The sequence below is a fragment of the Kitasatospora sp. NPDC051853 genome (genome assembly GCF_044452665.1).
In the GTDB taxonomy this organism is placed as follows: domain Bacteria; phylum Actinomycetota; class Actinomycetes; order Streptomycetales; family Streptomycetaceae; genus Kitasatospora.
Genome location: NZ_JBITBY010000008.1, coordinates 425,952 through 480,275, shown reverse-complemented (window position 1 = coordinate 480,275; position 54,324 = coordinate 425,952). Strand labels below are relative to the sequence as shown.

Here is a 54,324-nt window from a genome sequence, read left to right as displayed (position 1 = left end):
GAGGGCTCCACCGCGGTGCCCGAGCCCCGGCTCGCCAAGGAGCTCTGACCCACACCGAAGGGCCCCTCCCCACCACGGGAAGGGGCCCTTCGGCATACCTGAGCCCGGCGGCCTAGGGGCCCTTCGTCACTGCTGGACGTCCTCTCCCCGCTCCCCCGCGAAGTGGCAGGCCGAGTCGTGCAGCGCCAGCCCCTGGAGCCAGGACCGGGCGGTGAGCGCCGGGACCTCCTCCGCGCACTTGGGCTGGGCCTTCCAGCAGCGGGTGCGGAAGCGGCAGCCGCTGGGCGGGTTGGCGGGTGACGGGACGTCACCGGTCAGCACGATCCGGTCCCGCGACTCGCGGGCGGTCGGGTCCGGCACCGGCACGGCCGACAGCAGCGCCTGGGTGTACGGGTGGGTGGCGTGGTCGTAGATCTCCAGGTCGCTGCCGATCTCGACCATCTTGCCGAGGTACATCACGCCGACCCGGTCGGAGATGTGACGGACGATCGAGAGGTCGTGGGCGATGAACATGTAGGAGAGGTTGAACTCGCCCTGCAGCTGCTCCAGCAGGTTGATCACCTGCGCCTGCACCGACACGTCCAGCGCCGAGACCGGCTCGTCGCAGATGATCACCTCGGGCTTGAGCGCCAGCCCCCGGGCGATGCCGATGCGCTGGCGCTGGCCGCCGGAGAACTGGTGCGGGTACCGGTTGATGTACTCCGGGTTCAGCCCGACCACGTCCAGCAGGTCCTGCACCGCCTTGCGGCGGTCGCCCTTCGGCGCCACCTCGGGGTGGATCTCGAACGGCTCCCCGATGATGTCGCCCACCGTCATGCGGGGGTTGAGCGAGGTGTACGGGTCCTGGAACACCATCTGGATGTTGCGCCGCACCGCCTTCAGCGCCGCCCCGCTCAGCCGGGAGATCTCCTCGCCCTTGTAGCGGACCGAACCCGAGGTGGCCGGCTCCAGGTTCATCAGCACCTTGGCCAGGGTGGACTTGCCACAGCCCGACTCGCCGACGATGCCCAGGGTCTCACCCTGCATCAGGTCGAAGGAGACGCCGTCCACGGCCTTGACCGCGCCGACCTGCTTCTTGAACAGGACGCCCTTGGTCAGCGGGAAGTGCTTGACCAGGTCCCGCACCTCCAGGATCGGCTCGCCCCGGGGAACCTCCTGCTCGAAGGCCACCTCCTCCGGGAGGGCCGCGCCGAGCGCGCTCGCGCCGTTAGGAGGCGTCATCGAGGGTCTCCTTCCAGAAGAAGCAGGCGCTGCGCCGCCCGGGCAGCTCGGCCCCGTCCGGCCCGGTCACCTGGTACAGCGGGGGCACGTCCTGCCGGCAGACCTCCTGGGCCCGGGGGCAGCGCGGGTTGAAGGCGCAGCCCGGCGGGATGCGGAGCAGGTTGGGCGGCAGGCCCTTGATCGCGTAGAGCTCGTGGCCCTTCTGGTCGAGCCGGGGGATGGAGTCCAGCAGGCCGCGGGTGTAGGGGTGGGCGGGCCGGGCGTAGAGCTCGTGCACCGGGGCGGTCTCGACGATCCGGCCGGCGTACATGACCGCGATCTTGTCCGCGACGTCGGCGACCACGCCGAGGTCGTGGGTGATCAGGATCAGGCCCATGTGGTACTCGGCCTGGAGCTCCGCCAGCAGGTCCATCACCTGCGCCTGCACCGTCACGTCGAGGGCGGTGGTGGGCTCGTCGGCGATGATCAGGTCCGGCTCCAGGGCCAGCGCCATGGCGATCATGATGCGCTGGCGCATGCCGCCGGAGAACTGGTGCGGGTAGTCGCCGACCCGTTCCTTGGCGGCCGGGATGCGCACCCGGTCCATCAGCTCGATGGCCTTCTGCTTGGCGTCCTTGCGGGACATGCCCCGGTGGGCGCGGTACATCTCGCCGAGCTGGTGCCCGACGGTGAGCACCGGGTTGAGCGAGGAGAGCGCGTCCTGGAAGATCATCGCGATCTTCTGGCCGCGGATCTGCCGCCGGGCCTCCCTGTCCATGGTCAGCATGTCCTGGCCGCGGAAGCGGATCTCGCCCTGCGGGATCCGGGCCGGCGGCATGTCGAGGATGCCCATGATCGCCTGCGCGGTGACGGACTTCCCGGAGCCGGACTCGCCCAGCACCGCCAGGGTCTCCCCCGCGCTGACGCTGTAGTTCACCCCGTTGACGGCCTTGGCCACGCCGTCCCGGGTCTTGAACTCGACGTGCAGGTCCCGGACTTCGAGCAGTGGGCCCTGGTACGGGGCTTCCCGGGCGGGCTTGTTGGTGTCGACAGCGGTGGTCATCCTGGTCCGCCCTCTCTCAGCGCAGCTTCGGGTCGAGGGCGTCGCGGACCGCGTCGCCCATCATGATGAAGGCCAGCACCGTGAGGCTGAGCGCGGCGGCCGGGAAGAACAGCGCGAACGGCGCGGTCCGGATCACCCGCTGGGCCGAGGAGATGTCCACGCCCCAGGAGATGGTCGGGTCCTGGAGGCCGATGCCGAGGAAGCTCAGCGTGGCCTCGGCGGTGATGTAGCCGCCGAGCGCGATGGTGGCCACCACGATCACCGGGGCGATCGCGTTCGGCAGGATGTGACGGAGCATCAGCCTCGGGGTGCCGGCGCCCAGCGCCTTGCCGGCCACCACGTAGTCGGCCTGCTTGACCGTCAGCACCGAGCCGCGCATCACGCGGGCCAGCTGGGTCCAGCCGAGCACGGCCAGCGCGATCACCACGGACCAGACGGTGCGGGTGGTGAAGGCGTTCAGCAGCACCAGGGCGCCGAGCAGCAGCGGGATGCCGAAGAAGATGTCGATGATCCGGGAGATCACCGCGTCCACCCAGCCGCCGAAGTACCCGGCCACCATGCCGGTCAGGCCGCCGATCAGGGTGACGGCGAGGGTGACGAAGACGCCCACGATGATCGAGGCGCGGGCGCCGTAGATCACCCGGGCGTAGATCGACCGGCCCTGGCCGTCGTAGCCGAACCAGCCGGCCCCGAACACGTCGGCCCAGTCCGGCTTGCGCAGGTAGTTCTGCGCGAGGTCCGCCTGGCGCGGGTCGGTGTCGGTGAACAGGCTCGGCCAGGCCGCCATCAGCACCAGCAGCACGATCAGCAGGGCCGAGACGATGAAGATCGGCCGCCGCCGCAGGTCCCGCCAGGCGTCGCCCCAGAGGCTGCGGGCCTCCTCGCGCTTGACCGGGTCGGGTTCGATTAACGTGTCCTGCTCCACCGCCAGGCCCTGCTGGCCGACGTAGTCCAGGTGGTCGCTGTCGGTCGGCGGGATGTGCCGCAGCGGGTCGTGGTCGTCGGGGAGGTCTTTGCTAGGCATAGCGGATCCTCGGGTCCAGGACGGCGTAGAGCAGGTCCACCAGGAGGCTGGCCACCAGGTAGACGATCACCAGCACGGTGACGATGCCGACCACGGTCGGGCCTTCCTTGGTCCGGATCGCCTTGTAGAGGATGTTGCCGACGCCCGCGATGTTGAAGATGCCCTCGGTGACGATCGCGCCGCCCATCAGGGCCCCCAGGTCGGTGCCCAGGAAGGTGACCACCGGGATCAGCGAGTTGCGCAGCAGGTGGCGGCCGATGACGGTCCGTCGGGGCAGGCCCTTGGCCACCGCGGTGCGCATGTAGTCGGCGCGCAGGTTCTCGCCGATCGAGGTCCGGGTCAGCCGGGCCACGTAGGCGAGTGACAGTGAGGCCAGCACCAGTCCGGGCAGGATCAGTTGGAGGATGTCCGTGGAGTCCTGGACGGTGGCGGTGACCCAGCCGAGGTCGATCGCGAAGATGGTCTGGGCGATGTAGCCGAGCACGAAGACCGGGATCGAGATGACGATCAGGGTCAGGATCAGCACCGCGGTGTCGGCGAAGGAGCCGCGCTTGAGGCCGGCCAGCAGGCCGAGCGGCAGGCCGATCACGATCTCGAAGAAGAAGGCGACCAGGGCCAGCCGGATGGTGACCGGGAAGGCGTCGGCCATGATCTCGGAGACCGGGCGGCCGGTGAAGCTGGTGCCGAAGTCCAGCTGGAAGACGTTGCCGAGGTAGATCAGGTACTGCTTCCACCAGGGCTCGTCGAGGTGGTACTGGTGCCGCAGGTTGGCCACGGTCGCCGGGTCGGCCGCCTTGTCGCCGAACATCGCCGCGATCGGGTCGCCCGGCAGGGTGTACACCATGATGAAGATCAGGAACGTGGCACCGAAGAAGACCGGGATCATCTGGAGCACGCGCCGGAGGACGTAGTGGCCCATCGAACCTCCTTCCGAGGGGGTGACTTGGTGCCCGGGCCCCGCCCTCCCGGGCGGAGGGCGGGGCCGGCGGGGGTGGGTGTCAGCCCTTGACCTCGACCTGGGTCCAGGCCGGGTTGCCGAAGGAGTCGAACTTCACGTTCTGCACCTTGGTGGAGTAGCCGGAGTTGGTCCGGTAGTACCAGAGCGGGATCGCCGGGATGTCCTGGGCGAGCACCGCCTCGGCCTTCTGGTAGTCCGAGGCCGAGTCCTGGATCGAGGCGGCCTGGTCGGCCTGGTTGGCCAGCTGGTCGAACTGCGGGCTGCTGTAGCCGAAGTCGTTCGAGGCGGCGCCGGTCTTGTAGACGTCGGACAGGAAGTTGGCGTTCAGCGGGTAGTCCTGCACCCAGCCGGTGCGGAAGGCACCGTTGATGGTGCGTCCGGTGATGGCCGCGCGGGCGGTCTTGAAGTCGGTCTTCGGGTCGCCGACGCAGTCCACGCCGGTGGACTGGCGGATGGAGTTGCAGACCGCGTCCACCCACTCCTTGTGGCCGCCGTCGGCGTTGTAGGTGATGGTCAGCTTGTTGCCGGGGACGCCGCCGCCCTCGGTGATCAGCTGCTTGGCCTTGGTGGCGTCGAACTTGCAGGAGTCGCCGCAGGTACCGGCCTTGAAGCCCTCGACGCCCTCGGCCACCCAGGAGCTGGCCGGCTTGCGGGAGCTCTGCAGCACGGTCTTGGTGATGGTGTCGCGGTCGATCGCCATCGACAGGCCCTGACGGACCTTCGCCTTGTCCGCCCCGGCCCAGTCGGCCTGGTAGAGGGTGAAGCCGATGTTCTGGATGGCGCCCTGCGGGGCGTCGATCGCCCGGTCGCCGAGGTCGTTCTTGTAGTTGGCCAGCGCGGAGGGCGGCACCTGGTCCATCACGTCGAGGTTGTTGGACTGCAGGTCCGCGTAGGCGGCCTCGGCGGTGGTGTACATCTTGAACACCACGCCGCCGTTCTTCGGCTTGTCCACGCCCTGGTAGTTCGCGAAGGCCTTGGTGGTGATCTGCGCGTTGTGGTCCCAGCTGACGAACTGGTAGGGGCCGTTGCCCACCGGCTTCTGGCCGTGCCCGGCGGGGTCGTTGAAGAAGGAGTCGGGCAGCGGCGAGAAGGCGATGTAGCCCAGCTTGTACGGGAAGTAGGAGACCTTGCCGCTGAGCTTGATGGTGAAGTGGGTGTCGTCCACCACCGTCAGGCCGGACATGGTGGTCTTGGTCGCCGCGCCGCTGGCCGGGTGGACGTCCTTGTAGCCCTCGATGTCGGAGAACCAGGAGCTGTTGATCTGGTTGTTCGCCGTGGTGGCGCCCCAGTTCCAGGCGTCCACGAAGTTCTTCGCCTTGACCGGCGTGCCGTCGTGGAAGGTCCAGCCGGACTTCAGGGTGACGTTGAAGGTCTGCGAGTCACTGGTGTCGATCTTGTCGGCCACCTGCATCCGCAGCTTGCCGTCCGACGGGTCGTAGTCCGCCAGGCCCTTGAACAGGTTCTGCATGATGCGGCCGCCGCCGACCTCGTTGGCGTTGGCCGGCTGGAGCGGGTTCTGCGGCTCGCTGCTCTGGTAGCTGAAGGTCTTGCTGGCGTCGGAGGAACCTCCTCCCCCGCCGCTGCTACCGCATCCGGTGGCCACCAGGGCCACGGATGTCGCACCGACTACGGCCCAGCGGACTCTGGTGGCTGCGGGCATCGAGCTTCCTCCTCAGGGATCTGTGACGCATCACACCCCATTCGAAGGGCACCGGTCGTACGGCGCGACCGTGGTACGGCCGGATGGGTGCCCACCACAACGCCGACGGCCCCACAGCGGGAAGCTGTGGGGCCGTCAGACTGAGTGGGCGTCAGATCGCCCGTGCCTCAGGCCGCGGTGAGCTCGCGCTCGGCGGCGAAGTGGCAGGCCGACTCGTGCGCGGCCGGGCCGTCCAGGGACGGCACCGCGAGCAGCGGCAGCTCGGTGGAGCAGCGCTCCTCCGCCTTCCAGCAGCGGGTGCGGAAGCGGCAGCCGGACGGCGGGTTGGCCGGCGAGGGGATGTCGCCCTGGAGCACGATCCGGTCCCGGTTGGCGCGGGCGGTCGGGTCCGGCACCGGCACCGCGGAGAGCAGCGCCTGGGTGTACGGGTGGGTGGCGTGCTCGTAGATCTCCTCGTCCGTGCCGATCTCGACCATCTTGCCGAGGTACATCACGCCGACCCGGTCGGAGATGTGACGGACGATCGAGAGGTCGTGGGCGATGAACATGTAGGAGAGCTCGAAGTCCTTCTGGAGCTGCTCCAGCAGGTTGATCACCTGGGCCTGGACCGAGACGTCGAGCGCGGAGACCGGCTCGTCGCAGATGATCACCTCGGGCTTGAGCGCCAGGCCGCGGGCGATGCCGATGCGCTGGCGCTGGCCGCCGGAGAACTGGTGCGGGTACCGGTTGATGTACTCCGGGTTGAGGCCCACCACGTCCAGCAGGTCCTGCACCGCCTTGCGGCGGTCGCCCTTCGGCGCCACCTCCGGGTGGATCTCGAACGGCTCCCCGATGATGTCGCCCACCGTCATACGGGGGTTGAGCGAGGTGTACGGGTCCTGGAACACCATCTGGATGTTGCGGCGGACGGCCTTGAGCGCGGCACCGGAGAGCTTGGAGATGTCCTCGCCCTTGTACAGCACCTGGCCGGAGGTGGCCCGCTCCAGGTTCATCAGCACCTTGGCCAGGGTGGACTTGCCACAGCCCGACTCGCCGACGATGCCCAGGGTCTCACCGCGCATCAGGTCGAAGGAGATCCCGTCGACGGCCTTGACCGCGCCGACCTGCTTCTTGAAGAGGACGCCGGCGGTCAGCGGGTAGTGCTTGACCAGGTCCTTCACCTCCAGGATGGGCTCAGCCATGGAGGGTCTCCTTCCAGAGGTGGCAGGCGCTCTTGCGGCCGGCGAGCTCGGCGCCGTCCCGGTCGAGCACCTGGTGCAGCGCGGGGATCTCGCTGCGGCACAGGTCGGTGGCCCGGTCGCAGCGCGGGTTGAAGGCACAACCGGCGGGCACCTTCAGCAGGTTGGGCGGCAGGCCCTTGATCGCGTAGAGCTCCTGGCCCTTCTGGTCCAGGCGCGGGATCGAGCGCAGCAGGCCCTCGGTGTACGGGTGCGCCGGGTTGGCGTACAGCTCGTACACCGGGGCGGTCTCGACGATCCGGCCCGCGTACATGACCGCGATCTTGTCCGCGACGTCGGCGACCACGCCGAGGTCGTGGGTGATCAGGATCAGGCCCATGTGGTACTCGGCCTGGAGCTCCGCCAGCAGGTCCATCACCTGCGCCTGGACGGTGACGTCCAGGGCGGTGGTGGGCTCGTCGGCGATGATCAGGTCCGGCTCCAGGGCCAGCGCCATGGCGATCATGATGCGCTGGCGCATGCCGCCGGAGAACTGGTGCGGGTAGTCGCCCACGCGCTGACGGGCGGCCGGGATGCGCACCCGGTCCATCAGCTCGATGGCCTTCTCCTTGGCCTCCTTGCGGGAGGCGCCCTGGTGCACCCGGAACATCTCGCCGAGCTGGTAGCCCACCGAGAGCACGGGGTTGAGCGAGGAGAGCGCGTCCTGGAAGATCATCGCGATCTTGCTGCCGCGGATCTTCCGGCGCTCCTCGTTGGACATCTTCAGCATGTCCTGGCCGCGGTACAGGATCTCCCCGGAGGTGACCCGGCCGGGCGGCATGTCGAGGATGCCCATGATGGTCTGCGCGGTCACGGACTTGCCGGAACCGGACTCGCCGAGGACGGCGAGGGTCTCGCCCGCGCTGACGCTGTAGTTCACCCCGTTGACGGCCTTGGCGATGCCGTCCTTGGTCTTGAACTCGACGTGCAGGTCGCGGACTTCGAGCAGCGGGGTGCCCGGGACGAGCCGCGGCTCGCCCTGCGTCTTCTCGATGACGGTGGTCATGCTCGCCCCTCTCAGCGCAGCTTCGGGTCGAGGGCGTCGCGGACCGCGTCGCCCATCATGATGAAGGCCAGCACCGTGAGGCTGAGCATCCCGGCCGGGAAGAACAGCGCGAACGGGGCGGTGCGGATCACCTTCTGGGCCGAGTTGATGTCGATGCCCCAGGAGATGGTCGGGTCCTGGAGGCCGATGCCGAGGAAGCTCAGCGTGGCCTCGGTGGCGATGTAGCCGCCGAGCGCGATGGTGGCCACCACGATCACCGGGGCGACCGCGTTCGGCAGCACGTGCTTGAGCAGGATGCGGCCGGTGCCGGCGCCGAGCGCCTTGGCGGCGGTGACGTAGTCGGCCTGCTTGACGGTGATCACCGAGCCGCGCATCACGCGGGCCATCTGGGTCCAGCCGAGCACGGTGAGCGCGAAGACCACGGACCAGACGGTGCGCTCGGTGAAGGCGTTCAGCACCACCAGGCAGCCGAGCAGCAGCGGGATGCCGAAGAAGATGTCGGTCAGGCGGGACAGCAGGGTGTCGATCCAGCCGCCGAAGTACCCGGCCAGCATCCCGACGAAGCCACCGGTGATGGTGACCGCGGCGGTGACGCAGATGCCCACGATGATCGAGGCCCGGGCGCCGTACACCACGCGGGCGTAGATCGACCGGCCCTGGCCGTCGTAGCCGAACCAGTCGGCCTGGAAGAAGTGGGTGTAGTTCGGCGCGCTCAGGTAGTGGTTGCGCAGGTCGCCGGCGCGCGGGTCCACCGAGGTGAACAGGCCGGGCACCACGGTCATCACGACCAGGACCAGGATGAGCGCGGCCGAGATCAGGAAGATCGGCCGACGGCGCAGGTCCTCCCAGGCGTCCGAGCCGAGGCTGCGGGCCTTCTCCGGCTTGCTCTCCGCGACGGTGCCCTGCTGGGCCGGGACCGCGGCGGTCTTCTTCTTCTCGATCAGATCAGGCATACCGAATCCTCGGGTCCAGGACCGCGTAGAGCAGGTCGACGATCAGGCTGGCGACGAGGTAGACGATCACGAGGACGACCACGAAGCCGACGACCGTCGCGCCTTCCTTCTGGTTGATCGCGCGGAAGAGCGCGTTGCCGACGCCCTTGACGTTGAAGATGCCCTCGGTCACGATCGCGCCGCCCATCAGGGCGCCGAGGTCGGTGCCCAGGAAGGTGACCACCGGGATCATCGAGTTGCGCAGCAGGTGGGTGCCGATGACCCTGCGGCGCGGCAGGCCCTTGGCGATCGCGGTCCGGATGTAGTCGGCCTTGATGTTCTCCACGATCGAGGTCCGGCTCAGCCGGGCCACGTAGGCCAGCGAGAGCGAGCCCAGCACGATGGCGGGCAGCAGCAGGTCGATCCACTTGTCCGAGTTCACCGGCACGGTGGGGGTCACCCAGCCGAGCTGCGTGGCGAAGACGTTCTGGAAGATGTAGCCGAGCACCGGGACCGGGATCGAGATCAGCACCAGGGTGAAGACCAGGGTGCCCTTGTCCGCGAGCTTCCCGCGCTTGAGGCCGGCCAGCAGGCCGATCCCGACGCCGAAGACGATCTCGATGGCGAAGGCCATCAGCGCGAGCCGCACCGTCACCGGCAGCGCCTCGGAGATCACGTCGATGACCTGACGGCCCGACATGGTCTCGCCGAAGTTTCCGGTGAACAGGTCGCCCATGTAGTTCAGGTACTGCTGCCACATCGGCAGGTCGAGACCCAACCGGTGCTTGAAGGCTGCGAGTTGGGCCGGGTCCGGCGCCTTGTCGCCCCACATCGCGGCGACCGGGTCACCCGGGAGTACGCGGACCATGAAGAAGATCAGCGCGGTGGTCCCGAGGAAGACCGGGATCATTTGGAGCAGTCGCCTCGCGACAAAGCGCCCCATCGTGCCTCCAATTGCTGCTCTCTGACGGGGCGTCATCCCGATTTCAGAGGTTCTAGGCGTGCCGACGGCCGGTGCCGGACCGCCCTCGTGGGGTGGTCGTGGACACCGGCCGTCGTCGAGTCAGGCCAGTGTGGTGGTGGCCCTGGTTACTTCTGCTTGACCTCGACCTGGGTGAAGACCGGGTCACCGAAGGAGTCGTACTTCACGTTCTGGACGTTCTTCGAGTAACCGGCGGTCGTCTTGTAGTACCAGAGCGGGATGGCCGGCATGTCCTTGGCCAGCTCGGCCTCGGCCTTCTGGTACAGCTCGGCGGTCTTCTCGACCGTGGTCGCCTTGTCCGCCTCGGCGGCGTACTTGTCGAACTCGGCGGAGGAGTAGCCGGCGTCGTTCGCGGCGGCACCGGTGCCGTAGACGTCACGCAGGAAGTTGGCGTTCAGGGGGTAGTCCTGCACCCAGCCGGTCCGCATCATGCTCTGGACCTGCTTCTTCTTGATGATGTCGCGCGAGGTCTTGAAGTCCGGCTTCGCGTCGCCGACGCACTCCACGCCGGTGGACTGGCGGATGGAGTTGCAGACCGCGTCCACCCACTCCTTGTGGCCGCCGTCGGCGTTGTAGACCACGGTGATCTTGTTGTTCGGGACGCCGCCGCCCTCGGTCACCAGCTGCTTGGCCTTGGCCGGGTTGAAGGTGCAGGCCTCGCCGCAGGTGTTGTCCTTGTAGCCCATCGCACCGGGGGCGACCCAGCTGTTGGCCGCCTGGCGGGAGCCGTTCAGCACGGTCTTGGTGATGGTGTCGCGGTCGATCGCCATCGACAGGCCCTGGCGGACCTTGGCCTTGTCGACGCCCTTCCAGCCGTCCTGGTACATCGCGAAGGAGATGTTCTGGATGGCGCCCTGGGCCTGGTCGACCGCGCGGTCGCCCAGGTCGTTCTTGTACGAGGCCAGGTTCGACGGGTCGACCTGGTCGAGCACGTCCAGGTTGTCGGAGACCAGGTCCTTGTACGCGGCGTCGGCCTGCGCGTAGTTCTTGAAGACGATGCCGCCGTTCTTCGGCTTGTCGGTGCCCGCGTACTTGTCGTACGCGGCGACGGTGACGGCCTGGTTGTGCTCCCACGAGACGAACTTGTAGGGGCCGTTGCCGACCGGCTTCTGCCCGTAGGCGGCCGGGTCGGCGAAGAACGCCTTCGGCAGCGGCGAGAAGGCCGTGTAGCCGAGCTTGTACTGGAAGTACGAGACCGGGCCGGTCAGCTTGATGGTGAAGTGGGTGTCGTCGACGACGGCCAGACCGGACATCTTGTCGGTGGTCGGGTCACCCTTCTCCGGGTGGACGGCCTCGTAGCCCTCGATGTCGGAGAACCAGTCCGAGTTGATCTGGTTGTTCTTGGTGTTGGCGGCCCAGTTCCAGGCGTCCACGAAGGAGGACGCGGTCACCGGGGTGCCGTCGTGGAAGGTCCAGCCGGACTTCAGGGTGACGGTGTAGTTCTGCGCGTCGGTGGTCTCGATCTTGTCGGCGACCTGGTTGCGCAGCGAGCCGTTGCTGGGGTCGTAGTCCACCAGGCCCTTGAACAGGGTCTTGATGATGCGACCGCCACCGACCTCCATGGCGTTCGCCGGCTGGAGCGGGTTCTGCGGCTCGGAGCTCTGGTAGCTGAACGTCCCGGCCGCGTTGGCCGCTCCGCCCTCGCTCGACGACGAACCGCTACCGCAGGCGGTGGCCGCGAGGGCGACCGCGACGGCTGCGACGACCCACTTGGCCTGGCTGGCACCGCGCATGGGTGTGCCTCCTGAATCCGTGTTGCATACGTGGAGCGCACCGCAGGGGGACTGGCCGGCGTCATCGCCGTTGGCCAGGCGGTGCTTTCCTCGCTCAGGCTTCGGCGCGCACCCCTGCGCGAAACCCTGGACCCGAGCTCGACTGGCTCCACTATCCGTCACGCAGGGATACGAACTACGCCATTACCGATCTCAATTTGGTCACATGAAATCTCGGTAAACGGACATTCCAGACATACCCAGACAGGTACTAAACGGACAGTTGCCATGAATGACGGTTCGTCACGTCCGATTAACGAACACTTCCCCCCTCCGGCGACTACGCGCGTTGACGACTCACCGTCACAAAAACGGACCGGCCGACACCCAGTGCGGGCGTCGGCCGGTCCGGTGCTACGGGGTGGGTCAGGCCTTCTTGGCGCGCGAGGCGGTGCGGCCGCGCTCCTTGGCGTCCAGGACGACCTTGCGGATGCGCACGGTCTCCGGGGTGACCTCGATGCACTCGTCCTCGCGGCAGAACTCGAGGCTCTGCTCCAGCGAGAGCTTGCGCGGCGGGACGATCGACTCGGCCACGTCAGCGTTCGAGGAACGCATGTTGGTGAGCTTCTTCTCCTTGGTGATGTTCACGTCCATGTCGTCGGAGCGCGAGTTCTCGCCGACGATCATGCCCTCGTACACCTCGGTGCCGGGGTCGGTGAACAGCACGCCGCGCTCCTGCAGGTTGGTCATCGCGAAGGCGGTGACCACACCGGCCCGGTCGGCCACCAGCGAACCGTTGTTACGGGTCGTCAGGTTGCCGAACCACGGCTCGTGGCCCTCGTGGATCGAGTGCGCGATGCCGGTGCCGCGGGTGTTGGTGAGGAACTCGGTACGGAAGCCGATCAGGCCGCGGGACGGCACCACGAACTCCATCCGGACCCAGCCCGAGCCGTGGTTGGACATGTTGTCCATCCGGCCCTTGCGGACGCCCATGAGCTGGGTGACGGCACCCATGTGCTCCTCGGGCACGTCCACCGTGAGGCGCTCGACCGGCTCGTGGGTCTTGCCGTTGACCTCCTTGGTGACGACCTGGGGCTTGCCGACGGTCAGCTCGAAGCCTTCCCGGCGCATGGTCTCGATCAGGATGGCCAGCGCCAGCTCACCGCGGCCCTGCACCTCCCAGGCGTCCGGGCGCTCGGTGTCCAGCACGCGCAGCGAGACGTTACCGATCAGCTCGCGGTCCAGGCGGTCCTTCACCTGACGGGCGGTCACCTTGCGGTCGACCTTGCCGGCGCCGGCCTTGGCGTCGGCGCCCTTGCCGGAACCGCCCTTGCCGACCAGCGGCGAGGTGTTGGTGCCGATGGTCATCGAGATCGCGGGCTCGTCGACCGTGATCAGCGGCAGCGCGATCGGGTTCTCCGGGTCGGCCAGGGTCTCGCCGATCATGATCTCGGAGATGCCCGAGACGGCGCAGATGTCACCGGGGCCGGCCACCTCGGCCGGCTTGCGGGTGAGCGCCTCGGTCATCAGCAGCTCGGTGATGCGGACGTTGGAGATCGAGCCGTCGCGCTTGATCCAGGCCACCGTCTGGCCCTTGCGCAGCTCGCCCTGCTCGACGCGGAGCAGCGCGATGCGGCCGAGGAAGTTGTCGGCGTCCAGGTTGGTGACGTGCGCCTGGAGCGGGGCGTCCTCGTCGTAGGTCGGGGCCGGGACGTGCTCCAGCAGGGTGGAGAAGAACGGCTCCAGGTTCTCCGAGTCGGCCGGCACGGTGCCGTTCTCCGGCTTGGTCAGCGAGGCGACGCCGTCACGGGCACAGGCGTAGACGATCGGGAACTCGATCTGGTCCTCGTCCGCGTCCAGGTCCAGGAACAGGTCGTAGGTCTCGTTGATGACCTCGTCGATCCGGGCGTCCGGGCGGTCCGTCTTGTTGATGCACAGGATGACGGGCAGCCGCGCGGTGAGCGCCTTGCGGAGCACGAAGCGGGTCTGCGGCAGCGGGCCCTCGGAGGCGTCCACCAGCAGCACGACGGCGTCGACCATGGACAGGCCGCGCTCGACCTCGCCACCGAAGTCGGCGTGGCCGGGGGTGTCGATGATGTTGATGGTGATCGGGACCCCGCCGTCCTTGGGGTGGTACTTGACGGCGGTGTTCTTCGCGAGAATGGTGATGCCCTTCTCGCGCTCGAGGTCGTTGGAGTCCATCATCCGGTCGTCCAGCTGCTGGTGGGCGGCGAAGGCACCGGCCTGCTTCAGCATGGCGTCGACGAGGGTGGTCTTCCCGTGGTCGACGTGGGCGACGATGGCAACGTTGCGGATGTCATTACGCGTGGGCATGCTGAGCGGATTCTCCCGGAATCGTGGGTTACGGCGCCCGGCTGCGTCAGACCCCGCCTGCTACTACCGGTCCACCCGCCGGGGCACGACATGCCACGGCTTCCTCCTATCGTACGTGGAACCCCGCAGCGGGGCCGAAACGGGCAGGCCCGTACGGGCTGGATCACGAGTTGGCCACGGTTCTTCCGCCCTCGTTGGCCTGCCGTTAAACCTGGAGCGTGAGTGATCCTTTGCTATCCTTCCTGCTCCTGTACGCGCTCGGCTACCTGATCGGTCTGCAGCTCGAACAGCTGCGGCCGCTGCTCCGGTGCCTGACCCCGTCGGGCGCGTTCGCCGCCGTCGGGATCGGCTACGGACCGCGGATCGCGGGCTTCCGGTGGCGCGGGGTCGACTGGGTGGTCCGGCTGGCTCCGGTGAGCGTGCACGGCCCGGGGTACGACCTGCGCACCCGCTCGTACGTGGCGACGGTCCGGGGGCTCGCCGTGGCCGAGGTCCTGGCCGCCGCCGCCCTGGCCCGGTGGTTCGCCGACGGCAGCGCGAGCGGATTCCCGCTTGCTTCCGGGGTGGTCACCGTGGCCCTGTACTCGCTGGTGCGGGCCGATCTGCCCGGCTCCCTCGGTCACTCCCTCTTCCGCCGCCGGGCCGTCCTCGCCGGGCCCCACCTGACGACCCGGGCCGAGGTCGCGGCCGACCGGGCACTCGCGGACGGGGACCTCGACCGGACCCGGGCGGAGCTGGCCCGGGAAGACCGCCCGACGGCGAACGGGATCAACACCCGGGCCCACCTCGCACTGACCGAGGGGGCGTGGGCCGAAGCGGAGCGGTCCGCCGACTCGGGGCCGCCCGGGGGCGTGCACGAGCGGATCACGGCCCTGACGCTCCGGGCCGTCGCCGTGGTCGGGGCCACCGAGGCCGGGGAACTCTCGTTCGTGGAGTCACTGCCCAGGCTCACGGCCGTCCTGCGGGAGGCCACCGAGGTCCTGCCCGCGGCGGTCCGCTGGGCCCCGCCCTTCGCCGACCTGGCGCGCTGGGAGGGGCGGACCGAGGAGGCGGTGAAGCTGGCCGAGGCCGTGCTCCGGCGGCTCCCGTTCCAGCCGTGGCGGGCCGAGGCCGAGTGCTCGTACGCGGCGGCGCTGCTCGCGGTCGGGCGACGGGCGGAGGCGGTGGCCGCGCTGGGGCGGGCCAAGGCCTGGTGTCCGTCGATGGCGCGGGTGGCGGTGCTGGAGCAGTTGGTGGAGCGGAGCGAGGTGCGGGGCTGACGGAGGGTCAGTCCTCGCGGAAGCCGATGTCCTGGAAGCGCGGGGTGGCGAGGCCGAAGGCGCCCGCGTTGGCGAGGGTGTCGCGGGTGGCGACCAGGTCGGGGCGGGGGTGGAGGGGGACGGAGTGGCCGAGCTGCCAGATGCGGGCGTCGGCCTCGTGGATGAGGGAGCGGCGGGCGGCCGGGTCGAGCTCGGCGGTGGCGCGGGCCAGCAGGCGGTCGATCTCCTCGGTGCCGGTGCGGGCGTAGTTGCGGCCGACGAGCGGGCGGCCGTCGGGGCCGGGCTGCGACTTGGCGTAGCGGACGGCCGCGGCGGCCGGGTCGGGGGCGGCGGGCCAGCCGAACAGGGCGAGGTCGTAGTCGCCGGTGGCCAGGTGGTCGCGGAGGAAGGCGTCGGCCGGGGCGGTCCGGGTGCGCAGGGTGACGCCGGCCCGGGCCAGGGCGGCGGTGAGGGCCTCGGCGGTGCGCCGGGCGGTGGCGGAGCCCTCGGGCAGCAGCAGGGTGAGGGTGAGGTCCTGGCCGTCGTGGCGGCGGACGTTCCCGCTGAGCGGCCAGCCGGCCCGGTCGAACAGGGCGGCCGGGTCCTCCCGGCCGGCCGCCGGGCTGTTGTCCCGGTAGCCGTCCTGATCCGCCGTCAGCAGGTGGTGGCCGACCGGGACGGCGGGCAGGCCGAGCGGGGCGAGGGCCGCCTCGGCGACGGCCGTGCGGTCCACGGCGGCGGCCACCGCGCGGCGGACGGTCTGGTCGGCCAGCGGGCCGCGGGTGCCGTTCAGGGTGAGCTGGGCGACGGCCGGGGCGGCGGCCCGGTGCAGGTGGACGCCGGGGGTGGTCTCGGCACTGCGCAGCGCCCGGGTGGCGGCCTCGGCCAGCGCGGCGGCGTCCGGCGGGGCGGCGGCGGTCGCTCCGGCGGGGGCGGCGTGGTCGACGGTCTCGGTGACCGGGGCGAGGTCGAGTTCGCCCTTGGCCAGCGCCTCCAGCCGCCGCTCCGGCGGGACGGCCACGAACTCGATCGCCTCGGCCTTGGCCCGGTCGCCCCACCAGCGCGGGTTGCGGACCACGGTGGCCCGGCCGCCCTCGCGGTCGAAGCCGCGCACGGTGAACGGGCCGGCCGACGGGGCGTTGGTCAGCGGCTGCCCGAAGGCGGCCGGGCTCGCGGTGGCGGCGGCCGGGTAGAGCGGACTGAACAGGGTCCGCCAGGGCGCGTACGGCTGCTTGAAGACCACCTTCACCTCGCGCTCGTCCGCGCCCCGGGCCACCGACTCGACGGCCGCGTAGCCCTCGGGCCGCTCGGTGGTGGCGGCCGGGTCGGTGCTGGTCAGCGCCTTCCACTGGGAGGCGAAGTCGGCGACACTCAGCGGGGTGCCGTCGCTCCAGACCGCCTTGGGGTTGAGGCGGTAGGTGACGGTCTGCGGGCCGTGGCCGGGCGGGGTGGACTCGGCGGCGGCGAGGTAGTCCGGGTCCGGGACGGCGCGGGCACGGCCGTCGGTGCGGAAGAGCTGCGGCAGCAGGGCCCCGGCCAGCAGCGCGGTGTCGGGGGTGGCCGCGGGCTGGAAGACGTTGAGGGTGGCGGGGAGGGTGTCCACCGCCCAGCGGACGGTGCCGCCGTCGTGCACCTCGCTCCGGTCGACGACGGTCAGGTCCGTCCCGGCAGGGCCTTCGCCCGGGTCCTGGGAGCAGGCCGCCAGCGGGAGCAGCAGGACGGCGGCGAGGAGTCGGCGGGCGCGCATGCCCCCACTGAACGGGACCGCTCCCCCGCCGCCCGGCCGACACGGCGGCACCTCACCCGCTCGGCAGAGCCGGGGGCCTACGGCGCGGCGGGATGTGCAGGGGGTGAGGAGGCCGGTGGGAGCCGGGGTCGGCCGGTGATTGCACCGGGGGCGCAGCCCGGGGTGACCACCACGCCGCCCCGATGGCCGGTCGGTCTCGGCCGTGACGGTGTGTCAGAGGGCCAGCTCGAACCAGACGATCTTGCCGTTCGGGGTGCGGCGGCTGCCCCAGCGTTCGGCCAGCAGGCTGACCAGCTGGAGGCCGCGGCCGCCCTCGTCGGTCTCCTGGGCGCGGCGCTGGCGGGGCTGGGCGTAGCCGTCGTCCCAGACTTCGCAGACCACGGTGCGGTCGCGCAGCAGCCGCAGCCGGATCTCGCCGTGGCCGTGCCGCAGCGCGTTGGTGACCAGCTCGCTGACCAGCAGCTCGGTGGTGTCCACCAGCTCGTCCAGGCCGCGCACCAGCAGCCAGGAGCAGGCCAGCTCGCGGGCCTTGCCGACCGAGGTGAGCTCGGCGGGGAGCCGCCAGTCGCCCACCGAGTCCTCGGGGAGCGCCTGCACCTTGGCCATCAACAGCGCGATGTCGTCCTCCCCGTGATGGGGGATCAGCTCGTCGAGCACCTCGTCGCAGAGCCGCTCCAGCTCGCGGGAGCCGCCGTTGAGGGCGGTCCGGAAGGCCCGCAGGCCCTCGTCCAGCTGGTGCTTGCGGGACTCCACCAGGCCGTCGGTGTAGAGGCCGAGCACGGCGCCGTCCGGCAGCGTGACCTCGACCTCCTCGAAGGGCTCGCCGCCGACGCCGAGCGGCAGGCCGGGCGGCACCTCCAGCATCCGGGCGGGCTCGTCGGGGGCGAGCAGCACCGGCGGCAGGTGGCCCGCGTTGGCGAAGACGCAGCGCTGCTTGACGGCGTCGTAGACCGCGTAGACGCAGGTGGCGAGGTAGACCTCGACCTCCTCGCCGGGCACGGTGGGCTCGCCGCCGAGGCCGCGGGCGATCTCGTCCAGGGCGGAGAGCACCTCGGCCGGGTCGAGGTCGAGCATGGCCAGGGTGCGGACGGCGGTGCGGAGTTGGCCCATCGCGACGGCGGCCCGCAGGCCGCGGCCCATCACGTCGCCGATCACCAGGGCGGTGCGGCTGCCGGGCAGCGGGATGACGTCGAACCAGTCGCCGCCGACCTCGGTGTTGTTGTTGCTGGGCAGGTAGCGGCGGGCGATCTCCAGGCCGCTGGCGGCCGGCTTGCCCGGGGGGAGCAGGCTGCGCTGGAGGATCAGCGCGCGCTCGTGCTCGCGGCGGTAGAGCCGGGCGTTGTCGACGCAGACGGCGGCGCGGGCGACCAGCTCCTCGGCGATCGCCACGTCCCGGGCGTCGAAGGGTTCGCTGCCGATCGCGCGGGAGAGCTGGACCAGGCCGAGCACCTGGTCGCGGGCGACCAGCGGGACCACCAGGGTGGAGCGCAGCAGCGGGTCGGGGCCGGGCTGCGGGACCACGCTGCGGCCGGTGCGCAGGGCCCGGGCGTGCGGGGAGCGGCGGGGGTAACAGAGCGAGCCGCCGGCCTCGGCGACCGGGACGGCACCCTCGGCGCCCAGCACGCTGGAGGCGCCGCCGACCACGCTGGAGACGGCCACCCGGCGCAGCTCGCCGGAGCCGTCCGAGGCGCCGGGCCCGGCGGTCGGGCCGGAGTCCCCGGAGAGCAGGGCGGTGTACAGGTCGACGGTGGCCAGGTCGCAGAACTGCGGGACGATCACGTCCAGCAGCTCCTTGGCGGTGGTCTCCAGGTCGAGGGTGGAGCCGATGTGGGTGGAGGCCTCGTTGAGCAGCGCCAGGCTGCGGCGCACCCCGGCGGCCTCCCGCTCGGCGATGTGACGGCTCGTCACGTCCAGCACCTGGCCGGCCACGCCCATCGGGTGGCCGTTGGCGCCGTTCAGCCGGTAGAGCGAGATGGCCCAGCGGCGGCCGCCGTCCCGGGACTGCACGGTGGCGGTGCGCGGCACCGCGCCGGTGAACCGCAGGTCGACGATGGGCCCGCCGCCGCTCAGCACCTTGCGCAGGGCGACCATCAGCCGGTCCGCCTCGCCGGGCAGGAAGAGGTCGTACGGGGAGAGGCCGGGCAGCTCGCAGGCGGGCAGGCCGACGGCGGTGGCGAAGGCCTGGTTGACCCGCTGGAGGCGCAGCTCGTTGTCGAAGAGGAAGAAACCGGTCGGGGTCTGCCCGAAGACCGCCTCGGAGGCGGCCAGGTCGGTCTCGATCCGGCGCAGCCGGCCGAGGTCCACGGCCAGGCAGGTGGCGCCGCCGGGGGTGCCGCTGTCCGGCATCACGTAGAGCTCGGCCAGGCCCTCGGCGCCGGTGGCGTCGCGGTACGGGGCGGTGCCGACCCACTCCTCGCCGGCCAGGATGGACTCCATCCTGGCCCGGCCGCGCTGCCAGAGCTCGCGCGGCATCAGGGTGGTGACCGGGTCGGTGCCGACCGCCTCCTCGGCGGGGACGCCGAAGAACTCGGCGGCGCGGCCGCTCCACTGGGTGATCCGCCCGTCCGGGCCGATCGCGAAGGTGGCGACCCGGATGTAGTCGTAGATCGAGCCGGCCTTGCCCTGGACGTCCCAGTCGTCGGCCGGGCGGCCGCCGAGGGACGGGCCCGCGTGCATGCCGCTTCTCGGACCGGCGCCGCCCGCCGTACCGCTGCCCGCACCACCGCTCGGCTGACCGGGCACGGCCGCATGGCCGCTGCCGCTCGACGTCTTCCACGCCGGGATGCTGTTCAACGGTCCGATCCCCTCCAACCCGCGCCCATCCGGATGTCGAGAACACCGAGTATTCATCATCCGGGGGCGGGCGCACACGCCCCCAACATCACAAAACGGCTCAGCCTTCCGCTTCCCCGTCCCCCTTACCCGGGAGCGCCTGTTCGAACCACCCCCGCGGCGGCTCTCCCCGGGCCCGCCCCACCGCGATCACCTGCGACGATGCCCGGCGTCCCGGACCGGTCAGCCGAGGTGGTCGTCCATGGGGTCGAGCTCGAACCACACGACCTTCCCCATGCCCTCGGCGCGTGCGCCCCAGCGCAGAGCGAGACGGCGTACCAACTCCAGCCCCCGGCCGCCCTCGTCGGCCTCCGCCGCGTGCCGCTCGCGGGGCGGATCGGGCAGCGGGTCGGAGATCTCCACCAGCAGGGTGTCGCCCAGGGTGAGCCGGACCCCGATCGGCGCCGAGGCGTACCGGACCGAGTTGGTGACCAGCTCGCTGACCAGCAACTCGGCGGTGTCGGTGAGGTGTTCCACCCCCCAGTCGGTCAGCGCGCCGCGGACCAGCCGACGGGCCCGGGAGACCGCGGTGGGTTCGGCGGGCAGCGTCCAGCCCGCGGTGGGGGTGCCGGACTGGCCCCGGCCCAGCCGGGCCAGCAGCAGCGCCACGTCGTCCGGCTCGCGGCCCTGTTCCATGGTGTCGAGCACCGCCTCACAGGCCTGCTGGATCGACGGGTACGGCTGTTCCAGCACGGTCAGCAACCGGCCCAGCCCGACGTCCAGGTCCTTGTCCCGGGACTCCACCAGGCCGTCGGTGCACAGCGCCAGCAGGCTGCCCTCGGGGATGTCCAGCTCGATCGACTCGAAGGGCACGCCGCCCACCCCGAGCGGGGCGCCGGAGGGCAGGTCGAGCACCTGGCCGACGCCGCCGAGCAGCGGGCTGCCGGTGCGCACCGGCTCCTCGGCGGGCTCCTTGGGCACGATCAGGACCGGTGGGATGTGCCCGGCCTTGGCCGCCACCAGCCGCCGGGTGGACGGGTCGAAGACCGCGTACACGCAGGTGGCGAGCAGCGCCTCGTCCGGGCCCTGGGCCAGGTCGTCGGCCAGCTCGTGGACGTGCCGCAGCAGGATCTCCGGCGGCAGGTCGAGCCCGGCCAGGGTGCGCACCGCGGTGCGCAGCCGGCCCATGGTGGCGGCGGCCCGCAGGCCGTGGCCCATCACGTCGCCGACCACCAGCGCGGTGCGGCCGTCGGGCAGCGGGATGACGTCGAACCAGTCGCCGCCGACCTCGGTGCCGCTGCTGCCGGGCACGTAGCGGTAGGCCACCTCAACCCCGGCCGGCTGCGGCACCTGCTGGGGCAGCAGGGTGCGCTGGAGGGTGAGCGCGGCGGTCCGCTCGCGGGCGTACAGCCGAGCGTTGTCCAGCGAGCTGCCCGCCCGGTCGGCCAGCTCCACGGTGAAGGCCAGGTCGTCCCGGTCGAAGCCCTCGCGGTAGCCGGCCCGGCTGATCGCCAGCAGGCCGATCACGATGCCGCGGGCGCGCAGCGGGACCACCAGCCGGGAGTGCACGCCGAGGTCGTGGCCGGCCTGCACCTTGGGGTCGCCCGGGTAGGTGAGGTCGCTCAACTCCTCGGGATTGGAGAGGAGTTCGGGAACGCCGGTACGGAGTACCCGGCCGAAGGCGGAGTCCTCGGCGAAGGTGATCCGAGCTCCCCGGCGGAGCATCACCTCCACCTCGGGGGAGTCCTGGACGGCGGCGGTGCCGAGCTGGAGCAGCGAGGTGCGGCGGTCGTGGCCGTGCCGGGGCAGGTCGTCCCCGTGTGCCACCGCCTGGAGCAGGATCACCGCCGCGTAGTCGGCCAGCCGGGGCACCACGGCGGTGGCCAGCTCCTGGGCGACCCGGCCGGCGTCCAGCAGGTCGCCGATCCGGGAGCCGAACTCGTTCAGCAGCGAGAGCCGGCGGCGGGCGTGCTCCACCTTGGCCACCGCGCGGTACCGCTCGGTCACGTCCATCACCGTGCCGGAGATGCCCAGCACCCGGCCGGCCCGGTCGGTCATCCGGCTGTAGGAGATCGAGCGGAAGCCCGAACGGGCCGTCACCGGCGAGGCCAGCGTGACGTCCACCACCGGCTCGCCGGTGGCCAGCACCTGGCGCTGGATCGCGGTGATCTCGTCCGCCGCCCGCTCGGGCAGCGTCTCGCCGGTGGTGCGGCCGACGTGCTCCTCGGGCGGCAGGCCGTTCATCTCGGCCATGGTCCGGTTGACGGCGGTGTAGCGCAGGTCGGTGTCCAGGATCACGATGCCCAGCGGGGACTGCTCGAACAGCGCGTCCCGGACCGCCAGGTCGTGCTCCACCGCCTGGAGGGTGGCCGCCTCGGCCAGCGCCACCTGGAGGAAGGGGGTGCCGTCGCCGTCCACCAGCAGCGAGATCCGGGCCTCCACCGGGACCTCGCCGTCGTCCCGGTGGCGCAGCTGGGTCCAGCCGTGCCAGCGGCCGGTTCGCAGGGTCTCCTGGATCGCCGCCTTCACCCGGAGGACCAGGTCCTGATCCTCCATCAACTCCTCGATCCGGCGGCCCACCAGCAGCTCGCTCGGCCAGCCGAGCAGCTCCTCGGCGGCCGGGCTCCACAGCACCACCCGGCCGGAGGTGTCCAGGATCGCGATGGCCACCTTCACCACGTCGAAGAGGCTTCCCTCGGGCCGCTCCCCGGCCCGGGCCCGCTGGTCGGCACCGGGCCCGCCCGGGTACGGGGCGCTCGGCGCACCGCGGACGCCGCCCAGCCGGGGGTCGGCGGGGGGCGCGGGGAGGGGCGGGGCCGGGTGCGGCGGGGCCGACGCGGAGCGCCGGGGCGTCAGCCGGCGGAGCCGGGCCCGGGCCGAGGCGCTGCCGATGCTCCGGGGGCGGGGGGAGCCGCCCAGCCCGCGCCGGGCAGAGCCGTCAGCCGACGGCTGCTCGCCCTCGCCGAATCCCGTGCTCGACACCGACCGCCTCACCTATGGTGACGAATACTGCCGAAAACTGACATACCCATCAGAACGCCCAGGCTACCCCGGCGGGCGGAGCGGCTTGTCCGATTGGCCTACCTGGCCCAACGGACGGGGCGTCAGGCGGGTACCGACGCGGGGGCGGGGTGTGTCAGGTCGGTGCCGTGCGAGGGTCGGTGGCGCGGCAGGGCGGTGGCGTGGCGGGCCGGTGGGGCGGCCGTCAGCCCAGCAGGGCGGCCAGGTGGGGCAGCACCTCGCGGTCGTGCTCCAGCCAGGTGACCTGGTGCAGCTCGGCCGGGCCGAGCCAGCGCAGCTCGTCGTGGTCCTCCAGCGGGCGGGGCTCACCCTCGATCAGCTCGGCCGTCCAGAGCCGCAGTTCGAGCCCGGGGCGGACCTCCCAGCTGCCGGGCAGCCGGACCAGGGCCCGGGCCTCGACACCCAGCTCCTCGCGCAGCTCGCGCTCCAGCGCCTGCTCCTCGGTCTCCCCCGTCTCGACCTTGCCGCCGGGGAACTCCCAGTACCCCGCGACCGCGGCGGGCGCGCTGCGGCGGGCCGCCAGCACCCGCCCCCGGTGGACGAGGGCCCCGCCGACGACGATCCGGATGTCCATGGGCTTCTCCATGGACACCGACCCTACTGACCGTCCGGCTCGACCCAGTACAGCTGCTTGTGACCGCGGGCCTCGAACTCGGCCGCCAGCGCCTCGGCCTCCGGCCGGGTGAGCTCCTGGGCGACCAGGAACCGGTTGCCGTTGTCGTCCTGCCGCATCACCCGGTACGTGCCCTCGCTCCCCATGGGCCCACCCTAACGAGGGCCGCACACCACGGGCCCGCGGGCGCCCCGGTCCGGTGGGGGACGGACCGGGGCGTGGTGCTCCGGGAACGCTACGAGCCGACTGCTACCGGCGGGTACGAGAGCGGTTAACGACAGGTAAGCGGTGCGGACTGAGCGGGCGTCAGCCCGACCACCGGCGCCCCTCCCGCCACTGACGTCACGGGCGCACCACTCCTCGCCGCCCCTCGGGACCAAGGTCGGGCCGGGTGCGGGCCCTGCGGCCCTGCTGCCCCGACCGGCGCCCGGCTAGCGTCGCAGGCACGGAGGCCCGCTCCCCCCGGGCCTCCGGCCGGAGAGGAGTGCCCCTATGCCCGCACCCGTTGTCCGCACCGGCCTGCCCGCCGCCCCGCCCCGCGGCAGGCTGCCGCGCCGCCGCCAGGTGCTGGCCGGGTCGTTCGCCGCCGGGCTGCTCGCGGTCAGCCTGGCCGGCTGCGGCGGGGCCGCCGAGGGGCAGTCGTCCGCGTCCTCCGGCGGGCGGGCCACCGTCCAGCCGAAGGCGCTGCCCGCCGGCGAGGCGACCACGCTCTCCCAACTCCCGGCCCGCCTGGGCGCGGACGGCACCACGGTGGTGGTCGGCGACCCGGACGCGCGGCACGCCGTGCAGGTGTACGCCGACTTCCGCTGCCCGTACTGCGCGAGGTTCGAGGCCGCGGCGGGCGAGCTGCTGGCCTCGGCGGCGGCCCGGGGCGAGGTGCGGATCGAGTACACCCTGGCCTCCTTCCTGGACGGCAGGCTCGGCGGCGCGGGCTCGGTGAAGGCGGCCAACGCCGCCCGGGCTGCGCTGGAGGCCGGGAAGTTCCCGGAGTACCACGCCGCGCTCTTCGCCAACCAGGCGGCCGAGGAGCGCAGCGACGTCTTCACCGACCGGTTCCTGCTCGAACTCGCCTCCGGTGTCCCGGGATTGCGCAGCGACACCTTCGACCAGGCGGTGGAGGGCGTGGCGTACCGGGACTGGGTCGCCGACGCCGGGCAGGCCTTCGAACGGTCCGGAGCCGGCAGCACGCCGACCGTGCTGGTCGACGGGCAGCGGATCACCGACGGCTCCCGCTACGACCGGGCGGCCTTCGCCGGGGTGCTGGAACGGGCCGGCCTCCAGCTCTGACCCGCCCCGGCCCCGGCGCTACTTCTCCTTCCGGGCCAGCAACTCCCCGTGCAGTACGGCGAACCAGCCGTCCGGCTCGGCCGCCCAGCGCCGCCAGCCCCCGGCGATCCGCGCCAGGTCCGCCGCGCTCGCGAACCCGCGCCCCACCGCCGTCGCGGCGGTGGAGGAGCCCTCGGTGCGCTCCGCCCAGGTGTCCCCCCACCACGCGCGCCGCTCCGGGTCGGCGAAGGTCCAGGTGGCGGAGGAGGCGGTCAGCTCGGTGAACCCGGCCTCCCGGGCCCAGGCGGTCAGCCGCCGGCCCGCGTCCGGCTCGCCGCCGTTGGCCCGGGCGATCCGCCGGTAGAGCGCCAACCACTCGTCCAGCTCCGGCAGTTCGGGGTACCAGGCCATTGCCGCGTAGTCCGCGTCCCGGACCGCCACCACCCCGCCGGGCGCCGTCACCCGCCGCAGCTCGCGCAGCACCGCCACCGGATCGGCCACGTGCTGCAGCACCTGGTGCGCGTGCACCACGTCGAACTCCCCGTCCGCGTACGGCAGTCGGTGCGCGTCGGCGGTCTCGAAGACGACGTTCCCCAGCCCCTGCGCCGCCGCGTGGGCGGCCGCCTCGGCCAGCACCTGCGGCTCACGGTCCACCGCCACCACGCCACCGTCCGGACCGACCAGCCGGGCCAGGTCCGCGGTGATCGTCCCCGGCCCGCAGCCGACGTCCAACAGGCGCTGCCCGGGCCGCAGTTCGGGCAGCAGGTAGGCGGCCGAATCGGCGGCCGTGCGGGAGCGGTGCGAGCGCAGCACCGACTCCTGATGGCCGTGGGTGTAGGCGTTCTGACGGTCGTTCACGGGAGGCCCCCTCCACTCCGGGCGGCCGGGCGGCCGCCGTGGCGAGCGTACGACAGCGTCTCGCTCCGCGAGAAGATCCTTCTCTCACTCTGAGACGTCATCCGTAATCCCTGGTACGGAGCGCGCCGCTTCGCGAGAATCGGACCCATGGGAAAGACATACGAACGCATCGACGGCCGCCTGCGGAAGTTCATCGAGGCCCAGCCGGTCTTCTTCACGGCCACCGCCCCGCTCGCGGCCGACGGGCACGTCAACCTCTCCCCCAAGGGCCGCTCCGGCACCCTGGTCGTCATCGACGAACTCACCCTGGCCTACCTGGACTTCGGCGGCTCCACCGCCGAGACCATCGCCCACCTACGGGAGAACGGCCGGGTCACCCTGATGTGGTGCGCCTTCGACGGCCCGCCCACCGTGGTACGGGTGCACGGCCACGGCGAACCGGTCTTCCGCGACGACCCGCGCTTCGCCGAACTCCTCGGCCACTTCCCGCCGGAGGCCGACGGCAGCGCGCTGCGCGCGATCGTGCTGGTGCACGCCACCCGGGTCAGCGACTCCTGCGGCTTCGCCGTCCCGCTGATGGACTACCGCGAGGACCGCGCGCTGCACGCCCAGTACTTCGACCGCAAGACGGACGAGGAGTTCGCGGTCTACTGCGAGGGCAAGCCCTACGTGCCGGTCAGCGTGGACGGGCTGCCCGCCCTCCCGGTGCCGCTGCCGCCGCGCCCGTGAACCTCTCGCCGCCCGGGCCTCCCGGGCGGCGCCCCGTCCCGCCCCTCACCCGATCTCGAGCAGCAGGCCGCCGTCCGCCGTCGCAACGACCCGCACCTGCTCCAGGGTCTCCACGTGCACCGTCGGCCCGAAGGCCGCCGCGCGCGGGCCCACCCCGACCACCCGCATCCCGGCCGCCTGCCCCGCCCGGATACCGGCCTCCGAGTCCTCGAACACCACGCAGTCCGCCGGGTCGGCCCCGAGCCCGGCCGCCCCCTTCAGGAAGCCCTCCGGGTCCGGCTTGCTGGCCCCCACCGACTCCGCCGTCACCATCAGCTCCGGCAGCGGCAGCCCCGCCGCCCCCATCCGGGCCCGGGCCAGCGCGTCGTCCGCCGAAGTGACCAGCGCGTGCGACCGCCCGCCCAGCGCACCCAACGCCGCCAGGAAGACCGCCGCCCCCGGCACCTCCACCACGCCCTCGACGTCCGCGATCTCCTCGGCCAGCATCCGCCGGTTGTCCGCGAGGTTCTCCTCCATCGGACGCTCCGGCAGCAGGATCGACATCGACAGGTGCCCCTGCCGGCCGTGCACCACGCTCATCGCGTGGTCACCGTCGATGCCGTGCTCCGCCGCCCAACGGCGCCAGCAACGCTCCACCGCCGCCTCGGAGTTGACCAGGGTGCCGTCCATGTCGAGCAGCAGGGCACGGGCGGGCAGGGTCACGGGCATGGCGGATCTCCTCCGGACGGGTACGTACCACCAGGCTACAAAACCCGGTCATACGACCACACATCCCCCGCCCTCACCCCAAGAGGTGCGCATTGACCGCCCGTGCCTCCTCGGCCAGCTCCGGCAGCTCCACCACCTCGACGCCCGCCGCCTCCAGCAGCGCCGTCCCCTGACACCCCGTCACGAACAGGTCCGGCTCCCGCCAGGCCACCACCACCCGCGGCACCCCCGCCGCCACGAGCAGCTCCGCACACGTCCGCGGCCGCGAGGCCCGCTCCCCGCACGGCTCCAGCGAGCTGTACACCGTCGCGGTGCGCAGCCGCTCGTCCCCCGCCGCCAGCTTCGCCAGCGCCGCCTCCTCCGCGTGATCGTGCGGCGCCGTCTCCCGGCTGTACCCCTCCGCCAGCACCACCCCGTCGGCCCCGACGACCACCGCCCCCACCGAGAACGCCGTCCCCGACGGCGGACACTTCCGCGACAGCTCGACCGCCCGGGCCAGCCACTCCAGATCCGTCTTCACCGCGTGCCTTCCTCCAGGTGCCACCTGCGGCCCACCGTACGGCGTGAGGATGCCCCGTGCCCGCCCTCGTCGCCGGGGATCTGCACATGGTTGTGAACTGTGCGTCGTGCACCGTCACCTGTACGCCGTGCTGGGCTGCACCGTGATGCGGGGAGTCGAACCCCTGCGCTGCCCTCCGCGCGCCAAGTGGGCCGTACCGCGGCCCTCGGTCTGTGCACGCCTCCGTCGGCGACTACCTGCTCCTCACGCCCGTGCCCTGCTCAGTCGAGCAGGTCGACCTCCCAGTTGGAGCGCTGGACGAGGGTGTCCACCTCGCGGATCTGCTTGGCCAACTCGTCGATCCGCGTGCGGAGTCCGGCCACCGGCAGGGCCGCGTACATCCGCAGCTCCGAGCGCATCTGCCGGTACGCGTTGCTCCCCGAGGCCGCCTCGGCGGCGGAGCTGAGCACCGCGTGCCGCAGCCGCAGCACGTCGCGGCGGGCCAGCGCGTCCGTCAGGGTGCCGCCCTCGGGCAGGACGACGGCGCTGTTGGTCCGGTTGATCCGGCGGATCAGCGACTCCAGCTCGTCCAGCGCCTGCCCGGCCTCGGCCAGTAGTGCGGCCGCGTCCTCGGCGGGCTCCTCGCCCTCCTGGTAGCGCGCGTTGGCCACCACCCGGGACCGCAGCTGTTCGACCCGGCGGGTCGTCTCGGCGCGCAGCGCCAGTGCCTCGGCGAGCTTCATCGCCCTCTTCTTCTTTCCTGGGGACGCGGTCTTCCTGGACCTGGAGGACGACGGTGCCCGGCCGGGGAGGCCGGCCGGGCACCGTCGGAGGACCGGTCAGACGTTGAAGCGGAACTCCACGACGTCGCCGTCCTGCATGACGTACTCCTTGCCCTCGATGCGGGCCTTGCCCTTGGCGCGGGCCTCGGCGATGGAGCCGGTCTCGACCAGGTCCTCGAAGGAGATGACCTCGGCCTTGATGAAGCCCTTCTGGAAGTCGGTGTGGATCACACCGGCGGCCTCGGGGGCGGTGGCGCCCTTCTTGATGGTCCAGGCCCGGGTCTCCTTGGGGCCGGCCGTCAGGTAGGTCTGCAGGCCGAGGGTGTCGAAGCCGACCCGGCCGAGGGTGGCGAGGCCGGGCTCCTCCTGGCCCATGGACTGGAGGAGTTCGAGGGCCTCGGCGTCGTCGAGCTCGATCAGCTCGGACTCGATCTTGGCGTTGAGGAAGATGGCCTCGGCGGGGGCGACCAGGGCGCGCTGGGCGTTCTTGAAGTCCTCGTCGGCCAGCTCGTCCTCGTCCACGTTGAAGACGTAGAGGAAGGGCTTGGCGGTGAGGAGGTGGAGCTCGCGCACCAGGGAGATGTCGAAGCCGGCCTCGAAGAGGGTCTTGCCGGTCTCCAGGATGGCCTGCGCCTCCTTGGCGGCGGCCAGCACCGGGGCGGTGTCCTTCTTGAGGCGGGCCTCCTTCTCCAGGCGGGGGAGGACCTTCTCGATCGACTGGAGGTCGGCGAGGATCAGCTCGGTGTTGATGGTCTCGATGTCGTCCTTGGGCGAGACCTTGCCGTCGACGTGGACGACGTCCGGGTCGCTGAACGCCCTGATGACCTGGCAGATCGCGTCCGACTCGCGGATGTTGGCGAGGAACTTGTTGCCCAGGCCCTCGCCCTCGCTGGCGCCGCGCACGATGCCGGCGATGTCGACGAAGTCGACGGTGGCCGGGAGGATCTTCTGGGAACCGAAGATCTCGGCCAGCTTCTGCAGACGCGGGTCCGGGACGCCGACGACGCCCACGTTGGGCTCGATGGTGGCGAACGGGTAGTTGGCCGCCAGCACGTCGTTCTTGGTCAGGGCGTTGAACAGGGTCGACTTGCCGACGTTCGGCAGGCCGACGATTCCGATCGTGAGCGACATGAAGCGATGTCCCGGGGCTTGGAGGGCGTGGAGCGGCCCGGACGGGCCGGACCGATCCCCCAGTCTACGGGCCCGCGGGAGGGGGTCCTCAGGCCGAGGGGTCGGGCTCCAGGAACTCCAGGCGGTTGCCGAAGGGGTCGGCGGAGTGGAAGCGGCGGTATCCGGGGAAGTTGTCGTCCCAGGTCACCGGGTGGCCGTGTTCGGCGAGGCGGGCGGCGAGGTCGTCGAGGCCGGTCATCAGGAAGCCGGGGTGGGCCTTGGGCGAGGCCTGGTGCTCGCCGACCACGCCGAGGTGGACCTCGACCCCGCCGCCGCCGAACCAGCAGCCGCCGCGGGCGGCCAGCACCGGCGGCTTGGGCAGCTCGGCCAGGCCGAGCACGCCGCTCCAGAACGCGCGGCAGGTCTCCTCGGACCCCTTCGGCACGTCCAGCTGAACGTGGTGCAGACGGGCGAACCCGAACTCGGTCATGCTGCCTCCCCGTTGGGCAACGAACGATCACGAACGGCCCGCAGACTACTCCGTTCGGGGACACGGTGGGAGGTCGCCGCGCCATTACACACTGTGGCGATGATCCGACCGTACGTTGGGCGGGTGGAGCAGAGCATCCGAACCCAGCCGCCAGGGCCCAGACGCCGACCGCCGAGCGGTCCGGGCGGGGCCGCCGTACCGGGACCCGCCGGTTCCCCCGAGGCGAGGGGTGGTGGGGCGAAGGGCGGCGGGGCGATGCGGGTGCCGCTGCGGCTGGCCTCCCGGGCGCGCGGCGGTGGCGGCGGTGGAGGCGGTGGAGGCGGAGGGGGGAAGGGCAGGCCTCCGGCGCGGCTGACCGCGGTCGGGACGGGGCTGCTGGCCCTGGTCGGGACGCTGGTGGCGGCCGGGGCGGACCGGCTGGTGTTCGGCGGGCTGGGGGTGCTGTTCGGGCTCGGGTACGTCGCGGTCTGCTTCCAACTCGCCGTGCGGGTACGGCTGGCGGACCTGCCCGCGGCGCCGATCAGCGGGCCGATCGCGTTCGCGGTGGCACTGCTGGTGCTGGGGCCGGTGTCGGCGCCGGGGGTGACCGGGCAGGTGGTGGGGCTGGCGAGCGGGCTGGCGCTGCGGGCGGGGTGGCTGTTCACCGGGACGGGGCTGGCGGCGGTGATCGTGGCGGCGCGGTTCCTGGCGCAGCGGCGGATCAGGCGGGCGCGGCGGGCTTCTTGAGGGTGCGTCAGGTCACGGCGGGGCAGCGCTTGCAGGTGGTTGTCCGCGCCTGAGTGACGGGTTGTCGCCTTCCGCAGCGCGCAGTTCCTCGCGCCCCCGAAGGCGTGACCTACTCCCCTGCCGAACCGGCGGCGGCCATGGCGGCGCCGACGATGCCGGCGTCGTTGCGCAGGAGGGCCGGGACCACCTCGGCGGGGCGGTCGGTGAGGTGGGGGAGGAACTTGTCGTGCTTGCGGCTGACCCCGCCGCCGATGACGATCAGCTGCGGCGAGAAGAGCATCTCCACCAGGTCGAGGTACTCGTTGACCCGCACCGCCCAGTCGGCCCAGCTGAGTTCGTGGCGCTCGCGGGCGGCCGAGGAGGCGCGGCGTTCGGCGTCCTTGCCGCGCAGTTCCAGGTGGCCGAGCTCGGTGTTGGGGACCAGGACGCCGTCGGAGAAGAGGGCGCTGCCGATGCCGGTGCCGAAGGTGAGGACCAGGACCACGCCGGAGCGGTCGCGGCCGGCGCCGTGGCGGACCTCGGCGAGACCGGCCGCGTCGGCGTCGTTCAGGACGGTGCAGGGGAGGTCGAGCTCCTCGCGGAAGAGGCCGGCCGCGTCGAGGCCGATCCAGTCCTTGGAGACGTTGGCGGCGGTCTGGATGCGGCCGTCGACCACGACGCCGGGGAAGGTGAGGCCGACCGGGCCCCGGTGGCCGAAGTGGTCGACCACCTCGTGGACGGCGGCGAGCACCGACTCGGGGGTGGAGGGCTGAGGGGTCAGCACCTTGTGCCGCTCCTCGGCGAGCTGACCGCCGGTCAGGTCGACCGGGGCGCCCTTGATGCCCGAACCACCGATGTCCACACCGAAAACCGCCGCCACCGTCGCCCTCCAGGGAGTGAGTCCACAGGCCTGTGGACAAACCTAAGGGCGACGGTGGCGGTTCGCGCTACGGATTCCGACGGGCGGAGGTACTACGCCAGCTTGCCGGCGGCCTCCGCGCGCAGGTCGCGGCGGAGCTCCTTGGGCAGCGAGAAGACCAGGTGCTCCTCGGCGGTGCGGACGGTCTGCACGTCGGCGTAGCCGCGCTCGGCGAGGAAGGCGAGGACGCCGTCCACCAGGATCTCCGGGACGGAGGCGCCGGAGGTCAGGCCGACGGTCTCGACGCCCTCCAGCCAGGCCTCGTCGATCTCGTCGGCGAAGTCGACCAGGTGGGCGGCCTTGGCGCCGTACTCCAGGCCGACCTCGACCAGGCGGACCGAGTTGGAGGAGTTCTTGGAGCCGACCACGATCAGCAGGTCGGCCTCGGGGGCGAGCTGCTTGACGGCGACCTGGCGGTTCTGGGTGGCGTAGCAGATGTCGTCGCTGGGCGGGCTGACCAGCAGCGGGAAGCGCTTCTTGAGCTCGCCGACGGTGGCCATGGTCTCGTCCACCGAGAGGGTGGTCTGGGAGAGCCAGACCACCTTGGACTCGTCGCGGACCTGGACGTTGGCCACGTCCTCGGCGCCGTCGACCAGGTGGATCCGGTCGGGCGCCTCGCCCATGGTGCCGATGACCTCCTCGTGGCCCTCGTGGCCCACCAGCAGGATGTCGTAGTCCTCGTCCGCGAACCGGACGGCCTCCTTGTGCACCTTGGTGACCAGGGGGCAGGTGGCGTCGATGGTGGCGAGCTTGCCGGCCTGGGCCTCGTCGTGGACGGAGGGGGCGACGCCGTGGGCCGAGAAGACCACGATCGAGCCCTCGGGGACCTCCTCGGTCTCGTCCACGAAGATCGCGCCCTGCTTCTCCAGGGTCTGCACCACGTACTTGTTGTGGACGATCTCCTTGCGGACGTAGATCGGGGCCCCGTACTGCTCCAGGGCCTTCTCCACGGCGATGACGGCGCGGTCGACACCCGCGCAGTAGCCCCGGGGGGCGGCGAGCAGGACACGGCGCTGCGCAGAGTTGGACATGCGAACCATGGTACGGGCGTGCGGAGGCCGCGCCGACGGCACCCGGATACCGGAGCGGAACGGACAAAAGTGTTCAAATCTGAGCATGAGTGAGCAGGCTGAACGGCCGGGCGAGCTGCGCAGGAGCCTCGGCGTACGGGATCTGATGGTCTACGGGCTGCTGTTCATCGCCCCGATGGCGCCGGTCGGCGTGTTCGGGGTGCTGGACGCCAGGAGCCACGGGGCGGTGGCGGCGGTCTACCTGGCGGCCACCGTGGCCATGGGGTTCACCGCGTACAGCTACGCGCAGATGGTGCGGGCGGTGCCGAGGGCCGGCTCGGTCTTCGCGTACGCCCGGGCCGGGCTCGGCGAGAGCTGGGGCTTCGTGGCCGGCTGGATGGCGATGCTGGACTACCTGCTGATCCCCGCGGTGGCCTACCTGTTCTCCGGGATCGCGCTCAACTCGCTGGTGCCCGACGTCTCCCGCTGGGTCTGGACGGCCCTGGCGGTGCTGGTCACCACCGCGCTCAACCTGCTCGGGGTGCGGACGGCCGCGGCGGTCGGCTTCGCGGTGCTGGCGCTGGAGCTCGTGGTGCTGGCGGTCTTCGTGGTCTCGGCCGTGGTGGTGCTGGTCCGGGACGGGGCCGAGCGCGACTGGCTCAGCCCGCTGACCGGGATCGGCGGCTTCTCGCTCAGCGCGGTGATGGCCGCGGTCAGCGTGGCCGTGCTCTCCTACCTGGGCTTCGACGCGATCGCCTCCTTCGTGGAGGAGGCGGTGGGCGCCTCGGCGGCGGTGGCCCGCGCGGTGCTGTGGTGCCTGGCGCTGGCCGGGGTGCTGTTCGTGGCGCAGACCTACCTGGCGGCGCTGCTCAGCCCGGTGACGCCGGATCAGCTGGCGGCCGACCCGGCCGCGCAGGGCTCGGCCTTCTACGACACCGTGGACGCCTCGGTCGGGCACTGGCTGCAGACCCTGGTGGCGGCCAGCAAGGCGGTCGGGGCGGCCTTCGCGGCACTGGCCGGGCAGGCGGCGGCCGGGCGGCTGCTCTTCGCGATGGCCCGGGAGGGCCGGCTCCCCCGGGTGCTGGCCGCGGTCGACCCCCGGACGGCGGTGCCGCGGCGGGCCCTGCTGACCGCCGCGGCGGTGACCCTGGTGGCGGCGGTCTGGGCGGCGAGCCGGGACGACGGGCTGGACCAGCTGACCTCGGTGGTGAACGTCGGCGCGCTCTCCGCCTTCGGCCTGCTGCACGCCTCGGTGATCGGCTGGTACACCGTCAAGGGCTCGTCGCGGGACTGGTTCCGGCACCTGCTGGTGCCGCTGTTGGGCATGGCGGTGATCGGCTGGGTGCTGGTCGAGGCCTCCCCCACCGCGCAGTGGGTCGGGGCCGTGTGGCTGGCGGTGGGGCTGGTGGTGCTGGTGGTGCAGAGTCCGGCGGTGCGGCGCGGGAGGTGACGGTTACTTGGAGCCGGCGCTCCAGGAGAGGCCCCAGCCGTAGGCCTGGTCGATCATCTGGTGGTTCGACAGCTGCGGGGTGGCCTGGAACCAGCGGCCCTCCCGGTGCACCACCAGGCCCTCGCCGTCGTTCTCCAGCAGCGCGACCACGCAGCTGGTGGCCGGGAAGTCGCAGCCGTCCAGCGGCAGCTCGACCGGCACCCCCGACGCCGGGAAGAGCGTCGCCAGCCCGTTCAGCCCGTTCAGCGGGCGCCCGTCGAAGGCGAAGGCGAAGACCAGCAGGCGCTGGATCTCGGCGGAGCGGTCCAGGTTGATCCACAGGTCCTCGCCGGTGGCCACCGCACCCGTCCGGTCGTCGTTGGCCAGCTGGACGAACGGCGGCTCGTGCAGGCCGCCGAAGCGCTGCCCGATGGCCTGGACGATGCCCGCGCTGCCGTCCCGCAACTGCCAGAGGCAGGCCAGGTCGAGGTCGCGGCTGGCCAACGCGTTGGCGCCCTGGCCCTGGGCGGCGTTGCGGAGCTTGGTCAGCCAGCCGCCGGACTTCTGCGGCTGGGCGGCGGTGGGCGCGGGCTGGGGCGCGGCGGACCAGTTGAGGTTCACCCGGAGCAGGCCGCCGACCGCGCCGTGCTTGCGCAGCGAGAGCTTGGGGGCCTCCTTGGTGAGGGTGATCTTGGAGAGGCTGAGCGGGGCCGCGGGGGCCGCCGGCGTGCCGGGCGGGGCGGCGGGCACCGGCGGGGCAGGAGCCGGCACCGGCGCGGGGTGGCTGGCGGGGGCGGTCACCGGGGCGGGCTCCGCGTCCACCTGGATGCCGTAGTCGGTGGCCAGGCCCGCCAGGCCGGAGTCGTAGCCCTGGCCGACCGCGCGGAACTTCCAGCCCTCGCCCCGGCGGTAGAGCTCGCCGAGCACGAAGGCGGTCTCGGTGGTCGCCCCCGTGTCCTCGAAGCGGACCAGCTCGGCGCCGGTGACGGCGTCCAGGAGGCGGAGGTACAGGCCCGGCAGGGCGCCGAACGGGCCGCCGTCGCTGGAGGCCGCCAGCACCACCGTCTCGACGGCGGGGTCCAGGCCGGGCAGACGGACCGTCAGGCCGTCCAGGACGGAGCCGTCCGGGAGCTGCTGCTTGCCGCCGTGGCGGACGGCACCGGACGGGTCCTGGGGCTGGTTGTAGAAGACGAAGTCGGCGTCGGAACGGACCCGGCCGCCCGACAGCAGCAGCGCCGACGCGTCGGCGTCCGGCACGCCCGGCCCGGCACGCCACCCGAGCTCGACCCGCACCTCGGCCGCCGCCACCGGCACGTTCGCACCCTTGGAGATCGCCATCGCCTCGCCACTCCCCGCAGTTGACACACCGTCGCCCCGGCCAGCGTAACGGCCGACGGAGACGGCCACCCCAGGGGCGCGGGGAGCTGCGCGAATCGGAAGGCGGCCCATCATTGACTGAGGGCGTGCCGGCCAGTTGCACGTGCTGCGGCCCCGACGCAGGGGAACGGCAGCACGTGCAACTGGCTCGCCTGCCCCGACCTCACGCCGGTCCGCCTTCCGCATTCGCGCAGTTCCTCGCGCCCCTGCGGGACGCACCCCGGGAGTCGGTGGGCGGGGATAGCCTCGTCGGTATGGCGAACAGCAGCTCACCCGAGGCGCCGATCCCGGTCGGCAAGGTGTCCGCGCTCATCGGTGGGTGGGTGGACCGGCTGGGGGCGGTGTGGGTGGAGGGGCAGATCACCCAGTTGAGCCGCCGCCCGGGGGCCGGGGTGGTGTTCCTGACGCTCCGTGACCCGGACCGGGACGTCTCACTGACCGTCACCTGCTTCCGGCAGGTCTTCGAGCAGGTGGCCGAGGACGTCCGTGAGGGCTCCCGCATCCTGGTCCACGCCAAGCCGGAGTGGTACGTGGCGCGCGGCACGCTGTCGCTGCGGGCCACCGAGATCCGCCTGGTCGGGCTGGGCGAGCTGCTGGCCCGGTTGGAGCACCTGAAGCGGGCGCTGGCCGCCGAGGGCCTGTTCGAGGCCGGGCGGAAGAAGCGGCTGCCGTTCCTGCCGCACTGCATCGGCCTGGTGACCGGCCGCGACTCGGCCGCCGAGCGGGACGTGCTGGAGAACGCGCGCCGCCGCTGGCCGGCGGTCCGGTTCGAGGTGCGGAACGTGCCGGTGCAGGGGGTCAGCGCCGTGGCCCGGGTGACCGCCGCGGTCGAGGAGCTGGACGGGCACCCCGAGGTGGACGTGATCATCGTGGCCCGGGGCGGGGGCAGCGTGGAGGACCTGCTGCCGTTCTCGGACGAGGGCCTGGTCCGGGCGGTCGCGGCGGCCCGCACCCCGGTGGTCAGCGCGATCGGGCACGAGCCGGACCAGCCGCTGCTGGACTTCGTGGCGGACCTGCGGGCCTCCACCCCGACCGACGCCGCCAAGCGGGTGGTGCCGGACGTCGGCGAGGAGCTGGCCCGGGTGCACCAGCTGCGGGACCGGGCCCGCCGCCACGTCGTCCACCGGGTGGAGCGCGAGGAGGCCGGGCTGGCGGGCGTCCGGAGCCGTCCGGCGCTGGCCTCCCCGTACCGGCTGGTGGACGGCCCGGCGGAGGAGGTGTCCCAACTGCTCGGCCGGGCCCGGAGGGTGCTCGGCCACCGGCTGGACGCCGCCGGGTCCGACCTCGGCCACACCCTGGCCCGGGTGGTGGCGCTCTCCCCGCTGGCCACCCTGGAGCGCGGCTACGCGGTGCTCCAGCGGGCGGACGGCCGCGTGGTCACCGACCCGGCCGCGCTGGCGGACGGCGAGCGGCTGCACGCCCGGGTGGCCGAGGGCGGCTTCGAGGTGACGGTCACTCAGGAGTGACCGCCACCGCCGCGCGGGCCCGCGGTGGGCCCAGCCGCAGTGAGCCCAGCCGCGGTGGGCCCAGCTGCAGTGGGCTCAGCCGCGGTCGATGACGAACTGCTCGGCGGGTGCGGGCATCGCCCTGATGCCGAGCTGGGTGAGGGCCCGCTCGTAGGCCTCCAGTGCCTCCGCCGGGCGGCCGAGCAGCTTCCACAGGTCGCCGGCGTCCCGCCACACCTGGGCGGTGACCCGGGTGATCGGAAGCGGTTCGAGCTGCCGGACGGCCGACTCCAGGGACGCCTGCGCCGCCGCGGTCTCGCCGGACTGGAACTGCGCCCGGGCCAGCAGCACCCGCGCACGGGCCACCTCCTGCTGGCTGTCGTTGCGCAGCAGGCCGAGCGAGCGGCCGGCGTGGGCGAGCGCCTGCTGCGGTTCGCCGCGCCGGAGCTCCACCTGGGCCAGCAGGGCCTCGCTCCGGGCCTGCTCGGTGGCGGTGCCGACCTCCAGCAGGACCAGGTGGGCGCCCTCCAGCGTGGTCTTCAGGTGCTCCAGGTCGGGCGTCTCGTTCTCCAGCACCAGGTAGCCGTAGACGATCTTGAGCATGGCCTGGTGCCGGGAGTTGTCGGTCTCCGCCAGCAGGGCCAGGGCCCGCTCGGTGAGGGCCAGCGCCTCCTTGTGCCGGCCCTGGGAGTAGGCCAGGGTGGCGGCGTTCCAGTAGACGACGCCGCGGGCCACCCGGGAGCCGGTCTCGTCCGCCACGCCCATCAGCCGGTCGGCCAGCAGCCGGGCCTTGGTCAGGTCGCCCCGCCGGTGGTAGCAGCTGATCAGGGTGGAGCCGATCTGCATGTGGTCGTCGGTCACGTCGAGGCCGAGGGCCTCCAACGTCCGCATCGCGCGTTCGCCGATCTCCACGCTGAGCGTCAGGTCGCCGACGTTGCGGTGGCACCGGCAGAGCGCGACCGCCAGCTGGGACCACTCGGCACTGCCGGGCACCGTGCCCGGGTCCTCGAACAGCGGCGTGAGCAGCTGGATCGCCGCCTCCAGCCGCCCCAGCTTCTCCATCGCCAACGCCTGGCCTATCCGGGCCCGGCGCAGCATGGTCTCCCCGAGGAACGGCGCCGAGGCCAGCGCCTCGCTGTAGGACTGGAGCGCCTCGCCGTTGGCACCGTTGCGCACGGCCATGTCACCGAAGGCGATCTTCAGCTCCAGCTCGTGCACCTTGGCGTCGTCGCGACCGGTCCGCAGGTACTCGACGGAGCACCCCACGCGCTCGGCGAGGGTGCGCAGGACCGCCTCGGAAGGCGCGCGCTTCCCGGTCTCGATCAACGACACGTAACTGACCGACAGGTCCGCCGAGGCGAGGTCCTGCTGGTTCAGCCCCTTCTTCTGGCGTAGCTCGCGGAGGCGCTGCCCGATGCTGCCAGCTCCGCTACGTGCTTGCTCCATGGTTCTCCGGTCGCCTGGTTGTGACCCGATGGCCAGCCTTGAGGGATGCCCGCTTGACTGTCGTTTTTACAGAATCTACCAGCCCCCGCCAAGACCGTCGGCTGGCTTTGTTAGGTATCCGTCAGGTGGCGACACCTCCTGTCGATTCGATTGACAAGGACTGTCAAACGGGATTGACTCTGAGAGTCAACAGCAGTCGACCTCACTCGAAGGCAGCCGAGCAGTCATGCGCATGCCCAGGATCCTCGTCCCCGTCGCCCTCTCCGTGGCGACCCTCGCCGGTCTGGCCCTGGCCTCCCCCGGCACTCCCGCCGCCGCACCGCCCGGCACCGGCAGCGGCAGCTCCGCCGTCGTGACCTCCCCTTCGCCCACCCATCCGCTCGACCCGCCGGACTGCTGCTGAGCCGCCGCCCCCAAGGAGAACCCACCATGCGTGTCGACCTTCTGACCAGGCAGTACCCCGCCAAGTCCGACGGCGGCGCCGGCGCCCACACCACCGAGCTGACCAAGGCGCTGCGCCGCCTGGTGGACGTCCGGGTGCGGTGCTTCGACTCCGGGGCGGCCGGGCCGGACACCTACTCGTACCGGGAGCCGGGCAGTCCGAGCGAGTCCTCGGCCCTGCAGTTCCTCAACGCCGGGCTCGGGATGGCGGACGACTGCTTCTCCGCCGACGTGGTGCACAGTCACACCTGGTACACCAACGCCGCCGGGCACGTGGCCGGCCGGCTGTACGGCATTCCGCACGTGATGACCATGCGCAGCCTGGCCACCGACCGGGCCGACGAGTCCGAGCAGGCGGGCGGCGAGCACGCCCTCTCCGACTGGATGGAGCGCGCCTCCGCCGGCGAGGCGGACGCCCTGATCGCCGGGTCGGCGGCGCTGCGGGAGGACATCCTGGCGGCGTACCCGGAGGTGGCGCCCGAGAAGACCCAGGTGATCCACAGCGGGATCGACACCGAGCTGTGGCGCCCGGACCCGCGGACGGCCGAGCTGGAGCAGCTCGGGGTGGACCCGGAGCGGCCGTTCGTGCTCTTCCTCGGCCGGCCGACCAGGCGGCGCGGGCTGGTCCACCTGCTGCGGGCCGCCGCCGAGTTCCGGCCGCAGGCGCAGCTGGTGCTCTGCTGCGAGGGCCCCGGCGCGCCGGAGACCGAGCGTGAAGTGGCCGCCCTGCTGGAGGAGTTGGAGCGGCTGCGGTCCGGGGTGATCCGGATCGACGGCGCGCTCGCCCAGCCGAGCCTGCGTCAGCTCATCGCGCAGGCCACCGCCTTCGTGCAGCCCTCGCTGCGGGAGCCGACCGGTGCGGTGAACCTCAAGGCGATGGCCTGCGGCACCGCCGTGGTGGCGACCGCGGTCGGGGCGGTGCCGGAGATCGTGGCGCACGGCGACACCGGACTGCTGGTCCCCTACGAGCAGCGGGCCGACGGCAGCGGCGATCCGGTGGACCCGCTGCGACTGGCGGCCGACCTGGCCACCTCGGTCAACTCGCTGATCGACGACCCGGAGCTGGCGGAGCGCCTCGGTGCGGCCGGCCGGCGGCGGGCCGCCACCGACTTCCGCTGGGACGACGCGGCGGCGCGGACCCTGGCGGTGTACCAGCGGCTGACCGCGGACTCCTGAGCACCGCCCTGGCCGCTACCGGACGGCGGTTCCGGCCGGCGCCCCCACTGACCCGTCGAACCGTTACCCGGAGCGGCGTCAGCAAGTCAGCGGGGGCGCGGCGGAAATTATCGGCCAGCCCCGATTCCTGGCATATTCCGCCAAGTCCGGGTCCCCTCCCAGGACTCGGGGATTACCGACCACGCCGAGGGTCCCCAGTGAATCATGATGATCGCCATAGGCGAAGCAGCGGCTGGCGTCGAGCCCGAGTTTGGCCATAGCCTCGACGACCGCCCAGGATTTGCTCTCGCCGGCACCGATGGCAATCCGCAGGCAATCCCGCCCCGGCGGGGCCGACTCGGTGGCGTCCTCCCCCCACACGCCGTCGGCGGGGCCGGACAACAGGTCCACCCCCGCCTCGGCGCGCAGCAGGACCAACAGATCACCGGCGCTCCGATGGCTTTCCAGCGCCACTCTGGCGACCTCGAAGGACTCCCAGGAGTTCAGAGCGAGATCGAAAAAAGCCGCGCGCCGAAGGTCTTCCCCCATGTCCCCCACGCCCCCGGTTCTGCTATATGCCGCCACTAGTGGCTGCCCGAAGATTAGCGCACTGGGTGATCAACTGGCCACGGTACGTCTCCCGATTCCACGTGGTGAACGGCATGGCGGTCGCCTAATTCGGCATGAGACCGGCATTCATCCCACGGGGATGAAATTGCCCAACTCCCCCCAACTGGGGTAACGCCACTGTCCAGTCACGAGTCAATCACGACCGGCGAAACCTACCGACCGGGCGGATTTGTCATGGACATACTGTGACCGGAAGGGCCCCCAAGCTGGGCACACGCCCGACGGCCGTCCATGACACGGATATTGACAGAGGGTCAACTCGGCAGTTGACCCGCCGCCCGACCACGGGCGCGCAGCCAGGGAGGGATCCGCGATGTCCCCAGGTTTCACCGAGTTCCTGCTCGCCCTGCAGGACGACGACACCATGCTCCGCCGCTACCGCCTGCAGGACCTGCCCGCCCTGGTGGTGTCCGCCCGGGCCGAGGGGTTCGCCTTCACCGGCGAGCAGGCCCGGTCGGCCGTGCTCACCCTCGAACTGGCGGTGGCGCTGGAGCACGAGCGCAACGGGGTGAACAGCGCCGAGCGCCTCTGGCGGGACCGCTGGGGCACCACGTACCTGGAGTACCTGGTGGACAGCGTGGCGGGCCGGTTCACCGAGCCCGAACTGCACCGGCTGCTGGCCGGGGTGTCGTGACGTCGGCCGCCGGGGCGTCGGCCCCACCGCCGGAGCGGCCCCGTCACTGCCGGAGCAGCTTCGTCCGGGAGAGCGGGATCGAGTGCTCGTGGAAGCCCAGGTCGCGGTAGAGCGGCTCGGCGCCCTCGGTGGCGTGCAGGTCGATCCGGGTGGCCCGGCGGGCGTCGAACCACTCCAGCAGGGCGGCGGTGCAGGCCCGGGCGTAGCCGCGGCGGCGGTGGCCGGGGTCGGTGCAGATGTTGAAGACGAAGCCGAACAGGCCGTCGGGGTGGCCGGGCGCGGGGAGCCGTTGCTCCAGGGTGCCGACGGCACAGGCGGCCAGCCGGCCCGGGCGCCCGGGGTCGTCCACCACGAAGGCGGGCATGGTGAGCTCCTGCGGCGGCGCCGCGAGCCGCTCCCGGAGCACCGTCTCGGCGGTGGCCTCCCACTCCCCCGGCGCCGCGGCTCCGGACATCGCTTCGAACATCAGCGCGCGCAGCCGCACCAGTTCGGCGGCGTCGGCGGGGGTGGCGGTCCGTACGGTGATCATGGCGCGCAGGGTAGTCCCCGACGGGCGGAGCCGGCAGCCGATTGTCGCGACGGGAGCCTAATCTGACGACATGACAGAGTCTGCGGGGAATGACGGCGACAACGGCCTGGGTTACGAGCAGGCGCGCGATGCTCTTCTGGACGTGGTCCGCCGGCTGGAGGCCGGCGGGGTGCCGCTGGAGGAGTCGCTGGCGCTCTGGGAGCGCGGCGAGGAGCTGGCGAAGGTCTGCCAGCGGTGGCTGGACGGCGCGCGGGCCCGGCTGGACGCGGCGCTCGCCGCCGAGGAGGGCTCCGGGGGTGCGCCGGGGGAGTGAGCGGGTGGTGCCCGAGGGGCCACTGTGAACTCCATGTGACACAGGACACCACTGAGTTGCGGAATTGTTTAAGTTTCACCTAACGTTGAACTCGTACGAACGGCGCAACACCGGCTGTTCGCAAGCTTCCGTTGTTCCCTTTCCGCATGAGGTGGACTGCAATGACCCTGGTTCTCGACGCCGCCGCTCAGGACCTTCTGTTCCGCGAGGCCCGCACCGCCAACACCTTCACCGACGAGCCGGTCACCGACGAGCAGGTCCAGGCCATCTACGACCTGGTCAAGTACGCGCCGACCTCGATGAACCAGTCGCCGCTGCGCATCGTCCTGGTCCGCTCGGACGAGGCCCGCGCCCGCCTGGTCTCGCACCTCGGTGACGGCAACAAGAAGAAGACCGAGGCCGCCCCGCTGGTCGCCATCCTGGCCGCGGACCACGACTTCCACGACGAGCTGCCGAAGCTCTTCCCGCACTTCCCGGCCGCCAAGAGCTTCTTCGAGGAGGTCGAGGGCCGCACCGCTTCGGCCCGCTTCAACGCCTCGCTGCAGCTCGCCTACTTCATCATCGGCATCCGCGCGGCCGGCCTGGCCGCCGGCCCGATGACCGGCTACGACGCCGACGGCCTGAACAAGGACTTCTTCGGCGACGGCAAGCACTCCGTGCTGGCCGTGGTGAACATCGGCAAGCCGGGCGAGGACGCCTGGTTCCCGCGTTCCCCGCGCCTGGAGTACGACGAGGTCGTCACCACCGTCTGACCTCCCGTCAGCGGTTGACCGGGTGCACGACACCCGGTGCACGACAGGAGCCCCCGGCCACTCGGCCGGGGGCTCCTCCGTCGTTCCGACGCGGGATCGGTTCCGCGGGACCAGCTCCGCGAGGTCACCCGAGCAGGGTCACCCGGGCGGGGTCACTTGAGCGTGCGGGCGAACCCGGTCAGTTCCTCGTACGTGGCCGTGCCGGTGACCACGGTGGTGGCCCCGCCGGTCCTCAGCACCAGGCCGCGGTAGGACTTGCCCTGGTAGCGCTGCCACTCCTGGCCCTCCACCGAGACCGCGCCGTCGGGCTTGGCGCCCTCGACCACCTCGGCCACCGCCTTGTCCGGCTCGGCGACCCGCTGCTCCACCGCGATGTACTGGCCGGAGGGGGTGACGAAGCCCAGGTGCCAGGCGGCACTGCCCTTGGCCCCGCCGTCGTAGCTGACCGAGGTGGCCTTCCAGTCCGCGCCCAGGCCCTCGGGGGCCAGCACCGGGTACGGGGCGGCGCGCTTGGCCGAGGCCAGCGTGGAGCGGTAGTCCACCGCCTTCATCCCGTCGCCCTCCGAGTGCGGGATGAACAGGTACCCGAAGAAGACCACGACACCGACCGCCAGCATCGACAGGACCATGTCCCGTACCGTCTGCCGGCCTCTCATGCTGCTTTTGCCTGCCACCCCCACATGGTGACCCATGCCCCCCGGACTTCGGACAACCGGGGTGCACTCCGGCGGGTGAACCGGGACGGAACCGGACGGAACACCCGGTCACCGGGGGTGCGCCACAGACAGTCATCTGATGGACGGATACGATCGCAGGACCCTCATCACGGCGTTCGACCAGGCAAGCTGTCGGGCGCTCTGGCCGTCGCGTACAGAGAGGTAACGACGATGACCGCCCCGCACAGCAATTTCCCCAGCTCCCTGGTGGTGGCCCCGGAGGCCCCCGACCGCAACCTCGCGCTCGAACTCGTCCGGGTCACCGAGGCCGCCGCGATGGCGGCCGGCCGCTGGGTCGGCCGTGGTGACAAGAACCGCGCCGACGGCGCCGCCGTGAAGGCGATGCGCACCCTGGTCTCGACCGTCTCGATGAACGGCATCGTCGTCATCGGCGAGGGCGAGAAGGACGAAGCCCCGATGCTCTACAACGGCGAGCGGGTCGGCGACGGCACCGGTGCCGAGTGCGACGTCGCGGTGGACCCGGTGGACGGCACCACGCTGACCGCCAAGGGCATGGCCAACGCGGTCGCCGTCCTGGCGGTGGCCGACCGCGGCACCATGTTCGACCCCAGCGCGGTCTTCTACATGGACAAGCTGGTGGCCGGCCCCGAGGCCGCCGAGTACGTCGACATCACCGCCCCGGTCGCGGTCAACATCCGCCGGGTCGCCAAGGCCAAGGGCACCGCGGTCGAGGACGTCACCGTGATGGTGCTGGACCGCCCGCGCCACGACACCCTGGTCCGGGAGATCCGCGAGGCGGGCGCCCGGATCAAGTTCATCTCCGACGGCGACGTGGCCGGCGCGATCATGACCGCCCGCGAGGGCACCGGCGTCGACCTGCTGATGGGCGTCGGCGGCACCCCGGAGGGGATCATCGCGGCCTGCGCCATGAAGTGCATGGGCGGCGTGATCCAGGGCAAGCTCTGGCCCAAGGACGACGCCGAGCGCCAGCGCGCGCTGGACGCCGGCCACGACCTGGACCGGGTGCTCACCACCGACGACCTGGTCAGCGGCGAGAACGTGTTCTTCGTCGCCACCGGCATCACCGACGGCGAGCTGCTGCGCGGCGTCCACTACCGCTCGGAGACCGCCACCACCAGCTCGCTGGTGATGCGCTCCAAGAGCGGCACCATCCGGGAGATCCACTCCACCCACAAGCTGTCCAAGCTGCGGGCCTACAGCGCGATCGACTTCGACCGCGCCAACTGAGCCCGGTACGGAGCGGAGGGGCGGCGGCTCCCCGGGCACGTCCCGGCGCCGCCGCCCTGACCCTCCGTCAGCCGGACCGCCCGGTCAGCCCGCTATCCGCCGGGCGGCCGGGATCCGGCGCTCGCCGTCCCGGCGGCGGCGCCGGGACAGCACCACCCGGCGCTCGGCGGCGGTCAGCCCGCCCCAGACGCCGTACGGCTCCGGCTGGTTGAGGGCGTGCTCGCGGCACTCCAGCAGCACCGGGCAACGGGCACAGACCTGCTTGGCCTGCTCCTCCCGGGAGAGCCGGGCCGCCGTGGGCTCCTTGGACGGCGCGAAGAACAGCCCCGCCTCGTCCCGGCGGCAGGCCGCGCCGGTGTGCCAGGGGTTGTCGTCCTGGGAGTCGAGCCGCTGCACCACCACCACGGGGGAAGAGGCGGCGTGGGCCGCCACGGAGACGGCTCGGGGGCTGGACTCGATCGGATGCAGCACGGCTTACTCCTGACGAGGCTCAAGACTCGGGGTAAAAGGGCTCCCTGCCCGGCTGCCCCGCAGCGACCCCGCGCACGCGTCGGGTCGGACCCGAACCTCAGCCGCCCCCGGGGTCACAGCCGTACAAGAAACGATGTGCGTCTGGAACTACCCCGCCGTAACCCGGTTCATGCACACCGCATGCGCATGACTACGGACTGCACTCGCCGCGGCGCCGGGTGCCGACCCCACGGGTGACGCCCCGTCGGACCGGCACCGGCCAACTGCCGTGCTCAGCCCTCGAGTTGCTTGCGCACCCACTCCTTGAGCTTCTTGCCGCGGCGCGGCTTGGCGCTGCACCCGCCGAAGATCGCCGCCCCCTTGACCCGGACCACCGGGGCGTACGGGTCGGCCACGGTCTGCTCCTTGACGTCGAAGCCGCCGAACAGGCCGAGCCCGCTGCCGTGCAGCGAGACGTTCTCCGGGACCCTGACGTCCACCCCGCCGAACATCGCGAAGACCTCGATCTCCACCTCGGGGGATTCGAACACCGCGTCGGTGAGGTCGATCTCCACCCCACCGAACAGCGCGACCGCGCGCAGCTGCGAGCCCACCCGCCAGCGGCCCTTCCTGGCCGCGCCGCCGAAGATCGCCACCACGGTGGGCGCCTCGGCCCGGGCCGGGGGCGCCGGCGGGCGCTCGGCGGCCGGCTGCGGCTTGGCCGTGGAGACCTGGGCGGCCGGGCCGGCCGGGGCCGGCAGGTCCCGGGTGAGCGGCACCAGATCGCCCAAGGTCTTGGCGCCGTAAGCGAGTTCGATCCGCTCGGAGTGCTCCTCGACGGTCAGCCGGCCCTCCGCGTAGGCATCCCGGAGCAGCTCGGCGACCCGCTCGCGGTCGGCGTCGGAGGCGCGCAGCTCGGCCTCGGTGACGGGGGCCGGCGAAGGGACGGGTGCGGGTGCGGCGTCCACCGGACGCTTGGTCAGATCGGCCTTGGACGGCTCGGAGTTCTCCACGTTCCAAGCCTAGTCACCGGAGGTCTGTTCGAACCGGCCTTATGACCAAGTCGTAGTGACTCCGGTCACGCAGGCTCACCTGCGCGCACCCACCGCCGCGGGGGCACCTAACCTTGAGGGTGCTTCGTCGACGCAGCCGGATCAGTTAAGGACCTCCCCCATGGCTCCCACGCCAGAGTTCGCCTACTCCGACCTCCTCCCCCTCGGCACGGACCCGACCCCGTACCGCAAGCTGACCTCCGAGGGCGTCAGCGTGGTGGAGGCCGCCGGGCGCCGCTTCCTGCAGGTCGAGCCCGAGGCCCTGCGCCTGCTCACCGCCGAGGCGATGCACGACATCTCGCACTACCTGCGCCCGGACCACCTGGCCCAGCTGCGCCGCATCCTGGACGACCCGGAGGCCAGCCCGAACGACCGCTTCGTGGCGCTGGACCTGCTGAAGAACGTCAACATCTCGGCCGGCGGCATCCTGCCGATGTGCCAGGACACCGGCACCGCGATCGTGATGGGCAAGCGCGGCCAGAACGTGCTGACCTCCGGCGGCGACGAGCGCGCCATCGCGCAGGGCGTCTTCGACGCGTACACCAAGCTGAACCTGCGGTACTCGCAGATGGCCCCGGTGACGATGTGGGACGAGAAGAACACCGGCAACAACCTGCCGGCCCAGATCGAGCTGTACGCCACGGACGGCGACGCGTACAAGTTCCTCTTCATGGCCAAGGGCGGCGGCTCGGCCAACAAGTCGTACCTGTACCAGGAGACCAAGGCCATCCTCAACGAGGCCTCGATGCTCAACTTCCTGGAGCAGAAGATCCGTTCGCTCGGCACGGCGGCCTGCCCGCCCTACCACCTGGCGATCGTGGTCGGCGGCACCAGCGCCGAGTTCGCGCTGAAGACCGCCAAGTACGCCTCCGCGCACTACCTGGACTCCCTGCCCACCAGCGGTGACGCGGCCACCGGCCACGGCTTCCGCGACCTGGAGCTGGAGGCCAAGGTCACCGAGCTGACCCAGAAGATCGGCATCGGCGCGCAGTTCGGCGGCAAGTACTTCTGCCACGACGTCCGGGTCATCCGCCTGCCGCGGCACGGCGCCTCGCTGCCGGTCGCGATGGCCGTCTCCTGCTCGGCCGACCGCCAGGCGCTGGGCAAGATCACCGCCGAGGGCGTCTTCCTGGAGCAGCTGGAGACCGACCCGGCCAAGTACCTGCCGGACACCACGGACGAGCACCTGGACGACGAGGTGGTCCGGATCGACCTGAACCGGCCGATGTCGGAGGTCCGTTCGGAGCTCTCCAAGTACCCGGTCAAGACCCGGCTCTCGCTCACCGGCACGCTGGTCGTCGCCCGCGACATCGCGCACGCCAAGATCAAGGAGCGGCTGGACGCGGGCGAGGGCATGCCGCAGTACATGAAGGACCACCCGGTCTACTACGCCGGCCCCGCCAAGACCCCGGAGGGCTTCGCCTCGGGTTCGTTCGGCCCCACCACGGCCGGGCGGATGGACAGCTACGTCGACCAGTTCCAGGCGGCGGGCGGCTCGATGGTCATGCTGGCCAAGGGCAACCGGTCCAAGCAGGTCACCAAGGCGTGCAACGAGCACGGCGGCTTCTACCTGGGGTCGATCGGCGGGCCCGCGGCGCGGCTGGCGCAGGACTGCATCAAGAAGGTCGAGGTGCTGGAGTACCCCGAGCTCGGCATGGAGGCGGTCTGGCGGATCGAGGTCGAGGACTTCCCGGCCTTCATCGTGGTCGACGACAAGGGCAACGACTTCTTCGCCGAGGTCACCGACGGTCCGTTGATCACCAGCCTGCGGGTGCGTTCGGCGGAATAAACGGCGAGTGCCCCGCCCCACCTGTGAGGTGGGGCGGGGCACTTGACGGAAATGTACGTTACGGGCGGTTCGTGATGTTCCCGAGCGGCTCGTAACCGCCGTCCTTCTTGGGCTTCTCCGCCTCGGGGGCGACCTCGGTCTCGGCGGTGTCGGCCGCCAGGTCCTCCAGCACCTCGAGGAGCTGCGCGTCCGGCTCCACAGCGGTGAGGGTCTGCTCGACGGGGGCGGTCTCGGCCACCGGCTGGGCCTCGGTCTGGGTAGCGGTGGTGGTCTCGGTCTCGGCCATGACGCCGCCTTTCGAATAATCAGATCAGTCGGCCCGGACGGACGGGTCAGGGCGTGCGCCCAGTATCGTAGGGCCCGCTAAATGTCTTATAAACATCCCGAGGCCCGTCCACTTCTCCAACGTTTGCCCGCTTGCTCATAAGCTGGCGCCTCACCTTGGCCATCATCGGGGGAATTCCATGGAGCTTGAGCAGCAGCCACCCACGCTGCGCTTCCAGGTGCTCGGCCCCGTGCAAGCCTGGCGCGGGGAACAACCCCTGTCCCTCGGCTCGCCGCAGCAACAAGCCGTGCTGGTCGCTCTCCTGCTCAACCAGGGTCGTCCGGTCACCACCCAGGACCTGGTCGACGGCCTCTGGGGGGACCGCCCGCCGCCACAGGCCGTCGCCGCGCTGCGGACCTACGTCTCGCGACTGCGCTCGCTGATCGAACCCGATCGCGAGGTGCGTGCCCCCGCCGAGCTACTGATTTCGGTCAGCGACGGGTACGCCCTGCGCATCCCGGGCGAGGCGCTCGACCTCTCGGTCTTCGAGCGCGAGTTCACCCGCGCCGCGCTCGCCAAGGCCGGCGGCGACCACCGGGAGGCGCACCGCCTGCTCGCCGCGGCCCTGGAGCTGTGGAGCGGACGACCGCTGGCCGGCATCCCCGGCCCGCACGCCGAGGTGCACCGCACTCGACTGGCTGAGCGTCAGGTCGCCGCGTGGGAGGAGCGCTGCTCCTCCGCCCTGGAGATCGGACTGCACGCCGAGACCGTCTCCGAGCTGAGCTCGCTCTCCGCCGAACACCCGCTCCGCGAGCGGCTGCGCGAACTGCTGATGCTCGCCCTGTACCGCTGCGGCCGTCAGGCGGAGGCGCTCGGCGTCTACACCGACACCCGGAAGCTGCTGATCGAGGAGCTGGGCGTGGAGCCCGGTGCCGGTCTGGCCGCCATGCACGCCCGCATCCTGGCCGGCGACCCGACCCTGATGCCGGCCCGTACGGCGGCCGGACGGGCCGCCGAGCCCGAGGACGAGGCCGCCGTCTTCGTCCCGCCGGCCCAACTCCCGGCAGACGTTTCGGACTTCAGCGGACGAACCGAGCTGGTGAACGAACTGCGCGACGTGCTGCGCAGCGGTTCCGGTCAGGCCGTGGTGGTCACCTCGCTGGCCGGTATCGGCGGTGTCGGCAAGACCACCCTGGCGGTCCACCTGGCGCACAGCATCCGCTCGGAGTTCCCGGACGGACAGCTCTACGTGGACCTCCGCGGCCCGGGTGCCTCCCCCGCCGACCCGGCCGTGGTGCTCGGCGACTTCCTGTACGCGCTCGGAGTCCCGGAGACCCCGGACACCCTGGAGCAGCGCGCCGCGCTCTACCGCTCGCTCCTGGCCGACCGGCGGATGCTGATCCTGCTCGACAACGCCAAGGACGCCCGTCAGCTGATGCCGCTGATCCCGGGCGTCTCGGGCAGCGCGGTGCTGGTCACCAGTCGGTCCCGGCTGGCCGAACTCCCCGGCGCACACCTGGTGGACGTGGAGGAACTCACACCCGAGGAGGCGCTGGCGCTGTTCTCGGCCATTGTCGGGGAACAACGCGTCATGGCCGAACCCGAGGCCGCGCTGGCCGTGGTGACGGCCTGTGGGTTCCTGCCCCTGGCGGTCCGGATCGCGGCCGCCCGGCTGGCCAGCCGCCCGCGCTGGAGCGTCTCGGACCTGGCCCGGCGGTTAGCGGACCAACGGCGCAGGCTGCACGAGCTCCAGCTCGGCAACCTGGCCGTCGAGACCACCATCGGCCTCGGCTACGGCCAGCTGCTGCCCGACGAGGCCCGTGCGTTCCGGCTGTTGTCGCTGGTCGACTCCCCCGACCTCCCGCTGGAGGCCGTTGCCGCCCTGCTCGGCACCGACGAGGAGCAGGCCGAGCAACTGGCCGAGGCGCTGGTCGAGGCCAACATGCTCGAGTGCTTCACCCCCGGCCGCTACCGGTACCACGACCTGCTCCGGCTGTTCGCCCAGCGGCAGAACGAGAAGCTGCAGGACTTCCCGGAGCAGCACGCCGCCCTGCTCCGGCTGCTCGACGTGCTGCTCGCCACCATGCGGCACGCGGCACGCACGATCGAGCCCGACGACGTGCTCTCCGAGCCCCTGCACCAGCCCGCGTCAGCGGGGGTCCCGCTCGCGGACGGCGCGGCGGCCCGGTCCTGGCTGCGCTCCGAGCTCGCCCTGATGCTGAGCAGCATCGAGGCGGCCGTCCGGGAGCCGCACGAACTGCTGCGACCCGCGGTGGACCTCCTCCTCGTGCTGAACAGCCTGATCGAGGATCCGACGCACGGTCAGCGGATCCGGATCGCGCTCCAGGCGGCCGAGAGCAAGGCCCGCCCGGAGTCCGACGCCGCGGCCATGGCACGCATCCGGCTGGCCCTGGGCTTCCTCCAGCACGTCGCCGGTGAGTACCAGAACGCCGAGCGGTCGCTCCGGCAGAGTCTGGAACTGCAGGGCCCCGACGACCGGACCCACCTGCGGGCCTCGGTGACCAACCTGCTCGCGGTGGTGCTCAGCCTGTCCGACCGGTCGGCGGAGGCGCTGCCGTTCTTCGAGCAGGCCCGGGCCATCAGCCGGACCCTCGGCGCCACCATCAGCGAGGCCAGGTTGCTCGGCAACATGGCGCGGGCCCACCTGGACCTCGGCCAGCAGGCGGACGCGGTCCGCTCCGCCGAGGCGGCGGTCGACGCCGCGCGCCACTCGGGCAACGCGCCGTGTCTGGCCGACACGCTCTACCAACTGGGTGTCGTCCTGCGCTCGACCGGCTCGCCGAGCGAGGCGGCCGCGCACCTGTGCGAGGCGCACAAGCTCTACCAGTCGCAGCAGCACCGCCTCTGGGAGGGGTTCTCGCTCGCACGGCTGGCGCCCTGCCTCCTGGCGAGCAATCAGCTCATCGAGGCGGTCGAGGCGGCCGGCGAGGCGCTGGCGATCGGTCAGGAGCTCGACGCCGCCTACTGCCAGGGCCTGGCCAACGCCGCGCTCGGCGAGGCCCTGCTGAAGCTCGGTCAGCCGGCCCGTGGGCTGGCCTGTCTCCAGGAGGCGCTGGCCGTCTTCACCCGGCTCGGTGTGCCCGAGGTCGTCCCCGTACAGGACCTCATCCAGCAGCAACAGCACACCGAGCCCACCGCACCCCCCGCGCCGTGACGCCTGCCCCCCAGCAGGTCCCCCGTCGTTGCGTCAGCGCTCCCGCAGCCCCCCGGCTGCGGGAGCGCCTCGACGCTTCCCCGGCGCTGAGACCACTCTGGCAGGCCCCGATTGACAACCAATAAACGCCGTCCGCCAGGGCTCCGTCAGGTCCGGGGGCGGACCCCGTCGGAACCTCCCCCGGCTCGCCGCCCCGCCGCGCCACCCGGTCGCGCCACGCGGCGCGGAGGGGGAGCGCGCACCACCCCTTCCTACTCCTGAGTGCTCCCGTCATCCCGGCCAAATTCGCCCCGACCGGAACGAGTTGGCCGGAAATGGACCCTACGGTCGGTTGATCGCGCCTATTCTCGGAGGCCAGCGACGTATTGACGGCGAGCCGACAGAGGCAGAGGGAGCGGCAGGGCGGCGGCGCGGAGCAGGGTGTGACGCGGGAGCGTGACGGACCGTCACGAGCGGTACGCGGGGGGCGACGGAGGCTCCCGGGCACCGCCGGCCGACGGCCAGGGTGAAAGGTGCCTCTCAATCGTGACGACCGGACAGATATCCGATCCCGCCCAGGGTCACGGCTCCCAGCGCGACCCGCACCACCTGTGCCGCCGCCGCGCCGAGCGGGCGCTCCAGGCGGTGGCCTTCGACGCGATCGGCTCCCGGTACATGGAGGCCTTCCCGGCCAAGGCCGGGCAGCTGGAGGCCGGCGAGTGGCTGCTGGAGGAGCTGGAGCCGGGCGCCCGGGTGCTGGACGTGGGGTGCGGGACGGGTGATCCGACGGTCCGTCAGCTCACCGAGGGCGGCCTGCGGGTGACGGCGGTCGACCTCTCGGACGGGATGCTCCGGCTGGCGCGCGCCGCGGTGCCGCAGGCCGAGTACCACCGGATCGACATGTACGACCTGGCCACGCCGCGGGCGGTCCGGGCCTGGGGCGCACCGGAGCTGGGCCCCGAGGCGGCCGGGCGGTACGCGGCGGCGACGGCGTTCTTCTCCCTCATCCTGCTGCCGCAGGACGAGATCCCCGAGGTGCTCGGCCGGATCCGGACGCTGCTCAGACCCGGCGGCCTGCTGGCGCTCGGCATGGTCGAGGCCGACCTGGACCACGCGCCGCTGCCGTTCCTCGGGCACGAGATAAGGATCAGCGGGTACCTGCGGGAGGAGCTGGAGCAGACCCTGCACCGGGCCGGCTTCACCGTGGAGTGCCACGACGGCCACCCGTACGCCCCCGCCTGCACCACGCTGCCGCCGGAGGAGCAGCTGTTCCTCCGCTGTCGCCGCACGGGCTGACGGCCCGTCCGCCGCGCGGCCCCGGCAGTGCCGGGCACCACCGCACCGAGACCGACCACCCGCCCCGCCTCCCGAGACGCCAACCCTCGCAGAACGGCAGCCCGTGCGCGACCTTCCCGAGCCCCGGACGGGGCAGTCACCCGTCGTGCCGCCGCAGCGGCGTCCTCCGCTGCTGCCCGGCGGCCGGGCCCGCACCGCCGAGCGCCTGGCGTACCTGGACAACGCCACCCGGCGGATCAACAGTTCGCTCGACCTCGCCGCCACGCTGCGCAACCTGGGCAAGGTGCTGGTCCCCGCGCTGGCCGACGCGGCCGTGGTGCACCTGCGGGACCCGCTGCCCGACATGGAGCGCTTCTCCGGGAACCCCGCCGCGCTGACCATCCACCACCTGCACGGCACCCGGCTGGGGCGCCGCTCCCGGACCAGGCGGCTGGTGCCGGGCGGGGCGGTGGCCCGGGCGCTGAACCAGCAGTTCCCGACCGGCCCGGTGGTGCTGGGCACCCCCTCGGCGGCCCGGCTGCGGCCGCTGCTGGAGGAGCTGTACGGGGCCCGCACGCTCGGCCGGCTGGCCGCCGGCACGGCCCTGCTGGCGCTGCCGCTGCGCGGTCGCAAGACCGTGCTCGGCCTGCTCCTGCTGATCCGCCGACCCGGCAAGAGCGCCGCCCCGGCCACCACGGTGAGGGCCACCGCGAACAGCGAACTCCCCTCCCTGGAGCGGCAGTTCACCGGCCCGGGCGCCCCGGACGCCTTCGCGCTGACCGCCGCCTACGACGCCGCGCTGGCCTTCGACGCCACCGACACCGCGACCGCCGCCCACCTGGCCACCCAGGCCGGACTGGCGGTGGACACCGCGCTGCGCTACTCCCGCGAGTGGGAGATCGCCGACGAGCTCCAGCGCTCCATGCTGCCCACCCACCTGCCGCAGCGGCACGGCGTCCGGCTGGCCCACCGCTACCTGCCCTGCGAGCGCGGCGCCCAGGTCGGCGGGGACTGGTACGACTCCGTCCCGCTGCCGGGGAACCGGGTCGCGCTGATCGTCGGCGACGTGATGGGCCACTCGCTCACCTCGGCCGCCATCATGGGCCAACTCCGCACCAGTGCACAGACCCTGGCCGCACTCGACCTACCGCCGCACGAGGTGCTCTACCACCTGGACGAGCAGGCCCAGCGGCTCGGCCGCGAGCAGCACCTGGCCACCTGCGTGTACGCGGTCTACGACCCGATCGCCAACCGGGTGGTGCTGGCCAACGCCGGGCACGTGCCGCCGGTGCTGGTCCAACCCGACGGCACCGCCGAGCTGTTGGAGCTCCCCGCCGGGGCGCCGATCGGCGTCGGCGGGGTGGACTTCACCTCGGTCGAGCTGCCCGCGCCGCCCGGCTCGGCCCTGCTGCTCTTCACCGACGGCCTGGTGGAGACCCGGCGCCGCCCGCTGGCCACCGGCCTGGAACTGCTCCGCAGCCGGCTCGGCCACGCACTGCCGCGCACCCCCGACCAGCTCTGCCAGGAGGCCCTGCGCATCCTGCCGCCGGGCGACCGGGCCGACGACATCGCCCTGCTGGCGGCCACCTTCGACGGCATCCCGGCCGAGGACGTCGCCTACTGGTACCTCCAGCCCCGGCACGAGACCCCCGGCCGGGCCCGTCGGCTGGCCGGGCACGCGCTGCGCCGCTGGGGCCTGGAGTCGCTG

The 54,324-nt window shown here is 72.1% G+C and carries 48 protein-coding genes (1 of these 48 cut by a window edge); 16 read left to right on the top strand and 32 right to left on the bottom strand.

The annotated features are described in order from the left end of the window. Window positions 1-126: 126 nt before the first annotated feature. The 11 genes from ACIA8O_RS24830 to typA all read right to left on the bottom strand — a co-directional run bounded on the left by ACIA8O_RS24830 (window position 127) and on the right by typA (window position 14,088). Window positions 127-1,221 (bottom strand): ABC transporter ATP-binding protein, encoded by a 1,095-nt coding sequence (locus tag ACIA8O_RS24830; protein ID WP_396296137.1) that lies wholly within the window; start codon window positions 1,219-1,221, stop codon window positions 127-129. Continuing rightward, window positions 1,208-2,263 (bottom strand): ABC transporter ATP-binding protein, encoded by a 1,056-nt coding sequence (locus tag ACIA8O_RS24825; RefSeq protein ID WP_396296136.1) that lies wholly within the window; start codon window positions 2,261-2,263, stop codon window positions 1,208-1,210. The genes ACIA8O_RS24830 and ACIA8O_RS24825 overlap by 14 nt, the downstream gene beginning before the upstream one ends. Before the next feature lie 16 nt (window positions 2,264-2,279). Next, window positions 2,280-3,287, bottom strand: a complete 1,008-nt coding sequence (locus tag ACIA8O_RS24820; protein WP_396296135.1) for an ABC transporter permease — start codon at window positions 3,285-3,287, stop codon at window positions 2,280-2,282. Then, window positions 3,280-4,206, bottom strand: a complete 927-nt coding sequence (locus tag ACIA8O_RS24815; protein ID WP_396296134.1) for an ABC transporter permease — start codon at window positions 4,204-4,206, stop codon at window positions 3,280-3,282. Before ACIA8O_RS24815 ends, ACIA8O_RS24820 begins: the two co-directional genes overlap by 8 nt. A 79-nt stretch (window positions 4,207-4,285) precedes the next feature. After that, entirely contained in the window at window positions 4,286-5,905 is a 1,620-nt protein-coding gene (locus tag ACIA8O_RS24810) for an ABC transporter substrate-binding protein (protein ID WP_396296133.1), read from the bottom strand. A gap of 167 nt (window positions 5,906-6,072) precedes the next feature. Further along, window positions 6,073-7,086: an ABC transporter ATP-binding protein gene (locus tag ACIA8O_RS24805; RefSeq protein WP_396296132.1), complete on the bottom strand. Its 1,014-nt coding sequence runs from the start codon at window positions 7,084-7,086 to the stop codon at window positions 6,073-6,075. After that, window positions 7,079-8,128: an ABC transporter ATP-binding protein gene (locus ACIA8O_RS24800; RefSeq protein WP_396296131.1), complete on the bottom strand. Its 1,050-nt coding sequence runs from the start codon at window positions 8,126-8,128 to the stop codon at window positions 7,079-7,081. The genes ACIA8O_RS24805 and ACIA8O_RS24800 overlap by 8 nt, the downstream gene beginning before the upstream one ends. A gap of 11 nt (window positions 8,129-8,139) precedes the next feature. Next, window positions 8,140-9,081 (bottom strand): ABC transporter permease, encoded by a 942-nt coding sequence (locus ACIA8O_RS24795; protein WP_396296130.1) that lies wholly within the window; start codon window positions 9,079-9,081, stop codon window positions 8,140-8,142. Further along, window positions 9,074-10,003 carry an ABC transporter permease gene (locus ACIA8O_RS24790; RefSeq protein WP_396296129.1) on the bottom strand — a complete coding sequence of 310 codons (930 nt, stop codon included), beginning with the start codon at window positions 10,001-10,003 and terminating at the stop codon, window positions 9,074-9,076. The genes ACIA8O_RS24795 and ACIA8O_RS24790 overlap by 8 nt, the downstream gene beginning before the upstream one ends. A 146-nt stretch (window positions 10,004-10,149) precedes the next feature. Continuing rightward, on the bottom strand, window positions 10,150-11,775 hold the full coding sequence (locus ACIA8O_RS24785) for an ABC transporter substrate-binding protein (RefSeq protein ID WP_396296128.1): 1,626 nt from the start codon (window positions 11,773-11,775) through the stop codon (window positions 10,150-10,152). A gap of 405 nt (window positions 11,776-12,180) precedes the next feature. Further along, entirely contained in the window at window positions 12,181-14,088 is a 1,908-nt protein-coding gene (gene typA / locus ACIA8O_RS24780; protein WP_396296127.1) for a translational GTPase TypA, read from the bottom strand. A 218-nt stretch (window positions 14,089-14,306) separates the two neighbouring features. On the opposite strand from typA, the gene ACIA8O_RS24775 reads away from it, so the two are divergent. After that, complete coding sequence (locus ACIA8O_RS24775) at window positions 14,307-15,347, top strand: hypothetical protein (RefSeq protein WP_396296126.1); 1,041 nt, start codon at window positions 14,307-14,309, stop codon at window positions 15,345-15,347. 7 nt (window positions 15,348-15,354) lie between these two features. Here the strand turns inward: ACIA8O_RS24775 and ACIA8O_RS24770 are convergent, their stop codons facing one another. The 5 genes from ACIA8O_RS24770 to ACIA8O_RS24750 form a co-directional block, all read right to left on the bottom strand. Continuing rightward, window positions 15,355-17,073 carry an ABC transporter family substrate-binding protein gene (locus ACIA8O_RS24770; RefSeq protein ID WP_396296125.1) on the bottom strand — a complete coding sequence of 573 codons (1,719 nt, stop codon included), beginning with the start codon at window positions 17,071-17,073 and terminating at the stop codon, window positions 15,355-15,357. Between the two features lie 213 nt (window positions 17,074-17,286). Next, complete coding sequence (locus tag ACIA8O_RS24765; protein ID WP_396296124.1) at window positions 17,287-19,749, bottom strand: SpoIIE family protein phosphatase; 2,463 nt, start codon at window positions 19,747-19,749, stop codon at window positions 17,287-17,289. A 339-nt stretch (window positions 19,750-20,088) separates the two neighbouring features. Further along, window positions 20,089-22,827, bottom strand: coding sequence for a SpoIIE family protein phosphatase (locus ACIA8O_RS24760; protein WP_396296123.1), 2,739 nt, complete (start codon window positions 22,825-22,827; stop codon window positions 20,089-20,091). 223 nt (window positions 22,828-23,050) lie between these two features. Further along, window positions 23,051-23,452 (bottom strand): (deoxy)nucleoside triphosphate pyrophosphohydrolase, encoded by a 402-nt coding sequence (locus tag ACIA8O_RS24755; protein ID WP_396296122.1) that lies wholly within the window; start codon window positions 23,450-23,452, stop codon window positions 23,051-23,053. Window positions 23,453-23,463: 11 nt separating this feature from the next. Then, window positions 23,464-23,625 (bottom strand): SPOR domain-containing protein, encoded by a 162-nt coding sequence (locus tag ACIA8O_RS24750; protein WP_396296121.1) that lies wholly within the window; start codon window positions 23,623-23,625, stop codon window positions 23,464-23,466. 346 nt (window positions 23,626-23,971) lie between these two features. Here ACIA8O_RS24750 and ACIA8O_RS24745 point away from each other — a divergent pair, with 346 nt between their 5' ends. After that, window positions 23,972-24,766 (top strand): DsbA family protein, encoded by a 795-nt coding sequence (locus tag ACIA8O_RS24745; protein WP_396296120.1) that lies wholly within the window; start codon window positions 23,972-23,974, stop codon window positions 24,764-24,766. 18 nt (window positions 24,767-24,784) lie between these two features. Here the strand turns inward: ACIA8O_RS24745 and ACIA8O_RS24740 are convergent, their stop codons facing one another. Further along, window positions 24,785-25,603: a methyltransferase domain-containing protein gene (locus ACIA8O_RS24740; protein WP_396296119.1), complete on the bottom strand. Its 819-nt coding sequence runs from the start codon at window positions 25,601-25,603 to the stop codon at window positions 24,785-24,787. Between the two features lie 147 nt (window positions 25,604-25,750). Here ACIA8O_RS24740 and ACIA8O_RS24735 point away from each other — a divergent pair, with 147 nt between their 5' ends. Then, a complete protein-coding gene (locus tag ACIA8O_RS24735) occupies window positions 25,751-26,332 on the top strand; it encodes a pyridoxamine 5'-phosphate oxidase family protein (RefSeq protein ID WP_396296118.1) in 582 nt (193 codons plus the stop codon). Window positions 26,333-26,377: 45 nt separating this feature from the next. Here the strand turns inward: ACIA8O_RS24735 and ACIA8O_RS24730 are convergent, their stop codons facing one another. The 5 genes from ACIA8O_RS24730 to ACIA8O_RS24710 form a co-directional block, all read right to left on the bottom strand. Next, a complete protein-coding gene (locus ACIA8O_RS24730; protein WP_396296117.1) occupies window positions 26,378-27,040 on the bottom strand; it encodes an HAD-IA family hydrolase in 663 nt (220 codons plus the stop codon). Between the two features lie 73 nt (window positions 27,041-27,113). Further along, window positions 27,114-27,560, bottom strand: a complete 447-nt coding sequence (locus ACIA8O_RS24725; RefSeq protein WP_396296116.1) for a deaminase — start codon at window positions 27,558-27,560, stop codon at window positions 27,114-27,116. 260 nt (window positions 27,561-27,820) lie between these two features. Then, entirely contained in the window at window positions 27,821-28,282 is a 462-nt protein-coding gene (locus tag ACIA8O_RS24720; RefSeq protein ID WP_396296115.1) for a DIP1984 family protein, read from the bottom strand. A 96-nt stretch (window positions 28,283-28,378) separates the two neighbouring features. Then, on the bottom strand, window positions 28,379-29,452 hold the full coding sequence (gene ychF / locus ACIA8O_RS24715) for a redox-regulated ATPase YchF (RefSeq protein ID WP_396296114.1): 1,074 nt from the start codon (window positions 29,450-29,452) through the stop codon (window positions 28,379-28,381). 88 nt (window positions 29,453-29,540) lie between these two features. After that, the gene (locus ACIA8O_RS24710) at window positions 29,541-29,921 is read right to left on the bottom strand and encodes a glyoxalase (protein ID WP_396296113.1); all 381 of its coding nucleotides are present in this window, start codon (window positions 29,919-29,921) and stop codon (window positions 29,541-29,543) included. Window positions 29,922-30,176: 255 nt separating this feature from the next. Here ACIA8O_RS24710 and ACIA8O_RS24705 point away from each other — a divergent pair, with 255 nt between their 5' ends. After that, window positions 30,177-30,647: a DUF6542 domain-containing protein gene (locus ACIA8O_RS24705; protein WP_396296112.1), complete on the top strand. Its 471-nt coding sequence runs from the start codon at window positions 30,177-30,179 to the stop codon at window positions 30,645-30,647. Window positions 30,648-30,756: 109 nt separating this feature from the next. Here ACIA8O_RS24705 and ppgK read toward each other — a convergent pair whose 3' ends face one another. After that, window positions 30,757-31,506: a polyphosphate--glucose phosphotransferase gene (gene ppgK / locus ACIA8O_RS24700; RefSeq protein ID WP_396296111.1), complete on the bottom strand. Its 750-nt coding sequence runs from the start codon at window positions 31,504-31,506 to the stop codon at window positions 30,757-30,759. A 92-nt stretch (window positions 31,507-31,598) separates the two neighbouring features. Next, window positions 31,599-32,576, bottom strand: coding sequence for a 4-hydroxy-3-methylbut-2-enyl diphosphate reductase (locus ACIA8O_RS24695; RefSeq protein ID WP_396296110.1), 978 nt, complete (start codon window positions 32,574-32,576; stop codon window positions 31,599-31,601). 85 nt (window positions 32,577-32,661) lie between these two features. On the opposite strand from ACIA8O_RS24695, the gene ACIA8O_RS24690 reads away from it, so the two are divergent. Then, complete coding sequence (locus ACIA8O_RS24690; protein ID WP_396296109.1) at window positions 32,662-34,005, top strand: APC family permease; 1,344 nt, start codon at window positions 32,662-32,664, stop codon at window positions 34,003-34,005. Between the two features lie 3 nt (window positions 34,006-34,008). Here the strand turns inward: ACIA8O_RS24690 and ACIA8O_RS24685 are convergent, their stop codons facing one another. After that, complete coding sequence (locus tag ACIA8O_RS24685; protein WP_396296108.1) at window positions 34,009-35,322, bottom strand: TerD family protein; 1,314 nt, start codon at window positions 35,320-35,322, stop codon at window positions 34,009-34,011. Window positions 35,323-35,615: 293 nt separating this feature from the next. On the opposite strand from ACIA8O_RS24685, the gene xseA reads away from it, so the two are divergent. Next, window positions 35,616-36,827: an exodeoxyribonuclease VII large subunit gene (gene xseA, locus ACIA8O_RS24680; RefSeq protein ID WP_396296107.1), complete on the top strand. Its 1,212-nt coding sequence runs from the start codon at window positions 35,616-35,618 to the stop codon at window positions 36,825-36,827. 75 nt (window positions 36,828-36,902) lie between these two features. Here xseA and ACIA8O_RS24675 read toward each other — a convergent pair whose 3' ends face one another. After that, window positions 36,903-38,252: a helix-turn-helix domain-containing protein gene (locus ACIA8O_RS24675; protein ID WP_396296106.1), complete on the bottom strand. Its 1,350-nt coding sequence runs from the start codon at window positions 38,250-38,252 to the stop codon at window positions 36,903-36,905. A gap of 232 nt (window positions 38,253-38,484) precedes the next feature. Between ACIA8O_RS24675 and ACIA8O_RS24670 the strand changes: the two genes are divergently transcribed. After that, complete coding sequence (locus tag ACIA8O_RS24670; protein WP_396296105.1) at window positions 38,485-38,655, top strand: hypothetical protein; 171 nt, start codon at window positions 38,485-38,487, stop codon at window positions 38,653-38,655. 26 nt (window positions 38,656-38,681) lie between these two features. Then, window positions 38,682-39,869, top strand: a complete 1,188-nt coding sequence (gene glgA / locus ACIA8O_RS24665) for a glycogen synthase (RefSeq protein WP_396296104.1) — start codon at window positions 38,682-38,684, stop codon at window positions 39,867-39,869. A 78-nt stretch (window positions 39,870-39,947) separates the two neighbouring features. Here the strand turns inward: glgA and ACIA8O_RS24660 are convergent, their stop codons facing one another. Then, window positions 39,948-40,406 (bottom strand): hypothetical protein, encoded by a 459-nt coding sequence (locus ACIA8O_RS24660; RefSeq protein WP_396296103.1) that lies wholly within the window; start codon window positions 40,404-40,406, stop codon window positions 39,948-39,950. Window positions 40,407-40,791: 385 nt separating this feature from the next. On the opposite strand from ACIA8O_RS24660, the gene ACIA8O_RS24655 reads away from it, so the two are divergent. Further along, a complete protein-coding gene (locus ACIA8O_RS24655) occupies window positions 40,792-41,112 on the top strand; it encodes a hypothetical protein (protein ID WP_396296102.1) in 321 nt (106 codons plus the stop codon). Between the two features lie 43 nt (window positions 41,113-41,155). Here the strand turns inward: ACIA8O_RS24655 and ACIA8O_RS24650 are convergent, their stop codons facing one another. After that, window positions 41,156-41,641 carry a GNAT family N-acetyltransferase gene (locus ACIA8O_RS24650; protein WP_396296101.1) on the bottom strand — a complete coding sequence of 162 codons (486 nt, stop codon included), beginning with the start codon at window positions 41,639-41,641 and terminating at the stop codon, window positions 41,156-41,158. Between the two features lie 70 nt (window positions 41,642-41,711). Here ACIA8O_RS24650 and ACIA8O_RS24645 point away from each other — a divergent pair, with 70 nt between their 5' ends. Continuing rightward, window positions 41,712-41,954, top strand: a complete 243-nt coding sequence (locus tag ACIA8O_RS24645) for an exodeoxyribonuclease VII small subunit (protein WP_396296100.1) — start codon at window positions 41,712-41,714, stop codon at window positions 41,952-41,954. 161 nt (window positions 41,955-42,115) lie between these two features. Continuing rightward, window positions 42,116-42,706 carry a malonic semialdehyde reductase gene (locus ACIA8O_RS24640; protein WP_396296099.1) on the top strand — a complete coding sequence of 197 codons (591 nt, stop codon included), beginning with the start codon at window positions 42,116-42,118 and terminating at the stop codon, window positions 42,704-42,706. A gap of 152 nt (window positions 42,707-42,858) precedes the next feature. On the opposite strand, the gene ACIA8O_RS24635 is transcribed toward ACIA8O_RS24640, so the two are convergent. Beyond that, complete coding sequence (locus ACIA8O_RS24635) at window positions 42,859-43,362, bottom strand: DUF4245 domain-containing protein (RefSeq protein ID WP_396296098.1); 504 nt, start codon at window positions 43,360-43,362, stop codon at window positions 42,859-42,861. 231 nt (window positions 43,363-43,593) lie between these two features. Here ACIA8O_RS24635 and glpX point away from each other — a divergent pair, with 231 nt between their 5' ends. Next, window positions 43,594-44,631 (top strand): class II fructose-bisphosphatase, encoded by a 1,038-nt coding sequence (gene glpX / locus ACIA8O_RS24630; protein ID WP_396296097.1) that lies wholly within the window; start codon window positions 43,594-43,596, stop codon window positions 44,629-44,631. A gap of 84 nt (window positions 44,632-44,715) precedes the next feature. On the opposite strand, the gene ACIA8O_RS24625 is transcribed toward glpX, so the two are convergent. Both ACIA8O_RS24625 and ACIA8O_RS24620 read right to left on the bottom strand, forming a co-directional pair. Continuing rightward, the gene (locus ACIA8O_RS24625; RefSeq protein ID WP_396296156.1) at window positions 44,716-45,063 is read right to left on the bottom strand and encodes a WhiB family transcriptional regulator; all 348 of its coding nucleotides are present in this window, start codon (window positions 45,061-45,063) and stop codon (window positions 44,716-44,718) included. Between the two features lie 311 nt (window positions 45,064-45,374). Beyond that, window positions 45,375-46,094 carry a DUF1707 domain-containing protein gene (locus ACIA8O_RS24620; protein ID WP_396296096.1) on the bottom strand — a complete coding sequence of 240 codons (720 nt, stop codon included), beginning with the start codon at window positions 46,092-46,094 and terminating at the stop codon, window positions 45,375-45,377. A gap of 160 nt (window positions 46,095-46,254) precedes the next feature. Between ACIA8O_RS24620 and ACIA8O_RS24615 the strand changes: the two genes are divergently transcribed. Continuing rightward, window positions 46,255-47,922, top strand: a complete 1,668-nt coding sequence (locus ACIA8O_RS24615) for a fumarate hydratase (RefSeq protein WP_396296095.1) — start codon at window positions 46,255-46,257, stop codon at window positions 47,920-47,922. A 58-nt stretch (window positions 47,923-47,980) separates the two neighbouring features. On the opposite strand, the gene ACIA8O_RS24610 is transcribed toward ACIA8O_RS24615, so the two are convergent. Further along, entirely contained in the window at window positions 47,981-48,208 is a 228-nt protein-coding gene (locus ACIA8O_RS24610; protein ID WP_396296094.1) for a hypothetical protein, read from the bottom strand. A 178-nt stretch (window positions 48,209-48,386) separates the two neighbouring features. Between ACIA8O_RS24610 and ACIA8O_RS24605 the strand changes: the two genes are divergently transcribed. From ACIA8O_RS24605 to ACIA8O_RS24595, 3 genes are all read left to right on the top strand, one after another. Next, entirely contained in the window at window positions 48,387-51,362 is a 2,976-nt protein-coding gene (locus ACIA8O_RS24605; RefSeq protein ID WP_396296093.1) for a BTAD domain-containing putative transcriptional regulator, read from the top strand. Window positions 51,363-51,950: 588 nt separating this feature from the next. After that, window positions 51,951-52,637 (top strand): methyltransferase domain-containing protein, encoded by a 687-nt coding sequence (locus ACIA8O_RS24600; RefSeq protein ID WP_396296155.1) that lies wholly within the window; start codon window positions 51,951-51,953, stop codon window positions 52,635-52,637. Window positions 52,638-52,740: 103 nt separating this feature from the next. Then, a protein-coding gene (locus ACIA8O_RS24595) for a SpoIIE family protein phosphatase (protein WP_396296092.1) crosses the window boundary here: on the top strand, window positions 52,741-54,324 show its 5' portion. Its footprint extends 285 nt past the window's final position; 1,584 of the gene's 1,869 nt are visible here — the first part of the coding sequence; it begins with the start codon at window positions 52,741-52,743; its stop codon lies off the right edge, out of view.

What these genes read in the sequence shown, in the direction of transcription:
- ACIA8O_RS24830 (WP_396296137.1), bottom strand. Translation starts at nt 1,221, where the DNA reads ATGACGCCTCCTAACGGCGCGAGCGCGCTCGGCGCGGCCCTCCCGGAG.
- ACIA8O_RS24825 (WP_396296136.1), bottom strand. Translation starts at nt 2,263, where the DNA reads ATGACCACCGCTGTCGACACCAACAAGCCCGCCCGGGAAGCCCCGTAC.
- ACIA8O_RS24820 (WP_396296135.1), bottom strand. Translation starts at nt 3,287, where the DNA reads ATGCCTAGCAAAGACCTCCCCGACGACCACGACCCGCTGCGGCACATC.
- ACIA8O_RS24815 (WP_396296134.1), bottom strand. Translation starts at nt 4,206, where the DNA reads ATGGGCCACTACGTCCTCCGGCGCGTGCTCCAGATGATCCCGGTCTTC.
- ACIA8O_RS24810 (WP_396296133.1), bottom strand. Translation starts at nt 5,905, where the DNA reads ATGCCCGCAGCCACCAGAGTCCGCTGGGCCGTAGTCGGTGCGACATCC.
- ACIA8O_RS24805 (WP_396296132.1), bottom strand. Translation starts at nt 7,086, where the DNA reads ATGGCTGAGCCCATCCTGGAGGTGAAGGACCTGGTCAAGCACTACCCG.
- ACIA8O_RS24800 (WP_396296131.1), bottom strand. Translation starts at nt 8,128, where the DNA reads ATGACCACCGTCATCGAGAAGACGCAGGGCGAGCCGCGGCTCGTCCCG.
- ACIA8O_RS24795 (WP_396296130.1), bottom strand. Translation starts at nt 9,081, where the DNA reads ATGCCTGATCTGATCGAGAAGAAGAAGACCGCCGCGGTCCCGGCCCAG.
- ACIA8O_RS24790 (WP_396296129.1), bottom strand. Translation starts at nt 10,003, where the DNA reads ATGGGGCGCTTTGTCGCGAGGCGACTGCTCCAAATGATCCCGGTCTTC.
- ACIA8O_RS24785 (WP_396296128.1), bottom strand. Translation starts at nt 11,775, where the DNA reads ATGCGCGGTGCCAGCCAGGCCAAGTGGGTCGTCGCAGCCGTCGCGGTC.
- typA (WP_396296127.1), bottom strand. Translation starts at nt 14,088, where the DNA reads ATGCCCACGCGTAATGACATCCGCAACGTTGCCATCGTCGCCCACGTC.
- ACIA8O_RS24770 (WP_396296125.1), bottom strand. Translation starts at nt 17,073, where the DNA reads ATGCGCGCCCGCCGACTCCTCGCCGCCGTCCTGCTGCTCCCGCTGGCG.
- ACIA8O_RS24765 (WP_396296124.1), bottom strand. Translation starts at nt 19,749, where the DNA reads ATGCACGCGGGCCCGTCCCTCGGCGGCCGCCCGGCCGACGACTGGGAC.
- ACIA8O_RS24755 (WP_396296122.1), bottom strand. Translation starts at nt 23,452, where the DNA reads ATGGAGAAGCCCATGGACATCCGGATCGTCGTCGGCGGGGCCCTCGTC.
- ACIA8O_RS24750 (WP_396296121.1), bottom strand. Translation starts at nt 23,625, where the DNA reads ATGGGGAGCGAGGGCACGTACCGGGTGATGCGGCAGGACGACAACGGC.
- ACIA8O_RS24745 (WP_396296120.1), top strand. Translation starts at nt 23,972, where the DNA reads ATGCCCGCACCCGTTGTCCGCACCGGCCTGCCCGCCGCCCCGCCCCGC.
- ACIA8O_RS24735 (WP_396296118.1), top strand. Translation starts at nt 25,751, where the DNA reads ATGGGAAAGACATACGAACGCATCGACGGCCGCCTGCGGAAGTTCATC.
- ACIA8O_RS24730 (WP_396296117.1), bottom strand. Translation starts at nt 27,040, where the DNA reads ATGCCCGTGACCCTGCCCGCCCGTGCCCTGCTGCTCGACATGGACGGC.
- ACIA8O_RS24720 (WP_396296115.1), bottom strand. Translation starts at nt 28,282, where the DNA reads ATGAAGCTCGCCGAGGCACTGGCGCTGCGCGCCGAGACGACCCGCCGG.
- ychF (WP_396296114.1), bottom strand. Translation starts at nt 29,452, where the DNA reads ATGTCGCTCACGATCGGAATCGTCGGCCTGCCGAACGTCGGCAAGTCG.
- ACIA8O_RS24710 (WP_396296113.1), bottom strand. Translation starts at nt 29,921, where the DNA reads ATGACCGAGTTCGGGTTCGCCCGTCTGCACCACGTTCAGCTGGACGTG.
- ACIA8O_RS24705 (WP_396296112.1), top strand. Translation starts at nt 30,177, where the DNA reads ATGCGGGTGCCGCTGCGGCTGGCCTCCCGGGCGCGCGGCGGTGGCGGC.
- ACIA8O_RS24695 (WP_396296110.1), bottom strand. Translation starts at nt 32,576, where the DNA reads ATGTCCAACTCTGCGCAGCGCCGTGTCCTGCTCGCCGCCCCCCGGGGC.
- ACIA8O_RS24690 (WP_396296109.1), top strand. Translation starts at nt 32,662, where the DNA reads ATGAGTGAGCAGGCTGAACGGCCGGGCGAGCTGCGCAGGAGCCTCGGC.
- ACIA8O_RS24685 (WP_396296108.1), bottom strand. Translation starts at nt 35,322, where the DNA reads ATGGCGATCTCCAAGGGTGCGAACGTGCCGGTGGCGGCGGCCGAGGTG.
- xseA (WP_396296107.1), top strand. Translation starts at nt 35,616, where the DNA reads ATGGCGAACAGCAGCTCACCCGAGGCGCCGATCCCGGTCGGCAAGGTG.
- ACIA8O_RS24675 (WP_396296106.1), bottom strand. Translation starts at nt 38,252, where the DNA reads ATGGAGCAAGCACGTAGCGGAGCTGGCAGCATCGGGCAGCGCCTCCGC.
- ACIA8O_RS24670 (WP_396296105.1), top strand. Translation starts at nt 38,485, where the DNA reads ATGCCCAGGATCCTCGTCCCCGTCGCCCTCTCCGTGGCGACCCTCGCC.
- glgA (WP_396296104.1), top strand. Translation starts at nt 38,682, where the DNA reads ATGCGTGTCGACCTTCTGACCAGGCAGTACCCCGCCAAGTCCGACGGC.
- ACIA8O_RS24655 (WP_396296102.1), top strand. Translation starts at nt 40,792, where the DNA reads ATGTCCCCAGGTTTCACCGAGTTCCTGCTCGCCCTGCAGGACGACGAC.
- ACIA8O_RS24650 (WP_396296101.1), bottom strand. Translation starts at nt 41,641, where the DNA reads ATGATCACCGTACGGACCGCCACCCCCGCCGACGCCGCCGAACTGGTG.
- ACIA8O_RS24645 (WP_396296100.1), top strand. Translation starts at nt 41,712, where the DNA reads ATGACAGAGTCTGCGGGGAATGACGGCGACAACGGCCTGGGTTACGAG.
- ACIA8O_RS24640 (WP_396296099.1), top strand. Translation starts at nt 42,116, where the DNA reads ATGACCCTGGTTCTCGACGCCGCCGCTCAGGACCTTCTGTTCCGCGAG.
- ACIA8O_RS24635 (WP_396296098.1), bottom strand. Translation starts at nt 43,362, where the DNA reads ATGAGAGGCCGGCAGACGGTACGGGACATGGTCCTGTCGATGCTGGCG.
- glpX (WP_396296097.1), top strand. Translation starts at nt 43,594, where the DNA reads ATGACCGCCCCGCACAGCAATTTCCCCAGCTCCCTGGTGGTGGCCCCG.
- ACIA8O_RS24615 (WP_396296095.1), top strand. Translation starts at nt 46,255, where the DNA reads ATGGCTCCCACGCCAGAGTTCGCCTACTCCGACCTCCTCCCCCTCGGC.
- ACIA8O_RS24610 (WP_396296094.1), bottom strand. Translation starts at nt 48,208, where the DNA reads ATGGCCGAGACCGAGACCACCACCGCTACCCAGACCGAGGCCCAGCCG.
- ACIA8O_RS24605 (WP_396296093.1), top strand. Translation starts at nt 48,387, where the DNA reads ATGGAGCTTGAGCAGCAGCCACCCACGCTGCGCTTCCAGGTGCTCGGC.